The 57671-nt window shown below is 48.6% G+C and carries 38 protein-coding genes and 1 tRNA gene (1 of these 39 running past the window's edge); 16 read left to right on the top strand and 23 right to left on the bottom strand.

All coding sequences use genetic code 11. The features are described 5' to 3' along the window. Nucleotides 1-892 carry the 3' portion of an alanine--tRNA ligase gene (gene alaS / locus H6F93_RS16280; protein ID WP_190682701.1) on the top strand. Its footprint begins 1739 nt before the window's first position, so the window shows 892 of its 2631 coding nt (coding positions 1740-2631); the start codon falls outside the window, past its left edge; the stop codon is at nucleotides 890-892. Nucleotides 893-1119: 227 nt separating this feature from the next. On the opposite strand, the gene H6F93_RS16275 is transcribed toward alaS, so the two are convergent. Continuing rightward, nucleotides 1120-1989, bottom strand: a complete 870-nt coding sequence (locus H6F93_RS16275; protein WP_199313760.1) for a hypothetical protein — start codon at nucleotides 1987-1989, stop codon at nucleotides 1120-1122. Between the two features lie 248 nt (nucleotides 1990-2237). Between H6F93_RS16275 and H6F93_RS35830 the strand changes: the two genes are divergently transcribed. Then, nucleotides 2238-2333, top strand: a complete 96-nt coding sequence (locus H6F93_RS35830; protein ID WP_524537958.1) for a helix-turn-helix transcriptional regulator — start codon at nucleotides 2238-2240, stop codon at nucleotides 2331-2333. Between the two features lie 205 nt (nucleotides 2334-2538). Beyond that, a complete protein-coding gene (locus H6F93_RS16265) occupies nucleotides 2539-6195 on the top strand; it encodes a WD40 domain-containing protein (protein WP_190682694.1) in 3657 nt (1218 codons plus the stop codon). Nucleotides 6196-6237: 42 nt separating this feature from the next. Here H6F93_RS16265 and H6F93_RS16260 read toward each other — a convergent pair whose 3' ends face one another. Both H6F93_RS16260 and H6F93_RS16255 read right to left on the bottom strand, forming a co-directional pair. Beyond that, entirely contained in the window at nucleotides 6238-7293 is a 1056-nt protein-coding gene (locus H6F93_RS16260) for a transaldolase family protein (protein ID WP_190682691.1), read from the bottom strand. A gap of 190 nt (nucleotides 7294-7483) precedes the next feature. Further along, nucleotides 7484-8671, bottom strand: coding sequence for a threonine synthase (locus tag H6F93_RS16255; protein ID WP_190682688.1), 1188 nt, complete (start codon nucleotides 8669-8671; stop codon nucleotides 7484-7486). Between the two features lie 185 nt (nucleotides 8672-8856). Here H6F93_RS16255 and H6F93_RS16250 point away from each other — a divergent pair, with 185 nt between their 5' ends. Together H6F93_RS16250 and H6F93_RS16245 are read left to right on the top strand one after the other, a co-directional pair. Further along, a complete protein-coding gene (locus H6F93_RS16250) occupies nucleotides 8857-11583 on the top strand; it encodes a CHAT domain-containing protein (protein ID WP_190682684.1) in 2727 nt (908 codons plus the stop codon). Nucleotides 11584-11607: 24 nt separating this feature from the next. Beyond that, the gene (locus H6F93_RS16245) at nucleotides 11608-13869 is read left to right on the top strand and encodes a CHASE2 domain-containing protein (protein ID WP_190682681.1); all 2262 of its coding nucleotides are present in this window, start codon (nucleotides 11608-11610) and stop codon (nucleotides 13867-13869) included. Between the two features lie 259 nt (nucleotides 13870-14128). On the opposite strand, the gene H6F93_RS16240 is transcribed toward H6F93_RS16245, so the two are convergent. The 4 genes from H6F93_RS16240 to H6F93_RS16225 all read right to left on the bottom strand — a co-directional run bounded on the left by H6F93_RS16240 (nucleotide 14129) and on the right by H6F93_RS16225 (nucleotide 19393). Then, nucleotides 14129-17014: a PAS domain-containing protein gene (locus tag H6F93_RS16240; RefSeq protein WP_190682677.1), complete on the bottom strand. Its 2886-nt coding sequence runs from the start codon at nucleotides 17012-17014 to the stop codon at nucleotides 14129-14131. Next, nucleotides 17011-17391, bottom strand: a complete 381-nt coding sequence (locus tag H6F93_RS16235) for a response regulator (RefSeq protein ID WP_199313759.1) — start codon at nucleotides 17389-17391, stop codon at nucleotides 17011-17013. Before H6F93_RS16235 ends, H6F93_RS16240 begins: the two co-directional genes overlap by 4 nt. Then, nucleotides 17381-18829: an ATPase domain-containing protein gene (locus tag H6F93_RS16230; protein WP_190682673.1), complete on the bottom strand. Its 1449-nt coding sequence runs from the start codon at nucleotides 18827-18829 to the stop codon at nucleotides 17381-17383. Before H6F93_RS16230 ends, H6F93_RS16235 begins: the two co-directional genes overlap by 11 nt. A 402-nt stretch (nucleotides 18830-19231) precedes the next feature. Continuing rightward, nucleotides 19232-19393: a hypothetical protein gene (locus H6F93_RS16225; protein WP_190645327.1), complete on the bottom strand. Its 162-nt coding sequence runs from the start codon at nucleotides 19391-19393 to the stop codon at nucleotides 19232-19234. Between the two features lie 267 nt (nucleotides 19394-19660). On the opposite strand from H6F93_RS16225, the gene H6F93_RS16220 reads away from it, so the two are divergent. Further along, nucleotides 19661-20452 (top strand): TatD family hydrolase, encoded by a 792-nt coding sequence (locus tag H6F93_RS16220; RefSeq protein ID WP_190682670.1) that lies wholly within the window; start codon nucleotides 19661-19663, stop codon nucleotides 20450-20452. Nucleotides 20453-20455: 3 nt separating this feature from the next. Here H6F93_RS16220 and H6F93_RS16215 read toward each other — a convergent pair whose 3' ends face one another. Then, nucleotides 20456-21910: a carotenoid oxygenase family protein gene (locus H6F93_RS16215; RefSeq protein ID WP_199313758.1), complete on the bottom strand. Its 1455-nt coding sequence runs from the start codon at nucleotides 21908-21910 to the stop codon at nucleotides 20456-20458. Nucleotides 21911-22256: 346 nt separating this feature from the next. Between H6F93_RS16215 and H6F93_RS16210 the strand changes: the two genes are divergently transcribed. After that, nucleotides 22257-24200, top strand: coding sequence for a WD40 repeat domain-containing serine/threonine-protein kinase (locus tag H6F93_RS16210; RefSeq protein WP_190682667.1), 1944 nt, complete (start codon nucleotides 22257-22259; stop codon nucleotides 24198-24200). 170 nt (nucleotides 24201-24370) lie between these two features. Here the strand turns inward: H6F93_RS16210 and H6F93_RS16205 are convergent, their stop codons facing one another. Then, nucleotides 24371-26323: a CARDB domain-containing protein gene (locus H6F93_RS16205; RefSeq protein ID WP_190682664.1), complete on the bottom strand. Its 1953-nt coding sequence runs from the start codon at nucleotides 26321-26323 to the stop codon at nucleotides 24371-24373. Nucleotides 26324-26852: 529 nt separating this feature from the next. Between H6F93_RS16205 and H6F93_RS16200 the strand changes: the two genes are divergently transcribed. Beyond that, nucleotides 26853-27512, top strand: coding sequence for a DUF2834 domain-containing protein (locus tag H6F93_RS16200; protein ID WP_199313757.1), 660 nt, complete (start codon nucleotides 26853-26855; stop codon nucleotides 27510-27512). Between the two features lie 102 nt (nucleotides 27513-27614). Here the strand turns inward: H6F93_RS16200 and H6F93_RS16195 are convergent, their stop codons facing one another. The 7 genes from H6F93_RS16195 to H6F93_RS16165 all read right to left on the bottom strand — a co-directional run bounded on the left by H6F93_RS16195 (nucleotide 27615) and on the right by H6F93_RS16165 (nucleotide 35664). After that, complete coding sequence (locus H6F93_RS16195; protein ID WP_190682659.1) at nucleotides 27615-27872, bottom strand: FmdB family zinc ribbon protein; 258 nt, start codon at nucleotides 27870-27872, stop codon at nucleotides 27615-27617. A gap of 343 nt (nucleotides 27873-28215) precedes the next feature. Then, nucleotides 28216-29421, bottom strand: a complete 1206-nt coding sequence (gene fmdA / locus H6F93_RS16190) for a formamidase (protein WP_190682656.1) — start codon at nucleotides 29419-29421, stop codon at nucleotides 28216-28218. A gap of 1040 nt (nucleotides 29422-30461) precedes the next feature. Continuing rightward, nucleotides 30462-31181, bottom strand: a complete 720-nt coding sequence (gene urtE / locus H6F93_RS16185) for an urea ABC transporter ATP-binding subunit UrtE (RefSeq protein ID WP_190645334.1) — start codon at nucleotides 31179-31181, stop codon at nucleotides 30462-30464. After that, nucleotides 31153-31911 carry an urea ABC transporter ATP-binding protein UrtD gene (gene urtD / locus H6F93_RS16180; protein ID WP_190645335.1) on the bottom strand — a complete coding sequence of 253 codons (759 nt, stop codon included), beginning with the start codon at nucleotides 31909-31911 and terminating at the stop codon, nucleotides 31153-31155. Before urtD ends, urtE begins: the two co-directional genes overlap by 29 nt. A gap of 45 nt (nucleotides 31912-31956) precedes the next feature. Further along, nucleotides 31957-33144: an urea ABC transporter permease subunit UrtC gene (gene urtC, locus H6F93_RS16175; RefSeq protein ID WP_190682653.1), complete on the bottom strand. Its 1188-nt coding sequence runs from the start codon at nucleotides 33142-33144 to the stop codon at nucleotides 31957-31959. A 63-nt stretch (nucleotides 33145-33207) separates the two neighbouring features. Then, nucleotides 33208-34185 (bottom strand): urea ABC transporter permease subunit UrtB, encoded by a 978-nt coding sequence (gene urtB / locus H6F93_RS16170; protein ID WP_190682650.1) that lies wholly within the window; start codon nucleotides 34183-34185, stop codon nucleotides 33208-33210. A 90-nt stretch (nucleotides 34186-34275) separates the two neighbouring features. Next, nucleotides 34276-35664, bottom strand: coding sequence for an ABC transporter substrate-binding protein (locus H6F93_RS16165; RefSeq protein WP_190682647.1), 1389 nt, complete (start codon nucleotides 35662-35664; stop codon nucleotides 34276-34278). Nucleotides 35665-36229: 565 nt separating this feature from the next. Here H6F93_RS16165 and H6F93_RS16160 point away from each other — a divergent pair. The 3 genes from H6F93_RS16160 (at nucleotide 36230) to H6F93_RS16145 (ending at nucleotide 41918) form a co-directional block, all read left to right on the top strand. Next, a complete protein-coding gene (locus tag H6F93_RS16160; RefSeq protein WP_190682645.1) occupies nucleotides 36230-39070 on the top strand; it encodes an ATP-binding protein in 2841 nt (946 codons plus the stop codon). 42 nt (nucleotides 39071-39112) lie between these two features. Next, entirely contained in the window at nucleotides 39113-40273 is a 1161-nt protein-coding gene (locus tag H6F93_RS35825) for a MarR family transcriptional regulator (RefSeq protein WP_190682642.1), read from the top strand. A gap of 559 nt (nucleotides 40274-40832) precedes the next feature. After that, nucleotides 40833-41918 (top strand): aliphatic amidase, encoded by a 1086-nt coding sequence (locus H6F93_RS16145; protein WP_190682636.1) that lies wholly within the window; start codon nucleotides 40833-40835, stop codon nucleotides 41916-41918. Nucleotides 41919-42045: 127 nt separating this feature from the next. On the opposite strand, the gene H6F93_RS16140 is transcribed toward H6F93_RS16145, so the two are convergent. The 4 genes from H6F93_RS16140 to H6F93_RS16125 all read right to left on the bottom strand — a co-directional run bounded on the left by H6F93_RS16140 (nucleotide 42046) and on the right by H6F93_RS16125 (nucleotide 45355). Continuing rightward, the gene (locus H6F93_RS16140; protein WP_190682633.1) at nucleotides 42046-43248 is read right to left on the bottom strand and encodes an SDR family NAD(P)-dependent oxidoreductase; all 1203 of its coding nucleotides are present in this window, start codon (nucleotides 43246-43248) and stop codon (nucleotides 42046-42048) included. Between the two features lie 42 nt (nucleotides 43249-43290). Beyond that, nucleotides 43291-44556 (bottom strand): ATP-grasp domain-containing protein, encoded by a 1266-nt coding sequence (locus tag H6F93_RS16135; RefSeq protein WP_190682630.1) that lies wholly within the window; start codon nucleotides 44554-44556, stop codon nucleotides 43291-43293. A 170-nt stretch (nucleotides 44557-44726) separates the two neighbouring features. Further along, nucleotides 44727-45080: a hypothetical protein gene (locus H6F93_RS16130; RefSeq protein WP_190682628.1), complete on the bottom strand. Its 354-nt coding sequence runs from the start codon at nucleotides 45078-45080 to the stop codon at nucleotides 44727-44729. Between the two features lie 201 nt (nucleotides 45081-45281). Next, nucleotides 45282-45355: transfer RNA gene (locus H6F93_RS16125), tRNA-Asp, on the bottom strand. 225 nt (nucleotides 45356-45580) lie between these two features. Here H6F93_RS16125 and H6F93_RS16120 point away from each other — a divergent pair. Both H6F93_RS16120 and H6F93_RS16115 read left to right on the top strand, forming a co-directional pair. Next, the gene (locus H6F93_RS16120; RefSeq protein ID WP_190682625.1) at nucleotides 45581-49501 is read left to right on the top strand and encodes a phytase; all 3921 of its coding nucleotides are present in this window, start codon (nucleotides 45581-45583) and stop codon (nucleotides 49499-49501) included. A gap of 237 nt (nucleotides 49502-49738) precedes the next feature. Then, the gene (locus H6F93_RS16115) at nucleotides 49739-50266 is read left to right on the top strand and encodes a hypothetical protein (protein WP_190682622.1); all 528 of its coding nucleotides are present in this window, start codon (nucleotides 49739-49741) and stop codon (nucleotides 50264-50266) included. Between the two features lie 40 nt (nucleotides 50267-50306). Here the strand turns inward: H6F93_RS16115 and H6F93_RS35260 are convergent, their stop codons facing one another. Continuing rightward, on the bottom strand, nucleotides 50307-50405 hold the full coding sequence (locus H6F93_RS35260; protein ID WP_524537959.1) for a LuxR C-terminal-related transcriptional regulator: 99 nt from the start codon (nucleotides 50403-50405) through the stop codon (nucleotides 50307-50309). A 16-nt stretch (nucleotides 50406-50421) separates the two neighbouring features. Here H6F93_RS35260 and H6F93_RS16105 point away from each other — a divergent pair, with 16 nt between their 5' ends. Beyond that, nucleotides 50422-51288 (top strand): ABC transporter ATP-binding protein, encoded by an 867-nt coding sequence (locus H6F93_RS16105; RefSeq protein ID WP_206755734.1) that lies wholly within the window; start codon nucleotides 50422-50424, stop codon nucleotides 51286-51288. After that, nucleotides 51285-52847 carry a hypothetical protein gene (locus tag H6F93_RS16100; RefSeq protein ID WP_190682619.1) on the top strand — a complete coding sequence of 521 codons (1563 nt, stop codon included), beginning with the start codon at nucleotides 51285-51287 and terminating at the stop codon, nucleotides 52845-52847. The genes H6F93_RS16105 and H6F93_RS16100 overlap by 4 nt, the downstream gene beginning before the upstream one ends. Before the next feature lie 85 nt (nucleotides 52848-52932). Here the strand turns inward: H6F93_RS16100 and abc-f are convergent, their stop codons facing one another. After that, the gene (gene abc-f, locus H6F93_RS16095; protein WP_190682616.1) at nucleotides 52933-54558 is read right to left on the bottom strand and encodes a ribosomal protection-like ABC-F family protein; all 1626 of its coding nucleotides are present in this window, start codon (nucleotides 54556-54558) and stop codon (nucleotides 52933-52935) included. 665 nt (nucleotides 54559-55223) lie between these two features. On the opposite strand from abc-f, the gene H6F93_RS16090 reads away from it, so the two are divergent. Then, nucleotides 55224-57200: a M1 family aminopeptidase gene (locus H6F93_RS16090; RefSeq protein ID WP_190682613.1), complete on the top strand. Its 1977-nt coding sequence runs from the start codon at nucleotides 55224-55226 to the stop codon at nucleotides 57198-57200. A 227-nt stretch (nucleotides 57201-57427) separates the two neighbouring features. Here the strand turns inward: H6F93_RS16090 and H6F93_RS16085 are convergent. Further along, nucleotides 57428-57671: IS1 family transposase (locus H6F93_RS16085; protein ID WP_277882858.1), on the bottom strand; the 244-nt coding region annotated here is incomplete at its 5' end.

Here is a 57671-nt window from a genome sequence, read left to right as displayed (position 1 = left end):
TTCCCAGGCAGGTTCCCTGGTAGCATTCGATCGCCTGCGGTTTGACTTTAACTGCCCTCGTCCACTCACGTCGGAAGAAATTCAGCAGGTGGAGGAGCAGGTTAACACCTGGATCTCGGAGGCTCACGCGGCTCACATCAGCATCCTGCCGATCGCTGAAGCGAAGGCAAAAGGGGCGATCGCCATGTTTGGCGAAAAATATGGCGACGAAGTGCGGGTGCTGGACTTTCCCGGTGTCTCGATGGAGCTATGTGGTGGCACCCACGTCAGCAACACGGCTGAAATTGGCGTGTTCAAGATTGTCTCAGAGTCAGGCGTAGCCGCAGGGATTCGCCGAATTGAAGCGGTAGCTGGTCCGGCAGTCTTGGATTACTTGAATGTGCGCGATCAGGTCGTGCGAGAATTGGGCGATCGCTTCAAAGCCAAGCCAGAAGAGTTGCCCGAACGCATCACTGCACTGCAAACTGAACTGAAGACGACGCAAAAGCAACTTGATCAGCTTAAGGGAGAACTTGCCCTGGCAAAATCTGACCAACTGCTGGGACAGGCTGCTTCCGTCGGTTCTTTCAAACTGCTCGTTGCAGAACTGGAAGGCGTTGACCCAGATTCTCTTAAAACCGTTGCTGAGCGACTTTTGCAAAAGCTAGGGGACGGTGCTGTTGTATTAGGTTCCGTTCCTGAAGCCGAAAAAGTGAGTTTGGTTGCAGCTTTCAGCAAAGGTGTAAATGATAAAGGCTTGCAGGCAGGGAAGTTTATCGGGGCGATCGCCAAACTTTGTGGTGGTGGCGGTGGCGGCCGACCCAATCTAGCCCAAGCAGGCGGACGCGACCCCAGCAAACTAGCCGAAGCACTGGCTGCTGCTCGTCAACAGTTAGAGTCAGCTTTGGGTTAGTAGAGGTAGGCGCATTCCCAGGTTCTATCTGGGGATGCCCGTACCCCGCAAAACTGGACGGTAGACTTTCTAGCAAGGTGAGTAGGCTAAGTTGGATCTTCTACCCATTTCTCTACCAACTTTTGGGCAGTATAGGCAGTCGAGATAGCTCCAGATTAGGGAACATCCCATTGAGTGACCTAAGTTGTCCTTTGCGATGTCTGCGCCGCACTGGATGATCAAATACTCTACCTCATGACATACTCTGGTTTGAGCAGGGTTGTTGATGCTTTCAGAGCAGAATCTAGAAATGTCGCAACCTGTTGTTGGCGTTCAGGATTGGCATTCGCAACCAATTGAGACGATTTCAGCACAGCCCCTACCCAGTATTGGGTATGCCAAAACGCTTGACCATCTAGGGTGGGAAAGTTGGTGGTGTCTGGATATGGATAAGGAGACACATACCAGTAAGGTTCTGGATAGCTCGTGTCTCCAGGCGATAACCCAACCCCGACCGTCAATGGATGCCCGTTTTTGGTGCCGGGAAGTGTAATCAGCATTGCGATATCAAGGTGATGGGGCCAAATGTGGATCGCTGAAGCATTCTCGTTCGTGGTAACGATCGCCTGAAGTAGCCAATCAGTCGTGATGTAGTAATTTGTTAATTCACGCAATGCCAACGTTTGACTGGCATCAAAAGATGCACCACGAGCAAGAGGATGATCGGGAAAGTCATTCGGTGGATAGTCTAAAAACACAATCTTGCTGGCATCTGCACCGAGTTTATAAACCTGTTGCTGGAGCCAGTTCAGCCCTTCTAGCATGGTCTTTCCATGTAATGGCAAAGATGCGATCGCGTCATTGTGCTGATCGATCAAGATTAATGTGAGGCTGACAGGTTCTAGTGCGACTTGAAAGGGTTGATCTGCTTGAATAGCTGATCCAACAAACGCTTCTAAAACTGAACTCCATCCAAAACTGGTGTGGCTGTCGTCTGGTAAAGATTCTGCCAATGCCGCACTCGTTGCGGCAATATATTGAACGGCATAGTGCAATTGCAGTCTGCTTTCAGTTAGTTCTTGAGGGTTGATTTTTTCGGTCGTTGTTTCTAATTTCATCGTCATCACCATTGGTTAATCAGTTTGTTGTTCTCCGTTTGGTTGATGAGTGCTACCCACCGGGTTACATTCATTCTTCAGCGATCGCCCCATCTACACCACTCAAGTTCTTTGAGTGAAGACGCAACTTAATCGTTTTACATGGAGGCAAGCAGCAGGAGGGTACTACAGCGATCGCATATCACTTCGTTGCATTTGCTATCCTTACCCCTTAAACTTCCATCGTCACTTCCAAGGCGTCCACTTCAATGAGTCCGCTGCAATATCAAATACGGTTGAGGTTGATGGAAGCCCGTCGTCTAATGCTGATCGAAAACGTCGATGTAACCAATGCGGCTTATTAGGTTGGGTATGAGAGTGCCTCACAATTTAGCCGTGAATATTCTCGTATGTTCGGAATGTCACCCATCAAGGATATTGGACAGTTACGTAAAGTCTAGATGGGGGAGTTGCAGATCCATCGGTATCAGTGAAACCTTTGGCATGAGAGAAAGGCGCGGTATGCTTGAGGGGAAATTTCATGCTGCTCCTTCACAAGATCGGCTATCTATGGATTCCAACCCATCAAAATCTGGACGGGGGAGATCTGCTTCTGGGCGAGTTCGAGGAGTCATCCTGTCGCCTCAGGGATGGCAGAGGTTTCAGACGGCAAAACAGCAGGCAGAATCTGATGAAATCTGGGGAAAGCACTTCACCCAGGAAGATCTGAGCGATCGCACTGGGCTTTCCCTCAATACCCTTTCCCGCCTTTTTAAGCGCGAACAGGGGGTCGATCGCCAGTCGGTGGAGTATCTCTTTCGGGCGTTTGGGTTGGAATTAACACAGTCAGATCTTACGTCCCCAGTTGCAGCTAATGAAGCGCCGGAACCCCGACGAGCAGATTTTCACCAGGACTGGGACACGGCGGTAGATGCCTCAGTGTTTTATGGGCGTGAGGCAGAACTGGCGCAACTGTGGCAGTGGGTCGTGTCTGAGCGCTGTCGTGTGGTCGGGTTGTTGGGCATTGGCGGCATGGGCAAAAGTACGATCGCGGTCAAAGCTGCGCTTCAGATGCAGACAGAGTTTGAGATCGTCGTGTGGCGATCGCTTGCCAACGCGCTACCGCTGGACGAACTCCTGTCGAGCCTGCTGAAGTTTCTCATGCCGCTCTATGGGGACGACCCGATCATTCCTACTACGCTCGATCAGCAGCTTTCCAAACTGATGCAATATCTGCGATCGCGTCGGTGTTTATTGATTCTGGATAATGCTGAAACCATTTTGCAGTGCGAGTCGGTAGGTCAATGGCGATTAGGTTATGAAGGGTACGGACAGTTGCTCAAAGCCATTGGCGAAGCGTCTCACCAAAGCTGTTTGTTGCTGACCAGTCGAGAAAAACCACGAGAAATGGCGCTGATGGAAGGCGCACAGGTGCTCGTGCGATCGCTATCCTTAAGTGGACTAACACCTGATGATGGACGCGCCATCTTTCGGCAAAAAGGAGCGTTTACAGGCTCAGAAGCAGAATGGCAGACGTTGATCCAGCACTATGGCGGTAATCCGCTGGCGCTAAAACTGGTAGCAAGCGCAATTCAGGATTTGTATAACGGCAGCATTGGCGAGGTAATGCCCTATCTCAGTCAGGGATTGGCTGTATTTGAAGACATCCGCGATGTGCTGGAGCGTCAGTTCGATCGCCTCTCCGAAGCTGAACAGAAAATCCTGTTCTGGTTTGCTATTCATCGAGAACCCGTCTCGATCTCAGACATTCGAGAAAATGTGGTTGATCCTGCTGCTCAGCAACGTGTACCCAATCTCGTCAATGCGCTACTCCGGCGATCGTTGCTCGAAAAAAGTGATGGGTTATTCTTCTTGCAACCTGTGGTGATGGAATATGTTACAGAACGCTTTGTGCAGCAGATCTGTATCGAATTTGAGACGCAGGAGCTGAACGTTTGGCAAACGCACTCCTTACTGCGAGTACAAGCAAAAGATTACATTCGAGAGATTCAAACGCGATTAATTGTGCAGCCTGTAATGGAACGGCTATTGTCTCGCTTTGGCAGTGTAGGGGCGATCGAGGCACAAGCAAGGCATATATTAACGCAACAGGGGAAGCAACCAGGGTACATTGCAGGCAACCTGATTAACCTGCTGGTGCAGTTTCAAGTGGACTTACGCGGTTCAGATTTTTCTGGTCTTGTGGTGCAGCAAGCCGACTTGCAGCAGGTCGATTTAGCCGGGGTCAATTTTCAGAATGCCACGTTTGCTAAGTCCATCTTTTCTGAAGTATTCAGTATTGCCATGTCAGTCGCTCTGAGCCCAGACGGACAGATGATGGCAGTGGGCGATTCCATTGGCAACATCTATCTCTGGAATCTCACCACAACCCAACTCTTAGCCACCTTTGAAGGACACATCGGCTGGGTTTGGTCGGTTGCTTTTAGTCCAGATGGCACTCTGCTAGCCAGCGGCAGTACGGATAGTTCTGTGCGCTTGTGGGATGTCCAGAGCGGGCAATGCTTGCAGGTGATCACAGAGCATACACGTAGCGTTCGGTCAGTGAGTTTTAGTCCTGATAGCCAGCAGTTGGCAAGTGCTAGTGAAGACAAAACGGTGCGCTTATGGAATTTGCAAGGGCAGTGTCTCCGTATTTTAAAGGGACACTCCCAGAGCGTTTATTCTGTCCACTTCGCTCCGGATCAGCAAACCTTAGCTAGCAGCAGTAATGATGCAACGATTCGGATTTGGGAGGTGAGTAATGGTCGCTGCTTGAGTATCTTACAGGGGCATACCAGTGGGGTTCAGTGTGTGCGCTACAGCCCGAATGGTCAACTGTTAGCGAGTGGCTGTCGGGATGGCTCGATTCGACTGTGGAGCGGTTATCTGCCCCATAATCCATCGTCGAAGCCTAGTATTATAACTTCCAGTGCCAAGCCCTTACAGGGACATACCGACTGGGTTTGGAACATTGCCTTTAGCCCAGATGGTCAGTGGTTAGCCAGTGCCAGCCTCGATAGTACGCTGCGCCTTTGGAGTGTTCCGGACGGGCAACCCATTCATGTACTTAAGGGTCATACCCATGATGTTTACGGACTTGCTATCAGTGCCGATAGTCAATTGTTAGTCAGTACAGGAAAAGACTATACAGTGCGGCTCTGGGATTTACAGGGCGGACAGAACTTGAAAACGTTGCGTGGATATATCGGTGGGATTCACTCCCTGAGCCTCAGTTCAGATAACCAAATGCTGGCTAGTGGCGGACAGAGTGAAACGATTCACGTGTGGCGTGTGCAACGAGATCGCGATCGCTCGCAACTTCACCCCTACAAAACCTTTGCCAGCCCGATCCGTCGGATATCACCCTTCACCAACGTCAGCTTTAGTTCTAATAATCAAACAGTCGCGATCAATCGACACGATGAGTCGATCGCGTTATGGAATATCGAAACTGGACACGTCGAGCAATGGTCAGCACACAGCGCATCCATCTGGACAATTTTGTTTAGCCCAACGGGGCAAATTTTAGCAAGTAGTAGTTATGATTGCACCGTGCGACTGTGGGATATGCAGACGCACCAGTGCTTGCACGTGTTGTGCGGACATGAGAGTGGGATTCGCGCGATTGCCTTCGGCAACAGCGGAGATCCTACGACTGACCCCAGCGGTCAACGGTTGGCAAGTGGCAGTTTTGATCTCACCATTCGCGTGTGGGATGTGCAAACTGGAGAATGTCTGAAAGTTCTGCAGGGGCATATCGGTGCAGTTTTCTCACTCGCGTTTGACCCCAGCGGTCGATTCCTGGCAAGTGGCAGTCATGACCAGACCATTCGCTTATGGGATGTGCAAACTGGGGAATGTCTGAAAGTTTTGCAGGGGCATACAGGAGCCATTTGGACGATTGCCATCTGTTCTAACGGTCGGTTCCTGGCGAGTGGGGGTGATGATCAAACGATTCGACTATGGGATTTGGAAACGGGGAATTGCCTTCACATCCTGGATGAACATAGCGGTTGGGTGCGGTCAGTTGTCTTTAGCTCTGATGGTCAAATCCTATTTAGTGGTAGCAACGACCGCACCATTAAGCTATGGGACGTGGAAACAGGACGCTGTATTAACACGTTGACGGTCGATCGCCTCTATGAAGGCATGAACATTCAAGGCGCAACGGGGCTAACGGTCGCTCAAAAGTCTACCCTTAAAGCATTAGGGGCAACTGGGCATTAAGGCGCTCGCCCTTGGTGGGCACTCCGTGCCATCGCCCCTCATTCAGCACATTCTCTTTTTCTCGATCGCCTCTAACAACTGACCAAAGGCGTTGAGCGATCGCGTTCTTTCCTCGTTCACAAATTGGTTAAGTTCATTTAAAGCAAGCTCTCTCGCTCCGCTTGCCAGAATTTTTTCAACTTGTTCATTTTCAGTCAAACTGGTGAGCAACAGAGAAACCTCACGATACAGTTCTAGGGTTGATGGCGATAGCATGATCACGGTTTCGGGAGCTGCTAACGTCTGAAGATAGCACCATGCAGATTCAGGTGAAATATCTGCACAATCCCACACCAGACGCAGTGGTTTTGCCCCTTGGGGAAGCGATCGCCAACGTTCACATTGACAAAGCTGACGATAGTGCTGGTACAGCAGCTTGGCTTGCATCAGGCTGAAGGATGTTTTTGAGTTAGCAATGAGTGGATCAATCACTGCACCCAAACGACCCATTGAAACACTGACAAAACAAACCACATCACTGACCGATTCTCCTTGTTGAACCAGTCTCTCTAGCCCCCTCAGATACGCATCAAATACCTGCTGATACCCATCTGGAGAAAACACCAGCGTTGCATTTACATTGATGCGATCGCCAACCAATTGTGTAATCACAGGCAACATCAATGGAGTTGCTGGAATTCTCAGCAACAAATTGCTCCATCCAACGGAACACCAGATTTTTTGTGCGGCGGCGATCGCGGTTTCAGGCTGAAGCAGTGTGTCAGGCGGCAGATCGACCTGGACGTAGCCATCTCGTCCTTGCGTCTGAGAATGGACTGGTTTCAGCAAATCAGCCGCTAATTGCAGATCTCGCACAACCAAATAGTCATAATCCGATTGTGCAGTCTGGCTCATCCCTTTCTGCGCCAGTATGATGAAGTCGCGATCGTACTCTTGCCCTTCAATTGCCGCTTGCAAGCTTTCAAAGCTTGATCGGGCACCCCTTAAACCATCTTCCTCAATGCATTGCTGCAACTCACCCCGACTAATCCAACCTCGCTCAAGTCCATCGAGCCAAACGGATTGTCCACAGCGCCGGAGTGATTGCAACAGGTTCATAGCAGCGAACTTCACGAGGAAGATTCAAACATCTATAAACCAGTCTGCAAAACTGCTTCAAATTTCACCACTCAAGATCCCTCAGTTAAGCGTCAGTATAATTAACTTGCTGCTAATACCCCGTTTCTCTAAAAAGAGGCTACAGATGGAAGGGCACCCCGCGTCGCGGGGTGCCCTTCCATCTGTAGCCCTAATTTTTGGAGTTGGTATTACCACTTGCGCCAAAGGCTTCGAGGTATTTTAGCCCTGAGCCTGTGTTAAACAGAACCACGCGTTCATCTCGATCGACCTTGCCCTGATCAATGAGTTGTTGCAGTGCAGGGATGCAAGCTCCTCCTTCCGGTGCTGCAAAAATGCCCTCAGTCTTTCCAATCTCTTTTACTCCAGTCAACAGAGCGTCATCGGTCACTGCGATCGCAGTTCCACCGCTCTGACGCAAAATATCTAGCATAATGAAATCTCCGATCGCCTTTGGAACTCGCAACCCAGAGGCAACTGTATGGGCATTGGCAATTTCTGCTCCCACGGATAAGCCCGACTCAAATGCCTGGGTGATCGGGGCACATCCTGCTGCCTGTACACTCACCATGCGTGGACGGTGAGTCCCAATCCAGCCCATCCGCTCCATCTCATCAAAGGCTTTCCACATGCCGATCAAGCCCGTTCCACCACCCGTTGGATAAAGAATCACATCCGGCAGTTCCCAACCAAACTGCTCTGCTAGCTCGTAGCCCATTGTTTTCTTGCCCTCTACCCGATACGGTTCCTTCAGGGTAGAAACCTCAAACCATCCCTCTGCGGCTTTGCGTTCTGCAACAATTCGCCCACAGTCGGTGATTAATCCATCTATCAGGGTGACGGTTGCCCCGGTTTGCTGGCATTCAATAATGTTGGCAATGGGAGTATCTTTTGGCATAAAGATAAAGGCTTCCAGTCCAGCCTTCGCAGCATAGGCAGCGAGTGCACCCGCAGCATTTCCCGCTGAGGGAACGGCTAACTTTCTCACGCCTAACTCTTTTGCCATTGACACCGCAGCCGTCATTCCTCGTGCCTTGAAAGAAGCAGTCGGGTTTTGCGACTCATCTTTGATGTAAAGATGCTTGAGTCCCAACAGTTGCCCTAATTTTTCTGCCTTGAGTAATGGAGTCATGCCTTCGCCTAAGCTCACCTGATTGGCAGGATCATCAACAGGTAACACTTCGGCGTAGCGCCATAGCGTTGGCGGGCGATCGCGCAAAACTTCGTGCGTCAGTGAGTGTGCAGCGCGATCGAGATCATAAGCAACCATCAATGGTTTGCCGCACTCACAGAGGTTGTAGAGGCGACGGGGTGGGTAATGGTTGTTGCAGGATGAGCAGTACAGATGAGTTACATTCATTGGCTTAACTGTATTAAGAAGTTTAAGGAAATGAGGCAGCAGTTGAATACAGGTAATTAGTGTGGCGTGAATACTTTAACTCACCTAAGTTACCTGGTCTAATTTGGCAAAACTTGAGATGATGGATCGACCCAGAAGATCTAAACACCCGCTAACATCAGTACCGGGAGGAGTCGAACGAGCAGATGAGTAAGGGGCACTGGAGTAGGCGAATCAGTCGAGGAGTGCCCGTCATCCCAAGGCTCTTCTCAGACAAAGGATGGTGGCGGTTCTTGCAGTTTGTTCTGTTGGGACTGCTCATCACCATTGGTCTCCATGCCGGAACTGTAGTGGGATTCCAAGAGCCTAGCAAGAGAGCAGAGAATACGGAGCAAATCAGGATTACGTCAAATCCTCTTTCGTCCTCTACGATTTCTTCTCCCGCTCAGCTTGTGCAGCAAGCAGAAGCCCATTACCAGGCAGGACAACTCTCAGAGGCGATCGCGCTCTGGCAACAGGCGACAACCCGCTATGAGACGGCGGGCGATTCTCTTAATCAAGCACTGGTTCTCAGTTTTCTTGCCACTGCCTTTACAGATCAGGGACAGTGGATGCAGGCAAATGAGGCGATTAATCAAGCAGTTTTGCTGCTAAATGCTCCAAACCTGCCACCCAGTCCAGATGTCTCAGCTGTTCTCGCCCAGGTTCTCACTGTTCAAGGGGAGCTACAGTTCACTCAAGGTCAAGCATTAGCAGCACTGGAAACCTGGCAACAGTCCGAAACGGCTTACCATCAAACGAATGATACCAGCGGTATCTTGGGCAGTCAGATTAACCAGGCACGGGCGTTGCAGTCAGAGGGACTTTACAGACGAGCCACAACTCTGCTCACTCAGGTCGAACAAGCCTTACAAGACCAGCCCGATTCACAGCTCAAGGTAGCCGGATTGCGAAGTCTGGGTAAGATGCTGCGGTTGGTTGGCGATTTAGCTCAATCAAGAGCGGTTTTGGAACACAGCTTGGCGATCGCACTCGAACTCCAAGGTGAGACTCCTGAATCTGCGTCCGACATCAGCGGCATTTTGCTCAGTTTGGGTAACACAACTCGCGCTCAAGGAGAAACGGATACCGCACTCGCGTTCTATCAACAGGCGACAACCACGGCTCCCTCGCTCACGATAAAAACGCAAGTTCAGCTGCTTCAGTTCAGTCTGCTAGTTGAAACTGAGCGACTGGCAGATGCACAGCGACTGTTGCCAGAGCTCCAATCTCAGATCGCTGATTTACCCCCTGGTCGTCTGGCTATTTATGCCCGAATCAACTGGGCTCAAAACGTAATTAAATTAAGAAATAGGGAGATAGAAAGCTCAGGGGAGGCATCCTTCGATTTTCTCAGTATCTCAGTCCAAGATCTCGCCATTGCGGTTGAGCAAGCTCGGAGTATGAGCGATCGCCGAGCTGAATCTTATGCTCTTGGTACGTTAGGTAGCCTATATGAAACGACTCACCAGTGGAGCAACGCTAAAACTCTGACGCAACAAGCACTCAGTTTGGCGCAGTCCATTGATGCGCCTGATGTGGCTTATCAGTGGCAGTGGCAACTGGGACGAATTTTTTGTCAGAATACCCAGCCCTGCCCAGCTACAGGAGATTTGCAAAATGCAACGGCTGCCTACGCAGAAGCAGTCAAAATCTTGCAATCCCTTCGCAGTGATTTAGTTGCAATCAATTCAGACGTGCAGTTCTCGTTTCGAGAAAGTGTTGAACCTGTTTACCGACAGTTTGTGGAATTGCTCTTACAGTCTGAGAGCAACACACCAACTCAGGAAAACCTGAAACAGGCACGTCAAGTCATCGAAGCCCTCCAGTTAGCAGAACTAGATAACTTCTTTCGAGAAGCCTGTGTCAATGTTCGCCCGGTTGAGATCGACCAAATTGATCCGCAAGCTGCTGTCATTTACCCGATTATTCTGCCCACCCAGTTTGCGGTAATTCTGGCGTTACCCAACCAGCCTTTGCGCTATTACAACACTCCACTGACTCAAGCTGAAGTAGAACGCATCCTCACCCAACTGCACCAATCCCTTAGACCGACTGCCTTTCTCGAAGATTGGTTGCCTGTTGCTCAACAGGTTTACGATTTACTTCTGCGTCCGGTAGAGACTGAACTGGCAGCCAGTGAAATCAAAACTCTAGTGTTTGTGCCTGATGGCTTGCTGCGAAGTTTGCCAATGGCAGTGCTCCACGACGGTCAGCACTACCTGATTGAAAACTATGCAGTGGTATTCAATCCGGGCTTACACCTGCTGCAACCCGAACCGCTCGAAAATCTGCAATTGCGTGGACTGCTGGCAGGATTAAGTCAAGCTCGCGAGGACTTTCCAGCGCTGCCGAACGTCACAGTTGAAATTAATCAAATCGAAACGGCCCTTTCGGCTCAGGTGTTACTCGATCAGTCATTTACTAATGAAGCATTTCAAGCCCAGATTGATTCTACTCCGTCGCCAATTGTGCATCTAGCCACGCACGGTCAATTTAGCTCAAATGCAGATGATACATTCATTTTGACGTGGAATGGACGTATCAACGTTAGACAATTAGATCAACTGCTTCGGACTAGGGAGGGTAATCTCAACCCAATCGAACTGTTAGTATTGAGCGCTTGTCAAACGGCAACGGGTGATGATCGAGCGGCCCTGGGAATGGCAGGAGTAGCAGTGCGATCGGGGGCACGCAGCACGCTTGCCTCATTGTGGTCGGTTAGCGATCGCTCCACCGCATTGTTGATGATTGAGTTTTACCGAGAGCTAGGACAGCCAGGGATGACCAAAGCTGAAGCTCTACGTCGGGCTCAGGTTGCTTTGCTGCAACAACAGGATTACGCCTCCCCTTATTACTGGTCACCGTTTGTGCTTTTAGGCAATTGGCTCTAGAAGTTAAGCGATCGCATTTATCCTATGTGGGCAACCCTAAGACAGCAAATTTGGCGATGGCGCGGAGTCCTCATCACCGCTCCTAGTGTTGCCGGAGGATTGCTGCTGCTGCGATGCTTGGGCGCACTGCAGTTCATGGAGCTAATGGCGCTTGATCAGCTGTTTCGTCTGCGTCCCCTTGAACCGGCTGATTCACGAATTATCCTCGTGACCATAGATGAATCAGACATCAAACAACTTGGACAATGGCCAATGTCCGATGCAGTGTTAGCTCAGTTGATTTTATCCATTAAACAACAGCAACCCAGAGCCATTGGACTGGACATCTTTCGAGATTTACCTGTAGAACCAGGACACTCTGAGCTGATCAATGTTTTTACCTCTACCCCTAACCTGATTGGAATTGAGAAAGTGATTGAAACAGCTCAAGGTGAAGTGGTTCAAGCACCACCAGCCTTGGAGCAGCATAATCGAGTCAGTGCTAGCGATCTTCTCTTAGATACCGATAGTACAGTTCGCCGCAGTTTGCTGTACCTCAGCAATCAAGATGGAAAATCGATCGCGACTCTAGGAACACAATTAGCTCTGGTGTATCTCAAGAAAGAAGGCATCCAGATTGAAACAATCAACCTCACCAAAGGACAACTCCGGTTAGGTCGAGCGGCTTTTACTTCCTTACGTCCGAATGATGGCGGTTATGTAGGTGTTGATGCCGGTGGATATCAAATTCTTTCAAACTTTCCAAAACTCCAGGACCATTTTCGCACCGTCTCAATAACGGAAGTATTGCAAGGACGCATACCCCAAGATTTGATGCGCGATCGCATTGTGCTGATTGGATTAACAGCCGAGAGCCTTGAAGACAAATTTTTCACCTCCTACACCACTAACTCAATTGCAGCACCCGCAGGGGTTGAAGTTCATGCATTGTTAAGCAGCCAATTGCTCAGTGCTGCTTTGGATGGTCGTCCTTTATTAGATGCCTGGTCAGAGCCGCTGGAATGGCTGTGGATTATCTTTTGGTCTACGGTTGGAGCTGTTGTGGGTTGGATATCGCGATCGCCTCGCCAGACCGCATGTAGAGTTACTTTTTTAGGAGTTGTGCTTTTAGTCGGTGCATACGGACTGTTTTTAGTAGGGTGGTGGATTATTATCATTCCACCCTTGCTAGCCCTCGCTGGCTCCGCCGTTACAAGCAATGGCTACCTGCTGTGGGAGAACCTGAGGGGATATGCCCGCAACCTGGAACAGAAAGTGGAAGAACGAACCGCAAAATTAGAGCAAGAAATTGTTGAACGAAAACAGGCAGAAGATACCCTGAATCAACAAAAACAGCTCCTGCAAGCGATCGTGGACCACATTCCTGCCATGATTACGCTCTACAATGCGGCGGGAAAAGTTGAATTCGTGAATCGTCAGTGTGAGCAAATCTTGGGATGGACAACCACAGATCTGCACCATATTGACCTGATTGCTGCGTGTTGTTTTGATTCGGAGCAACAGCAGCAAATTTTAGATCACATGTTATCTGCAACAGGTGCCTGGTTAGATCTCAAAATCAGAACAAAGGACGATCGCCTGGTCAACACAGCATGGGCAAATGTTCAAATTGCAGAGCGCTTATTCGTTGGCATTGGACAAGATATTAGCGATCGCAAGCGAGCTGAAGAAGCGTCGATTTTGGATGAGCGCAATCGGATGGCGCGAGAAATTCACGATACCTTAGCCCAGGCATTTACCGGTATTCTGCTGCATGTCGGGGCGGCAAGCGAGCAGATTACCAAAAAGCCAGCCTCGGCACAAGCTCATTTGGAAACGGTGGAAGAATTAGCTCGAACTGGACTAGCTGAAGCGCGGCGATCGGTAGCGGCACTACGTCCTAAACTGTTGGAAGAAGGAAACTTATTTAGCGCTCTCAAACACCTGACCACTCAAATGAGAGCGACTACAAATACCAATCTCACGTGTGACATCATCGGGACTGCCTACCCTTTGCCACCCGATGTGGAAAATCATTTACTTCGCATTGGACAAGAAGCACTGACTAACGCCGTTAAGTATGCTCACGCCACTGAAATTCAGGTTGAGCTAGTTTGTGAGGAGTCACAGTGTCTTCTGCGAGTAAAGGACAATGGACAGGGATTTGAAGTGAGTCAAATTCCCCTGGGTAAAGGGTTTGGATTATTGGGAATGAGTGAACGGGTAGAGCAAATTGACGGTGAGTTAATCATTCACAGTCAACTAGGACAAGGCACAGAAATCGTTGTAATCGCGAATCGGAAGTAGATATTTTTCTCTATCCTTCACAAAATGCTCTTGGGTACGAGGTCAGCCCATCTGTCGCCACTTGTTGCGATGATAAGCACAAAGAGTCGCATTACAAGCATTAGAAGCAACGCAAAGCAGTTTCCCTTTACACGCTAACCGCACCTCATCCACCCATTCTTTGTCCCCACTTAAGTAACTCACACTAGAGACTCCTAATGCCTTGCCTGCTTCTCCTAATTGACTGACAAATCTTCTAATGCCTTATCTGCTCCTAATCTCATTCATGCAGGGCTTCACTGGTTAGATTGGCAATTGCTTTAACAAGTTCCTGAGGTTCGATCGGTTTAGACATGTAATGCTGAAAACCGGCAGCGATCGCTTGTTTCTGGTCAGGCTCCCCGGCATAGGCAGTGAGCGCGATCGCTGGCATCATTTTGTCTTGCGCTTTTTTGTCTTGCGCTTCCATGGCTCGAATTTGACGGATTAGCATATATCCATCCATATCTGGCATTCCAATATCACTCAACAGAATATTGGGCTTAAGCTGTGCTAACACCTGTAAAGCTTCCTCAGCTGAGCTTACAGCCGTTACGGTCGCCCCTGCCTGTTTGAGTACAACGATGTAAAAGTCACGAGTATCTGTATCATCATCCACCACCAAAATTTGTAGGTTAGTGAGAGGTGCGTTAAATGATGAGTGATCAATGGTGAAGGCTGTATCCTCGGTTTTTGATCCCTTTTCAGTTCTACTAAGTAACGGTAGTCTGACGATGAACGTTGCTCCCTGTCCTTCCCCCAGGCTTTCTGCCCAGACTGTTCCACCGTGTAGCTCTACCAGATGACGAACGATCGCTAAGCCCAAGCCCAAGCCACCAAACTTACGAGTGGTCTTACTGTCAGCCTGACGAAAGTAGTCAAACACATGAGGCAAGAAATCAGGGCTAATTCCCTTGCCCGTATCACTCACGGTGAGTTGAACAGAGGAATGGAAGGGCAAGGAGGTCACTGTCTTCACTTCTTTGCCCCCTTGTCTTGCATCCTGACCTTCCTGTACCTGCTCCAGTTTTACCTCTACTCGCCCACCTTCAGGTGTGAATTTAATTGCATTGGATAAGAGGTTCCAAACTACCTGTTGTAAGCGGTTAGGATCTCCTAAGACTTCTCCTGTAGAAGCATCAAAGTCCGTTTGGATTTCAATCATTTTTGCCTCTGAGGCTAAACGGACTGTTTCTATGGATGATTCGATTACAGTGACAAGATTGATCGGGATCGTATTGAAACTGACTTTGCCTTGCAGAATTCGAGAAACATCTAGCAAATCTTCAATAAGTTGTGCCTGTAGCTTGGCGTTACGCTCAATCGTCTCAACAGCTTTTTTGAGCACTGCTGCATCAAACTCACGCGTTTGCAGAAGTTTTGCCCAACCCAGAATGGGGTTGAGGGGCGATCGCAACTCATGGGATAGCACTGCCAAAAACTCATCTTTAATCCGGTTGGCTTGCTCGGCAGTCTCCCGTGCGATTTGTTCTCGTTGCAGCAGTTGTTCTCGTTCGGCTTCAGCTTGTTTCCGATCTGTGATGTCTGTAATGATTCCGACTAATCGGGTCGGTTGACCCTGTATGTTTTGATAGATGCTGCCGCGTACCGCAATCCAAGCGGGATAACCATCAGCCCGAGTTATTCTACATTCAAAATCCAGATCTTCGTAAGTCGAGAGTGTTTGCTGAAACTTCAGCTCGATGTCCGCTCGGTCGTCTGGATGAATATGATTCAAAAGGGTTCCATAATTCCATTCTGGCAGCAGTGAGTCATAACCAAAGATTTGGTCATGCAGCAGCGATCGCCGAGAAGTGCGTGACGGAATCGTTAAATCCAATTCCCACTCTCCAATCTGCGAGGAATCAAGCACAAACTGCAGTTGTGCCTCTCGTTCGCGCAAGGCTGCTTCAATCTGTTTTTGGTGATCAATGTCGGTGATGGTGCCGATCCAGCTGGTGATTGTTCCCCGGCTGTCGCGCAGCGGCACTCCTTGACTGATAAACCAGCGGTAGATGCCGTCAAAACGGCGCAGGCGATACTCTACGGCATCAGAGTTTCCAGTGGCGATCGCCTGTCTCCAAACTTGCATGGTGCGATCGCGATCGTCAGGGTGAACGGATACGATGCCACCAAAACCAATTGACTCTGCTTCGCTCAATCCGGTGTAGTCATACCAGTGCTGATTGAAGTATTGCATTGTCCCCGTTGGATGCATCAACCAAACTACTTGAGGCATTGCTTCAGCTAAGTCTCGATACCGTTGTTCGCTCTTTTGCAGGGCAATTTCTGTCTGCTTGCGGTCGGTAATGTCTTCGGTGACTCCTGCTAGTTGATAGGGCTCTCCATCTGAGTTACGAGATACAAAGCAGCGATCGCGCACCCACCGAATTGAACCATCAGGACGAATGATCCGGTATTCGTCATCTTGACTATCGCTGGTAGGACCCTGGTCAAGTGCCATTTGGATGCGCTCGCGATCGTCTGGGTGAATGGTTTGCATCCACACCCCGTAATCGGCGTACAGTTCCTCACGCGGGCGGCCCCAAATTTGCTCATACGCCGGACTCAGGTAAAGCATCTGCTGCGTTTGCAGGTCGAGCAGCCAGAAGGCACTTTGAATCGTCTCTGCCATCTGACGAAATCGATCCTCGCTATCATTTCGAGCCAGGATTGCCCGATCGCGCTTGGCCTCGGCTTGCTGCCGCGCGGCCATTTGCTGTTCTAGCTTCTGGTTTGCGGTTTGCAATTGCAGTGAAAGTTGGCGCGATCGCAGCAAAATCTCGACCCGTGCCTGTAATTCAGCTTTTTCGATCGGTTGGGTAATCAGTTCATCAATGCTTTGCCACAGTTGCCGCGTCACATATTTCACATCTTGCCGACTCGTTGCTAACAAAAACGGTAGCAAAACGGGACTCTCGGCAGTTCGTCTGGCTTGTACAGCCTGCCACAGTTGGTCTAAAGCTCTGGCTCCAATAATGCACAGATCAAAGGGTTGAGACACCAGTGATTCACTCACGGTCTCGGCATTCCAATCTGGCACAAGCGTGTCATAACGGGGTTCTAGCCACTCGCATAAGAGTCGACGATTTTCACGGTGTTCTAACAGCAGCAAAATTCGACTCATTCCGATCCTTTCAACAAATTTTGAATTAACTGCAAGAACTCCCGCATGATCAGAGGTTTTCCCAAAAGGCCCAATGCACCATTAGCGATACTGGCTTGTTGAACAGCAGCTTGTTGTCGGGGTGAGATCACAAGAAAGGGAATTCCTTGCTCACGCAGCCGCTGACAAAGGCTCCAAACGCTGGCATCAAATCCAGAAATATCAACCAATGCAAGCTTGATTGTAGTGGGAGTATTTAGGGTTTCTTCCACCTCCTCTAGACTGATTTTGGTTAAAACCTGGTAGCCTTGCTGCGTTAGAACTTGGGTCAGCAATTCCAAATTGCGACGGTTGCGATCGACAGCCAGAATCACCGGTTGGGAGGCTTCATTTATCACATTGATTATTTACCTGCTCCGGCACGCCCCTCAGGATGCCCCGAAGCTGCGATAGGGGTTGCCCAACTCGAATACCGTCTCGTGTAATATCCAGTTCACGCAACGCGCGCTCAAAATCTGACAGTCGCTTTTTCAACACGCCGATCGCCTTACGCATTTCTCCCTGCATCTCTAGATAACGCAAGAACACAATGTTGTCTGCCAGGTAGCTAATGCCAATCTCAGTAGCGCGAAAATCGCCAGTGATTCCCTCAGTTTCATTAATCAAAATTACCGTGACACCTACATTCTGCAAATATTTGCACAGCGCATGGAGATGACTAACCAAATCTGCTCCTCGTACTGACAGACGATAGCCTGCAATACTGTCGAGCATGACAATTCGTGCCTGTTTTTGCTCCACTTCCTGCCGCACTAAATTAGCAAACTCGTCTGGGCTAAACTGTAGCGGCTCAACGGCGACAATCGACAAGGTTTCACGTTGAACCATTTCCCGCACTGGAATGTTAATCGCTTCTGCCCGGTGCAGCACCATGCTGGACTGCTCCTCAAAGGCGTAAAGCACCGATCGCTCTCCTCGTTCAGCAGCAGCTTTTATAAACTGAACGCCGATTGTGGTCTTACCGACTCCAGTTGGTCCCGTAAAAATCGTCACTGTTCCCCGTTCAATTCCGCCATTGAGCAACGCATCGAGTTCTGGCACCCCTGAAGGAATTGCCTCCATCTTGAAATCTCGCTCATACGCCTCAGGCTGAAGCCGGGGAAAAACTTCCATACCTGTAGCCAGCAAACGAAACGTGTGAGCGCCTGCCCGAAAGCCAGATCCTCGAAACTTAACTACCATCAGGCAACGGGTGCCATTAGTCTGTTGAAGCTCGATTACGCCATCGCTCATGAACTGCAAGTCGTCATCTGGCATGGTCGGGCTGCTTTCCGAGGCAAACAGGACGGTCGCGCCCTGCTCTAATAGAAACCGCAAAAACGATAGCACCTGCTTGCGAAACTGGAAGACATCCGTTGCCAGGTAGCGAAACTGGGTCATTGCATCAATAAACACACGCTTGGGTTGAAGCTGCTTGACCTGCTCCACAATTTTTTGGGTGGTCGGTTCCCGCTCAACTTCAGCGGGGGAAAAGATGTCGTAGGTTTCGACTTCCGTAAAAAAATCTGAACTGGGGCTAAGGTCAAGAAACGTAATGGCTTCGGTGTTAAACCCCAGACGGTTACCATTCGTCCGCACTTGTGACTCAGCCTCGCCCAAAACGATAAAGAGGCTGTTTTCTCCTTGCGCTACACCTGTTGATAAAAACTCTAGCCCCAGTGTCGTTTTCCCTACACCAGGGCCACCCCGTACAAGATAAGCCTGTTGAGGAATTAAACCACCATATAAAATCTCATCTAATCCTGGAACTCCAGTTGAAAGGCGATCGTGTTGCATCAAAGTTTCGAATATCTTTTGCTTAGAAACATTAGTACATATATGAAAATTTTTTCATATTTTTGAAGCTCATAGTTCTATCGAAAGGGTGACGATGCTTTAAGACCTTTTCAATCATATGCTGAATGTAGTGCAGCAAGCCTCATGTTTTAATCCCTGAGCCTTCAGACAATACTGCTAACTCGCATGAAGAGTTACCTCTTGATCCAACAAGTGTGGTCTGAAACTGAACAGCAATTATCAAACTTCTCAACTTACCGGATGGCACAATTAGCTTCAATTATGATGAGCTATATCAGTACATTAAAACAAAGTTTTTTAACCTTAAGAACTCATTAAGATTTACAAGTCTTCGGCAAACGATCGCTTCCTATTTTGATACTGTGATTGCCCCTCAACTCTCTACAAATATCTAGCACTAATCGCTTCCCAATCTGCTTTTGATTCAGTAGAGATATGAAATATGACTTCCACTCGACGACCTTCGCGATCGATTCCAATAACCAGCAGACCTCGATTGGTTTGTTCCTCAGCAAAAATGCCTTTGAGATCGGAGTACTTCATTTGTGGATTCTTATACCAGTTTGATTTGAAAAGGATGCAGATGCCCGCAGGGGCGAATAGCCATTCGCCCTTACAAGGAGCTGATGTGTCGTGAAATCTATTTAAATCGGTATTGCCTCATTATTTTTAAGGTACAGCAGTTATACCAATTCCAAAATTACAGATAGAAGGGCATCCCGCAAAGCGGGGTGCCCTTCTATCTGTAGCTCTTTTTAGAGAAACGTTATTACTATAAACAGGGAAATTATTAGGAGAATTAGGTTGGCGATGTCATTGGTTGATATTGGCGTGAATTTAACCCATGCTGCTTTTGATGCCGATCGCCAACAGGTGATTGATCGGGCGATCGCCGCTGGAGTTCGCACCATGATTCTCACGGGTACCACGGTTGAGGGGAGCCAGGAGGCTCAGAGGCTTGCCAGTCAATATGTCGGAACCTTGTATTCGACGGCAGGGGTACATCCTCACGATGTGCGTCACTGCGATCAGAAAACCATTTTCCGCTTGCAAGAGTTGGCTGCTCAACCTGGAGTCGTAGCCATTGGTGAGTGTGGATTGGACTTTAACCGCGATTATTCTCCTCGTCCTGAGCAAGAGCAATGGTTTGAAGCACAACTGCAATTGGCGTGTGAACTGAAGCTGCCTCTATTTCTGCATGAGCGGGATGCCCACCAGCGCTTTATGGAAATCCTCAAGCCTTATCGGGATCAGCTATCCGCAGCGGTGGTGCATTGTTTTACAGGCAATGGAGAGGAATTGAAGGCATACCTGAATTGGGATTTACACATTGGCATCACGGGTTGGATTTGCGATGAGCGACGGGGACTGCATCTCCAGGAACTCATGCGATTGATCCCCTTAAATCGGCTGATGCTGGAAACGGATGCCCCTTACCTGACTCCCAGAACGCTACGTCCGAAGCCGAAAGGAGGGCGCAATGAGCCAGCCTTTTTGCCCCATGTGCTGCAAACCGTGGCAGTCGCGATCGCCAAACCTGCTGAGGAAGTTGCCCAAGCTACCACTGCCACCGCTAAACGGTTCTTTAAACTTTCAAACTAAGGTTCAACGATGCAGATGAGCTCGTTCTGTGGGTGCGATCGCCTCAAAATATTGCCCATGAAAATCGAAGGGAAGGTGATAGGGCAGCTCAACTCTGGCCAGCTCATCCCATGACTGAGCATCCAGCACTAACAAGAATGAGTTTTCTGTTTGCACATTCAGCACCACGGATAAAATTACTCCTTCATCTTCTGCTGAGGCATTGGGTGCTGCAACAAATACGGGTTCACCCGGATAACAGTTGGGCGATCGCCAAATTTTAGAGCTGCCATCCTCGACGTTGACTCTGACAAGCTGGTCCGTGAAGTTACCGGGTTGAGAGCTTCCAACTCCATAAGCAAACCGATAATCATGAGTGTTGCACCGTTGGTAGTTGATTCTAGGTAGCTCGATCGGCTCTGGAGTCAGTACTTTATAGTTCGCCGTTGGACTATCCAAAGGCAGACAATAACGCCTCAGTTCTCCTGCGGCAATCACCTGATCGGGATGATGCAGAAGCGGTTCTAGGTACAAAGATTGAATCACTGAGGGATCGGAATAGGCAACCAAATCCACCATAATTTCGTGATTTTGCTCAAAAGCATTGACATGATGAAAAGCGAAAAATGATTCACTTCTACACGTATGAACGACTTTGCCATCCTCCTTACTGATGATTAAAAAGCGGGTTCCTTGCTCTGGTTTCCAGTGATAATTTTCGATGGTTGGCTTACCGCTCAATAGCAGACTCAAGCGATTCAATAAGAGCGGAAATTCTGCAAGGATGATGTAATGTTCTGTCATCGCAAAGGTGTGCATATAAGCTGGGCGCTTCACGGGTACAGAGCCAACTAACTCACGCTGATTGGTGTGAGCATCCATGCGATAGATGCTGTAGCTAGATTGGGGAATCAGGTTGACTAAATAGCTGTAGACTGCATTCTCCTGAAAGTCAAAGTGAGGATGAGCTGTGGTAATTTGCCCTGGAACCTGATCCTGATAATTAAATCGGTCAACCGTGTTGAGCGTCTTGGGATCAAAGCCAATCGGCATGGGAGATTCAGTTACCGAAATGAAGCGATCGCCCTGCACGGTAATGTTGACGGTGGCGTTATCGGTGAGGCGTGGGAATGGGTCGCGAATCCGCTCAAACAAAGAGTGACGAGCCGTAGTTCCAAACTCACTTCGGCTGATTTTGCCTTTGGCTTTAGCTTCCTGGTAAGCCTGACTTTCAAGAAACCGATTGACAAAAGAAACTTTTCCGTTTTCAAAGGAAAATTTGCGGAGCATCGCGAGTCCGTCAAACCAGTGATGATAAGTTTGTTTGTCAACCTCAAAAGTCCCAGGACCCGTTCTAATCAGGCTGCCTCTCAGCCAGTCAGGGATAGCTCCTTGAATCGGAAGCGGGCCAGTCTCATCTTCATGATGAGCGGCTGAGAAGCCAAGCTGATAAGGGGCGATCGCCATACAATCTCTCAACGTGAACGTTCTGATTATTGCAACGCATCCACAGAAAATTGACAGCTTGTCGCAAGTTAGATTTTAGTGAGTTGAACAGTCGTCATACTTTGGAAGCCAGGCAAATATTTTGACATGCTATAGCCGTAATATGTCAAAATTGAGAAATGTCTTTCGACAAAACTCTACAATTCCCTGAGCTTTGATACACATAGCTCTAAGCTTCCCAGACCTTACGTTTTCTCCTCTTCTAGACTCATACACAAAAAATAGCAATAACTTTTTCTCTGTCTCCGGAATTAGAGAATAGACCTTGGAAAGGCATTTAATGAAGTAAGCAGAGATCTCGCAAAACCATGTAACTATCATGATTGGCAAGACATTAGGTGGACGCTATTCAATTACTCGACGCTTAGGCGGCGGTGGTTTTAGCGACACCTATCTAGCGGTAGATAAGCAGCTTCCTAAGACTCCTCCCTGTGTTGTTAAAAGACTCAAGGCACCACAGGCTGCAGATAGCCTGATTCTCAAGACCGTCAGACGTTTGTTTGACGCTGAGGCAGCAAGTCTCTATGAGCTAGGTCGTAGGAATAATCAAATCCCAAGGCTCTTAGCACACTTTGAGGAGGACAAAGAGTTTTATCTAGTTCAGGAATTCATTGAAGGGAAAGACCTCGGACACGAGTTGGTTCGAGGCAAAAGTTTTCCTGAAGAATGGGTGGTTGCTCTGCTAGAAGATATTTTGCACGTCCTTGAATATGTACATCAGGAAGGTGTGATTCATCGAGATATTAAGCCGCGTAATTTGATTAGACGGGTTGAAGACAACAAAATTGTGCTGATTGATTTCGGTGCAGTGAAGCAAATCAGCACGCAAATCATTAGTGCCCAGAGCGAAGGTGACACGACTGCAACCATTGCTGTAGGCACACCGGGCTATATGCCAAACGAACAGCAAGGAGGTAAACCTCGCTTTAGCAGTGATATTTATGCCGTTGGGATGATTGCGATCCAGGCGCTAACAGGTTTATCTCCCCAAGAGTTGCAGGATGACCCCAAGACGGGTGAATTGATCTGGCGTGAGAACGCTCAAGTGAGGCGCAGGCTGGGTGACATCATTGACAAAATGGTGCGCACTCACTTCAAAGATCGCTATCAGTCTGTGGAGGAAGTACTGGCTGACTTGCAGATTTTGCAAGGGCCTACTCTGCGAGATTGGAATTGGTTGACCGCAACAGTGATTGACCCCAGTAAAAGAACAGTCAAAAGGACTGGCAATCAGGGGATGCAAAGAGCTTTGAATAGCCGCTGGGCAGCAGTGGGGGCAACTCTGGCGGTGGGGCTGGCGAGTTACGGCTACTGGGTGCAATCTACGTCAAACCTCACCACTACGGCTCAAACTGTTCCTAGTGTGATTGCCCCCTCTGCTCAAAGGTTTGCTCTTGCCAACACGTTAGCGGTGCATAGGGGACCAGTCTCCGCGATCGCCACCAGTTCCGACGGTGAAACCTTTGTTAGTGGCAGCGAAGACAAAACCATTAAGGTTTGGAATTTGAAGACAGGGGATTTGCTTCGTACCTTATCAGGACATGGGGCTGAAGTCGTTTCTGTTGCGATCAGCCAGGATGGTCAGTTGCTAGCAAGTGGCAGTCGAGACAACACGGTTAAGCTCTGGGATCTGCAAAGCGGCGAACTCATACGCACTCTCGATCATCCAGACTGGATTCAGTCCGTTGCGTTTAGCCCTGATGGGCAGATGCTTGCCGCCGGAGATCGAGATCAAACAGTTTTTGTGTGGAACGTGGCCACAGGGAAACTTCTTTGCAATTTTATGGGGCACACCGAGGAGATTCAATCCGTTGCTATCAGTTCCGATGGAAGGCTCTTAGCTAGCGGCAGTCAGGACAAAACTATCAGAGTATGGGATTTGCAAACGGAAAAACGGGTACACATCCTTGCCCAACATGCAGAAGCAGTAGAATCTGTCGCTTTTAGCCCCGATGGGCAAACCTTGATTAGTGGTGGAGCAGACAAAACCCTAATCTGGGATCTTGAAACAGGGCGAGTCATGCGTACTTTATCTGACCAATCAGGTTTGGTGCGATCGCTGACCATTAGCCCAGATGGACAAACCCTGATCAGTAGCCATCAGGACAACACCATCAAACTTTGGGATATACACACTGGACAGCCACTGCGTACACTCTCTGGACATCTAGACTCGGTATCATCCGTTGCAGTCAGCCCAGATGGGCAAACCCTGGTCAGCGGCAGTCAAGACAATGCCATTAAGATTTGGGAAGCACAGTAGAACTCTTACAGCCATTCTCGGATGAGTAAACCATAGCGTAGGGGCAGTTCGCGTGCCCCTACAGGAATTTGTGGTTTACCCAAGTAGAAATTGCTGTACGTGAATGGTAGCGTGGCGGAGTCACGCTACCATTCATGCCTTTAAAGGTAATTCGTGCAGGAGGTCTTTTCCTAAGTCGCAGCGTATCGCTCAACCACATATCTGCCCAACGCTCTGCCCATGACTAAACCATCCTGATTGCCAGACTGGAAGTGAATACCGCCATAGACTCGACTCATCCCCGCTTCGTCTGCTGCCTGCGAGAAGCTGCTATAAGAGCGAACTACACCCGGTAGCCCAATGGAAGTGGTTTCAAACGGGGTGTTGTCGCCGAAGAAAGACGCAAGCACGGTAGACGCAGCACCACTGTAGGTACTGTGCCCCGACACATATTCAGGGAATGGGGGTGTTATGACCAACGGAGTCCAAGTTGGATCAGCAACCGTATTGGGATTGCCATCTTGATCCGCTAGACGGATGGCTGTGATTGGCCGCCAGAGATCATAGATATACTTAGCATCCCAGGCGGCAATACCCGCATCAGCCTCTGCAACATTGAGCATGGCAAACAAGCGAGCATTCTCTACTAAGGTATTTCTTCTAACTACTGAAAGCTGTTCAGCGATTAGGTTCCAGTGTCCGGGTGGGGTAAATGTGCCTGCGCCATCAGCCCAAAAGTTAGCCATCTCAGTTTGTTCCGTAGTCCGAACAGTACTGTTAACGCCACCTAACGTCTTGACCTCGTTAAATTCTGCGGCCCATTCAGCACTACTTAGTGCAGGCGGCCCATCTGGACGGAACTGGGAACCGCTCCTCATCACAAAGGGTGTAACATTACCCCAGTGGGGCAATAAAGCGGGCTGGTTGCCGGGTAGCGTGGGCTGCCATCTCCCAGGTGCTGTTCCGGGGATGTAGGAGCTTGGGACTGCTGAACCATCATTGCGTCGCGCTGCTAACACTGCATCTGCAACAGAGCGACCTAGAGCTATGCCGTTCGTTTCAGCCGCACCATTGGCAATTTCTGCCAAAGACATAGTCAGTTGTTGATTCAATATAGCGGTCTGATTGGGATAGAGACTGATTAGAATCTGATGCGCTGCACCTGCGACCGCAGCTTCACGCGACACAGTTCGAGTTGAGTTGGCCGTGACCGCATCATAAATAGCAGTATGGAGAACTGCCATACTCCGTGATGCGCTTGGAGGAGATGACCTCTCGGTGACGATCGCATTCAACAGCGTGGCGTTCCAATCCAACACTACGTCAGTTCCGTTTGCAGAAACCCGTTTGTTTGCAGCATTGTTGGTTTCGTTGCTCTCGGCGATCCTACCCGTTGGATCAATATTGACAATCAGATAATAGGCTCCCGGCGCGACCCCGGCAGGATTTGTGAAATCGAAAGTAAACTTGCGGGTATTGTTGGGTTGGATTTGAACATTCCCCTGGTTTACCTGATCTAAAAGCTGGTCACTCGCACTCAGCACAGGGTCAGGTGAGGCATAGATGCTGACGTTCAGGAAACCTCTGGCTCTCAAGCTACCCCGATTTGTGATATCGACCTTAATTTGCCCTTTATCGTCCTTTTTCTTCGGGTCAATCGTTCTGGGCATGATCACTCGCTCAATCGTGCCGACTAGATCTGGAAGTCGGACTGCTGCCGCCAGGCTGTCACTTCTGCCCCGGACTGTGAGGTTACTATCCCTGCTCAGCAAGGCACTGTCAGTCACCATACCAGTTAAGGAGTCTTTTCCTGCCTTGTTTGCTCCCTGGCTAAGTGCAGCTATACTTCTCCCATTAACCACCTTTGCAGTGGATGCATTCCCAGTGATTCCTAAAGTTTGAACGTCACTGGCAAAAGTTCCTATTTCAACCTGTTGGTTAAAAATAACTTCGTCTCGTGGAGTAGCTTTTAGACTCGAAGACGATGAGTGTTTATGACTAAAATCACTCAGCGGGGTAAACAAAGCGCTAGGTTCAGTAGCGTGATTTAAGCCTGTGCGAGAACCTGTTAAGAAGTTTTCTCTTGGTTCAAGTGCAGGTAAACCAGACGTGCTAGAGGAGAGCAAGTCATCAAAACTCTTCATAAAAAATCTCTTTGTTAATAAGAGGCAATAAGTCGGTTCTACATAAGGTCCACTGTCAGAACGGAACAGTTTCTCTATCTTTTAAAATCTCTTAAGAATTCTAAGGCGAATCAATATAAACCCATACGATTGAACGCTTTTGGACGAATTTTGCTCATACGAAAACGCTCGAGACCAATACTACACCCCCAAAGTGCGTGATCGCTCAAGCAGCAATCTGAATACAAAATTTGTTTCTACGACTAGTACTACACCCTAAATGGATCTTCCTACTATATGAATGATTAAAAATCATCCTTTTTGCAGATGCGCACTATTCTTCGAGAAATACCAATCCGGAAGTGCGATCGCCTAGTTCTTCCTGCTTTTAGAAGGGCGATCGCTGCACCAGTATGTCGGTACGAAAGCGTCCACAGAGGATGCGCTGAAGCTACTCCACAGATAGAGTTGCATCCATTGAGTTGGATAGACACTGGAGGGGTCGGGCAACGTAAAAAAACAGCATATGGTTAGGAAAGCTGTACTTTGGATGATTTGGATAGGTTTTGTTGCTTATACAATTTGGCTTGCTCCCCTCGATCGCTCCTACACCTGGGACGTGGGATATCGATTGATTACGTTTCGCTGGGGAGAAATTAACGCCTATCTGCTATCGATCTTCTGGTTAATGGGGGTCTGGCCGCTCATCTATGCCAGTTTGATGTTTGTCGATGGTCGAATGCAACCCTTCCGCGTCTGGCCTTATTTTATTGGCTCAAACTTCACAGGAGTCATTTGCCTATTACCTTACCTGCTGTTGCGTCAGCGCAACCACACTTTTAACGGCACGATGGACAAGTGGTTAGCCTGGTTAGAACGAAGATCAACAGGCGTTATGTTGCTTTTCACCGCGATCGCCCTCATTGCCTACGCGCTCATCGTTGGAGATTGGGCAGACTTCGTACAGCAGTTCCAAACCCGCCACTTTGTCCATCTCATTTCTCTTGATTTTTGCCTGATGTGCCTGGTTTTTCCGATTACTTCCCTGTTTGACGATGATATGGCACGACGAGGCATTTCTAATCGTGCTGTTTTTTGGGCAGTGGCACTGGTGCCTTTGTTTGGTCCCTTATTTTATCTCTGTTGGCGATCGCCACTACAAAAAACCGTTTCTAGTCCCACACGCATCACCGATGCACAGTTCCAGTAACTTACAGCAATCTCTACCTGGATAAATCACAAATTCCTGTAGGAGCCGCGAACGGCCCCTTGTATTTCTAGCAAAGTATCAGCAGGGTAATTCATTCAAACATCAGTGGCTAATCATCCAAGGTCGTCCTCCCTTGTGATCTTTAACCTTAGAAGGTTTTGGTTCTTGTCGCTTCACCAACTGCGGCTCTGGATTTTCACGCTTGAGCCGAAAAGAGCCAGAAAGCAGCATAGGTGCAGAAAAAACTCGTCGTCCAGGCTGTTGGCAAGAAGGGCAAGAAGCCGGAGCATTACACTCTGACATAGCACGCCATTCATCAAACAGCCCGCACTCCTCACAACGAAACTCATACAGGGGCATAGGTCAAAACCTCTTTACGGTGGTCTTTTGCAACTATTCAAAGGACTTCCTGGGTGAGTGGTAGTGTGACACCGCTCTACCATTCATGCTTCAAAAATTGATGGATGCAGGAAGTCTAATCACTTGAAGTGTCAATCGCTTGAAATGCATTAACCCCCAGATGTGAATTACTGGAGGCAATGCGTATTCAAAATCCGGCATTGCACAAATTGAGAATGATGCAAAATTCCTAACATGTGAATTGCCCACCGTAGGGGCACGGCATTGCCGTGCCCCTACGAAAATCATTCGTTAAATGTGCAACACCAAAACCCGCTTGTCTTACAACCGATTTAGGGCTGTGTCAGGTCGGCAAGATGTTTTGGTCAAAGATCTCGGTGGGAATTGCTAAAGTACAGCAAGCATTAGGAATATCAACAATCCCGCTAACGCGACCCTCAACAGGCGCACAACTAAGTAGCAGATAAGCTTGCTCGCCCGTGTAGCCAAATTTCTTTAAGTATTCGATCGCATTCAAGCAGGCTCGACGATAGGCAATATGGACATCCATATAATGCTGCTTGCCCGTAAACTCATCTACCGAAATCCCTTCAAACACCAGATATTCAGAATAACGAGGCTCTACAGGACCGGGCTTAAAGATGGGGTTAACCATGCTGTACTTTTCCATGCCGCCCTTGATGATATCAACATGCAGGTCGATATAACCTGACATTTCGATCGCCCCACAAAAAGAGATTTCTCCATCTCCCTGAGAGAAATGAATATCGCCCATCGACAGTTTGGCACCCTCCACATAAACCGGGAAGTAAATCCGCGTTCCTTTCGATAGGTTCTTGATATCACAGTTGCCGCCATGTTCGCGAGGTGGAACCGTTCTAGCTCCCTCAGCAGCAACGCGATCGTACTCAGAAGCAGGCAACTGTCCCAAGATTGCATTAGTAGGATTAGGCAACGCTGCTAAAACGGGCTGATCTCCCGAAAGACCTGCACCATAAGTACGCAGATCGGGAGCTGTATTCACCAGTTCTGTTTCTCGCTTATTCCAGGTTGACAACAGTTCATGGGAAGGCGCGCAGCCAATCAAACCAGGGTGAGTAATTCCTGCAAACTTAACTCCTGGAATATGGCGAGAAGAGGTATAAATTCCTTGGAGATCCCAAATTGCTTTTGCTGGATTGGGATAATGGTCAGTTAGAAATCCGCCACCATTCTTCTTATCAAAGATACCTGTGAAGCCCCACTCATCGCCTTGTAAAGCGCCAATGTCGAGTAGGTCAACGACCAAAATATCTCCTGGCTCAGCACCATTGACCCAAATTGGTCCACTCAGCACGTGAACAACAGTCAAATCAACATCTCGAATGTCATCCGGGCTGTCATTATTTTTGATTTGCCCGTCTGTCCAGTCTTTACACTCAATTCTAAAAATATCACCAGGATTCACTGAAACAACAGCCGGAATATCAGGATGCCAGCGGTTATGTCCAGGCAACTCCTGCTGATCCATCGGTTTAGTGAGATCAACCTTAAATAAAACTTCAGGCATGGAACACTCCTTTACTTCACTGAATTAACTTTAGAGAGTCACAATGAATGTATGAACAATAACACACCTATTTATTGTTTCAAAGGTTTAAAACAAAGGTTTTTTAGACAAAATTTTGATGCTATAAAAACAAATGAATGTATTAAGAAAGTCCTCTACTGAGTCAATAAAAGCTTTTCTTGAAACAGTTTTTTAGTTTCAAGTTCCATCTGGATATTTATGAACTATTTTCAGAAATAAACTAGAGATGAGCTAACTAGCTAACAGATCTCTTAGTGTAATTTGGATAGAAAAACGTGAAACCTAATGCTTGCTCGAATTCAGTTGGGTTACGCTTTGCTTCACCCAACCTACGCTACTATGCCACTAAAGTAAGGCTTCAGGATGAGATTTAAGTAAGTTTAATTGCTTTGCGGGGGTGAGTTAAAGGAAGAGAAATACTTTTGAGATAAATATCTTGCAGCTCATTTGAAGTTGCTGCTTATTAAAATATTAAATAATGGAATAAGTGTAAAAGCTGTCGTATTTGAGACAAAAGCTTTACTGAGATAAAACACTTAAGCAATGATTTCTAGATGTTGAAAAAAAAACATCTGCCACGTTTAATTTCATCTATTAATTTGCTGTATGAGAAAGGATTAGCTAGCCAGAAGTTCTTTCACAGATTTGTCAATGAATGGTGTATCAACCGAATTAATTCTACCTCCGGCAAAGTGTCTCCAAGTAGATGATAATTGCCCGAAACTCTGCATCTGCCATGTGCTTTATTTCGGACTTATTATTTTCAAGAAAAATGCTGCGACTTAGTTTCAATAGGACAACTAGCCTACTACTAGCATGTCAAGAATGGGTTGGGTTCCGCTGCGCTTCACCCAACCTACAGTTCTACCATCTGTAATCTGCGTAGGTTGGGTGGAGCAGAGCGGAATCCAACGCTTTAGACTTGCCGCACTACTACAGCAGACTGTCCCATACCCTACCAGAGGTGTAACTCTAGCGATCGCCCAGCTAACAAATTGAGTAAATGAGTGAGCGAAGAGTTAAACCGCTAGGTAACGATGCACTAGTGTCTCGTCCAGTTCCTTGGTGTTACCTTGAGCCACTACAGCCCCTTTTTCCATCATGAAAAACCGTTGAGCAAGCTGTTTCGCAAAATCAATCTTTTGCTCAACAACCATGACGGTAATCTCCTTTTCGGAGTTGATTCTCCTCAGAGTTGCCTCAATTTCTTGGACAATAGAGGGTTGAATCCCTTCGGTTGGCTCATCGAGCAAGATCATTTGTGGGTCAGACATAAGTCCTCTGGCGATCGCTAACTGTTGTTGTTGACCACCGCTCAAAAGACCTCCCTGACGCTTAAGATGCTGCTTCAACATAGGGAAGAACTCAAATACTTCCTCCAAAAGATTGGCAGTTTTTTTGTTTCGATTAGCAGTCAAACCGAGTTTGAGATTGTCTAGCACCGTCAGGTAGGGAATAATCTCCCGTCCTTGGGGAATGTAGGCAATTCCGTAGCGGCTACGCTTATAGGTCGGAGTTTTTGTAATGTCATCCGCATCAAAAATGATGCTGCCTTTGTTGACCTTGTTCAAGCCGATAATGCTGCGTAGGAGCGTGGTTTTACCAACTCCATTGCGTCCCAAAATGCAAACCATGTCGCCCTTGTCAACTTGCATGTTGATATCCAGGAGAACAGGAGTTTGCCCGTAACCAGCGGTGACATCCGTGAGTTCAAGCAGCGGCGATATCGATTTTTTCACGACCCAGATAAACCTCCACAACTTTAGAGTTATTTTGCACTTCAGTAACGGAGCCTTCCGCTAGCTTCTCGCCCTGGTGTAATACAATAATTCGTTGAGCAATTTGCTTGACGAAATCCATGTCATGCTCGATGACCACCACCGAGTGATCTTTAGAAATCGTTCTAATGATTTCTCCGGTCAAATGAGTTTCATCCGAGGTCATTCCTGCTGTCGGCTCATCTAGCAAAATGATGGAAGGATCTTGAGCAATTACCATGCCAATTTCAACCCACTGTTTTTGGCCGTGAGACAGCGAAGAAACCTTGAGAAAGGCTTTATCCAACAGCCCAATTCGCTCTAGAACCCAGGCAATTTTCTCCTTCTTAGCACGGGTTAATTTGACCGTGATTGAAGCAAGGATTCCATGAGAACCTTTGAGCGCGAGTAGGATGTTTTCAAATACTGTCAACTCGTTATAAACATTGGGGTTTTGAAACTTACGCCCGATTCCTAGACGAGCTATTGCATGAGGCCTTTTGTTGGTAATTTCGTGTCCTTGATAATAAACGTGTCCCGAAGCAACAGGAGACTTCCCTACGATGGCATCCAGTAAAGTACTTTTACCTGCACCGTTGGGGCCAATGATGGTGACAATCTCGCGATCGCCCACATCCAAGGTGACGCCTTTAAGGGCGCGGAATCCTGAGAAAATTACCGTCAAATCCTTAACCGAGAGGACTGCATTCATCTTTTTATCCTTTAATGCCACACTTACCAGGCTTTCAATCCCAAGTTAACGGTCACGATCCTTGGAGAACCATCCCTGCATGCTTCTAAGTGCTCCCTGTAGCGGGGTAAACCAATCTAACAATCCGGCTCGAACATAACCTGCAGAGGGATTGGGAGTAGGTGATTCAAGCAATTTGTTAAAACCGATGCGCTCTGGCACTAAGCCCATCAGTCCCTTGGGCAAAAACAAAACAACGACCAGTAGCAACACCCCAACGATCAACTGCCAATCTTGAGTGACTCGCTCTGCGGAATTCTGCACCTGACCCAGCAGCAGGGCTGCAATCAGAGGACCAACCAGTGTACCCCGACCGCCAATGGCGACCCAAATCACCACCTGAGTACCAAAGGCTACTGCCAGGTAGACAGGCGAGATGAATCGGTTAAGGGGAACAAACAGTCCTCCGGCAATACCTGCGATCGCCGCTGACAGCGTCCAGATGAAGATTTTGAAACTCGCAACGTCATATCCCAAATAGGAAATGCGGCGTTCATTCTCATTAATTGAGCGGAGGATAAGTCCCAAATTAGACTTCGTTAGCCACCAGCTTCCGGCTAACACCAGTGTGGTGAAAATTAGAATGACCCAGTAGAGGTTGATATCAGTGATATCAATACCTGCCAGCGACAGGATGGCAACATCAGTAATGCCATTTGTCCCACCCGTGTAGGCCTGCTGACTAATAAACAGTGTAGTCAGCGCTGACGAAATTGCCAAGGTAATGATCGTGATGTATACGCCGCTGACCTTGGAGCGAAAGATAAACCAACCAATGATGTAAGCAAATGCAGCGGGCACCAATATCATTGCCAAAACTGCAATGGGAAGAAACTTGAGCGGAGCAATAAACCAGGGTAACTGCTCCAGCCCATTCCACACCATGAAGTCGGGTAACTCACCGCCGTAGTTGTTGTTGGCTGCTGCAAGATTGAGCTTCAGGTAATACGCCATGGCATATCCCCCCAAGGTGAAGAACACGCCGTGAGCAAAGCTCAAAATCCCTGTAAATCCCCATACCAGATCTAGACTGATGGCTAGTGCCCCAAACAGCAGCAGCTTAGAGATTAGGGCTGTCTGAAACACACCTACGAGAAATGGCAGAATAAAAAAGATGAGAAATACGATTCCAGCAGTTATAAATAACTTAACCGGAACTGTAGAACGCTGAACTCCATCCAAAACCTGCGTCATCAGTCTGGCTCCACTAATACCAATTCACTTTGGGGCGATCGCAATGATCGCCCCGACTCAAGCTCAAGCCCGCTTCTGTACGGTAAACAATCCTTCTGGGCGATAGCGAATCAACACAATCACGGCGGCTAACACAATCACCCTGGCAACCGGATCATTCAGCATAAAGGCGATCGCTGCATTGGCTTCACCAATCAAGAACGACCCTGCCAACACTCCAATCAGCTTATCGACGCCTCCAGTCACCACAACCATCCAGGCATCCACTAGATAATCCTGCCCCATTGGTGGAGAAACACTCTTAAGCGAAGAAATGACTGCTCCCGCAATGCCAGCCAGCCCACAACCGTAAGCAAAAGTCAGTAAGTCGATCAGGCTAGTATTCACACCCAAGCACTTTGCCATTTCTCGGTTTTGGGCTACCGCTCTAACCTGACGACCCAGAGGAGTTTGGTAGAGCAGGTAGAGCGTGATTCCTAACATCAGAAGGGCAACTGCAATAATAAACATGCGGTAATAGGAAATTGAGACTAGCGGTGTCCCATCTTGTCCCGTGATTACCGACAGGTTTCCAGATATGTAAGGTGGAGACTTCACATACTTCAGTTGCGCCGAGAAGATCAGCTTGACGACCCCCTGGATCACAATACTCAACCCCCAGGTCGCTAGCAGCGTCTCAAGGGGGCGACCGTATAACCTACGAATCACCGTCAACTCGGTCAGCGCCCCAATCAGAGCTGTTCCCAAGAAGGCAAAGGGAATAGTTAGCAGCAAGTCCATCTGAAAAAGAGACTGCATCAGAAACGTCACATAGGCACCTAGCATGATGAACTCACCATGAGCCAGGTTAATGATTCGCATCACGCCGAATGTGATAGCCAGACCCAATCCGGTTAACAGCAACACTCCAACAATCCCAACGCCATTCAGCAACTGGTTTGCAAAAGTGTAAAAGTCAGCTCCTCCGGTTGCGTCTGTCGCCGCTGTTGCTTCTTGTGCCAGATAAAAGATGTGAGCCTGTATTGAATTAAAACCCAACATTCCCAGTAAACCTCAACTTACCTGTGACATCAACTCAATTCAAGCTTTGCCTTCCTGGACAGAGCTTTGACTTTAAAAAGCTAAAAGCTCCTAACTTTCTAGGTATTCGACAGGTAGATCATTCCCTGTTTCTTCGGTTGGGTCAGAGCGGTCATCGGGAGCGGGGTGAACGCAAAGGCGACCTTTATAAAGCGCTTGACTCCAGGGAATCGGCTTCACTGCAGAAGGAGTTGCGAACACAATCTCCGCTTGACCATCTGCTTGCCATCTGCCAATCCGAGAGTAGAGGTAAGTGTGATAGTTGTCGGGATCAATCTTGACCTTACCTTGAGGCGCGTTAAATTCCTGTCCGCGAGTTGCTTCTCTCAAGGTGGCAGTTGTGATCTCCTCACCTGCTTCCAGGACTTGCTCCATTGCCTGAGCCATAAAGAAGGTTTGCAGGTAAGCCGCTTCCATTACGCCGTTGGTGACCCGGTTGTCGCCAAACTTTGCTTTGAACTGCTCCACAAATGCTTTGTTCTCAGGCGTGTCTACCGTTTGGAAGTAGTTAAAGCTGCTGTAGTGTCCTTCAGCATACTCGGGCCCCATTGCCTGAATCTCTTCCTCAGTCGTGGGGTAAGCCATGATGGGAATCTGATCGGGGGTAATTCCAGCATCCTTAAACTGTCTGTAGAACGCGGGAATACTATCACCCACCAAATTACTCAAGACAAAGTCAGGTTTCGCCTGTTTGATCTTGTTGATGATGGTGATAAATTCAGTGGTTCCTAGTGCTGCGTATTCATCTCCGACCACTTGTCCACCCTGGTTTTCCAGTTCTGCCTTCGCAATTCGGTTGCTCTCTTTAGGGTAAATATAGTCAGAACCGATGAAGAAACCTTTGGGTCCAAAGTTTTCGTAGCAATAGGGAATGGAGTCTGTGATTTGCTGGTTAGGTGCGGCTCCGGTGTAGAAGACGTTAGAGCTACACTCATTTCCTTCGTAGTAAACCGGGTAATAAAGGATGGCGTCCTTTTCTTCAAATACGGGCAGCACTGATTTACGGCTGGCTGATGTATAACATCCCAGGACACAAGATACCTGATCTTCATCAATCAGGCGCTTAGACATCTGGTTATACAAATCCCAGTTGGAGTCGGGGTTGACCACAACCATTTCAATTTGCTTACCCGCGACGCCTTGCTTACCCTGCCAGGGTCCTGTGCCCTGGTTGATCTGCTCGATCGCCAGGAAAGTAGCATCTTGCAGAGACTTTTCAACGATCGCAATGGTGCCAGTCGTTGAATACATTACGCCTACTTTAATGGCATCGCCTGAAGACGCAGATCCAGTTCCAGTAGCAGAACTGGTAGTGGTTTCTCCGCCGCCACGAGTGCAGGCAGAGAGCACGCCTGCCCCGACCGCTAAAGAACCATACTTGATAAACTTACGGCGGCCTATTCTGCCAAACCGAACCAGAGGGCTACGCGAATCAGCCATTGCGTTCTCCTTAACAACAACTTAACCAGATGAAAGAATTGACGGTGTGCGAAGCGCCATACTGCAACCTCGCGAATCTGACAATCTAAGGCAAATCAGCAAACTGAGAATTCTTCTAGCAGGAGCTAGAGCAAGCCATCGACTAGAATCACTTACCGTTGAATGACTTGAACAGCATTAGCTCCCTACCGCAATAGCAATAGGAATCTCACTTTTAGCAACAGGAATATTCCTGCCGCCATTGCAGTTTTAAACCTTCTTGTCCTATCTGAAGCGAGTTCCAGCAAACCTGTCTCAGATGTTAGAGGCATTCCCACACGGCAAACGTATCCTATGATACATTCTTGCTATTTTGACTTTAGCTATTTACCTCTACAGGAGTACGCAGAAATTCCAAAATGGGTTATGAAAGCTATATTCCGTTAGGTTGTAGTTAAACTAGACTTCCTGCATGAATCCTGTTTTAAAGGCATGAATCGTTGCGCGGCTCCGCCGCGCAACGATTCATGCAGGAGGTTGACTGATTGTCTCTTCCATTTATCTCGTCCATCATTGATGTCTTCCTATGCCGCTTCCTGCAACGACAAAGATTGTTAAAGATAGGCGTGACTACAATACTTGGATCGCGACCGAAACGCTGGAAGATTATGCTTTGCGGTTTGCGCCTAAATCTTTTCGCAAGTGGTCAGAGATTTTGGTCGCGAATACGGCCAGTGGTGGGTTGTCGTTTTTGGCATTAGAGGCGATCGGTGGGTCACTGGTCATCAGCTATGGGTTTGCGAATTCCTTTTGGGCAATTATTGTCGCTGGGATCATCATTTTTTTGACGGGACTGCCGATCGCCTACTATGCCGCAAAATATAGCGTTGATATTGATTTGCTGACGCGAGGGGCTGGATTTGGCTATATCGGCTCAACGATTACGTCGCTGATCTATGCTTCATTCACGTTTCTTTTCTTTGCTTTAGAAGCAGCCATTATGGCGCAAGCGCTAGAGCTGTATTTTCACCTGCCGCTATCGATTGGCTACATCGTTTGCTCTCTGGTGATCATTCCTTTTGTGTTTTTTGGCGTGACGCTGATCAACCAATTGCAGCTTTGGAGTCAGTCGGTCTGGTTTACGCTGATGCTTTTGCCCTATGCCTGCATTATTTACAAGGAGCCAGAAGCACTTTCAAACTGGGTGCATTTTGCTGGGGAAGCAGGTAGTGCAGGCTTTGACCCGCTGCTGTTTGGAGCGGCTACTACTGTCGCAGTCTCACTGATTGCCCAAATTGGCGAACAGGTAGACTATCTGCGCTTTTTGCCCGACCAGCAGGAAACGAGTAAGCGTAAATGGTGGCTAGCGGTGGTAGTGGCTGGGCCAGGATGGGTGCTGACGGGTTGCGCGAAGCAGTTGGGCGGCGCTTTTTTGGCATCTTTGGCGATCGCCCACGGAGTCAGTTTATCCAAAGCCAACGAGCCAACTCAAATGTATTGGATCGGGTTTGAGTATGTTTTCTCTAACCCGGATGTAGGGCTAGCTGTGACGATCTTTTTTGTGATTTTGTCTCAAATTAAGATCAACGTGACGAATGCTTATGCGGGGTCGTTGGCCTGGTCAAATTTCTTTTCTCGGCTCACCCATAGTCATCCGGGTCGTGTGGTTTGGCTGGTGTTTAATGTGGCGATCGCTCTCCTGTTAATGGAGTTGGGCGTATTTTCGACGCTAGAGGCAGTTTTGGGGCTTTACTCAAATGTGGCGATCGCCTGGGTTGGGGCATTAGTTGCCGATCTGGTGGTCAACAAACCGTTGGGTCTAAGTCCTCCGTATATTGAGTTCAAGCGAGCACACCTGCACGACTACAACCCCGTCGGATTGGGGTCAATGTTAATCGCCTCACTGGTGGCAATGGCTGCTTTCATGGGCGTGTTTGGAATCGGTGCAAAAGCTTTTGCCTCTTTTATTGCCTTAGGTTTAGCGTTTGTGCTGGCCCCGGCGATCGCCTTTCTCACCAAAGGGAAATACTATATTGCCCGAACAGACATCTACTCTGAAACCACTCATCCGCTGAACTGCTGTATCTGTGAGCAGGAATATGAGCCGCAGGATATGGCATTTTGTCCAATTTACCAGGACTCAATTTGTTCGCTCTGTTGCACTCTGGATGCCTGTTGCCACGATGCTTGTAAGGCGATCGCACCCAGCAAAAGCAGCCCTGCCTCTGAAGCTCAAACTGCAACTCACATTATTTCTCAGACCACCACTCAAACTTCAAAAGGATCGCGGCTATTTCAGTCCAAACTATCACCGCATTTAGGGGCAAGGCTGCTGAGATACTTGGCGCTGTTCCTATCTCTATCGGGGCTAGTAGGTAGCAGTCTAGGGCTAGTCTACTATCAGCACGTCGCTGTTCCCCAAATTTCTATCATTGCGGCCCAACAACTCACCGCAACCCTAATCGAGGTGTATGCTGTCTTCCTGGTACTCATTGGCATCGGAGCCTGGTGGCTGGTGTTGACGCAGGAAAGCCGCGAACTGGCGCAAGAAGAACTGGATGAGCGCAACCTTCAGCTTCAGCAAGAGGTACAGGAACGCAACCTGGCTGAAGCGCAGCTGCAAGAAAAAGCAAAACAGCTTGAACAAACGCTGCACAATCTGCAACAAGCTGAAGCACAACTGATTCAAACTGAAAAAATGGCAGCGTTGGGTGGTTTGGTTGCCGGAATTGCCCATGAAATTAACACTCCGATCGGAGTTGGCGTGACTGCCGCTTCTTTGTTGATGGAAAAAACGATCGCTTTCTCAGAACGCTTCAAAGGCGGTACGATGAAGCGATCGGATCTAGAAAAGTTTTTGGATTTAGCCCAACAGAGTAGTCGAATGACGCTCTCTAATCTAGAACGAGCCGCAGAACTGATCCATAGTTTTAAGCAGGTTGCGGTAGATCAGTCCAGTGAGTCAAAACGGGGATTTAACCTCAAAGACTATCTCGAAGAAATTCTTTTGCAGCTTAGCCCCAAGCTGAAGGTTACTAAGCATCAGGTTGAGGTGAGAGGCGATCGCCATCTTACCCTCACCAGCTACCCCGGTGCCTTCTCCCAAATCGTCACCAACCTGATCATGAATTCCCTGCTGCACGCCTACGAACCTGGCGAAGCTGGACAGATTATCTTGAGCTTTGAGCAAACTAAGGAACAGGTAATTTTTGAATATACAGATGACGGGAGCGGCATCGCCCCAGAAAACCTGAGCAAAATCTTTGAACCCTTTTTCACCACAAAAAGAGGACAGGGTGGGAGTGGTTTAGGGTTACATATTGTCTACAACCTGGTGACCCGAAAGCTGAAGGGGACGATTCAGTGTGAAAGTCGCCTGGGGACTGGGACAAAGTTTGTGATCAAGTTATTAAACACAGAAGTGTAGATTCATAAATTTAAGTTGACTCGAACAACTAAAGGAGCATTCATGCTGGAAAACGCACAAACCTCATCTAATGCTCTGAGTAATCACGCTCCGAGTGATGAATGCGTCTTTGCTCAAGAAGATGAGATCGTGTTCTTTGCTGAAGAAACAGACCTGAGCCAGCATGGAAGCTGGAAAATCTTAATCGTCGATGATGATGTTGAAGTCCATGAAGTAACAAAACTGGCGCTAAGCGACTTTACCTTTGAAAATAAAACATTGACATTTATTAGTGCCTACTCTGCTCAAGAAGCCAAACAGTTAATTCAGGCTCATCCTGATACGGCGATTGTGTTTCTAGATGTAGTCATGGAAACAGAAGATGCAGGGTTACAGGTGATTCCCTATATCCGAGAGGAGCTAGAAAACCCAATCGTCAGAATTATCCTGAGAACCGGACAGCCAGGACAGGCACCCGAAAATGTGGTGGCAGTGAACTATGGCATCGATGATTACAAAACAAAAACAGAGCTAACCTCCCAAAAACTATTCATCACGGTAATTACAGCACTCAGAGCATTTTCCACACTGACCCAAGCATTTGAAGTGAGTCAAATGCTAGAGCAAGAATTGGCTCAGTACAGACAGGAAGCCTTGCGACCCAACGACGCCGAGGTGCCTACATCAACCCAAACCCAGGTTAAACGGCATGAAAAAATAGAAACTTTAGGTGAATTGGTCACAGAAATTGTCCATAAGGCGCTGACTTTTCCCAGCCAGGCAGGAGCAATTTACACCACGTCAATCATTGCTCGAATCGCCAGAATGGTTTTGCGAATTACCGATGAACATTCGGCAAAGCTAGGCATTTCGCAAAGCAAGCTCGCCGTTCTGCTCTATCTCAGTACTGAACCTGAGCGATGTGCCAGCCCGTCGTCTTTAGCCAAACAGTGTGGCGTTTCCCGCGCTGCCATGACCGGATTATTGGATGGACTAGAGCAAGATAGCTATGTCGAACGCGATGTGCATCCCTCTGACCGACGGGCACTGATGGTAAAACTGACCCCAGAAGGGCAACAATTCTTAAGCTGGATTGCACCCCAGGATCAATATCAGATCTCTGAGCTAATGAGCTCTCTAAATGAAGCAGAACGCAAAACGCTGATGGATCTCGTGATCAAAACAGCGAAACTGCTCGATGAAACAGCTTTGCCTGCCGATTGATGCCTGCAGGAGTGAGCATCTGTTTGCTACATAGGGGAGAAATGCCCGAAGCGCCATGCAGGATGGCAAATTCGCATTGAGAGAAAATAGTTAAGCAATTAACTATTAAGTGTAAAACTAGATACAAATTAGGCTTATCCAACTCTTTATTATCTATCCATCGTTGAAAGCTCTCTTATGAGCGTCAACTGATCGGTAGCGAACCAGCAAACAATCGCTAGTAAACCAGCAAACAAAGGCGAGTGGTGGGGATTGTCCGGTTACAGGGAGGCAACTGATTTTTAGAGTCCAACTTGTATTCAAAGTGCTGTGGCTTGAGGAGGAAGCCTTGGCGATCGCAAAAAATTGAGATAAACCTTTTTTCCTGGCTCAAAGCCCGGTAGCGCTGGTTTGGAGGTTGCAAGCCCCTCTTAAACAGCGGCAAGCTCAGTCTGTTCCAGCAGATTACAAATAAAATCTTGCAACTGGAAGTACCAAAAGATCCAGGAGAGTTTTTCTATGGCTCTCCTCTGCCATTGGTCACTAGAAGCTCTAAATACAACACTCACTGGGGGTACTCATGTCTTACCACGGCGACATTTCATCGAGTGAAGATGCAGTTGGAGTTGCGGTTGTTAACTACAAAATGCCGCGCCTGCACACCAAAGCAGAAGTTATTGAGAACTGTAAGAACATTGCCTCAATGATCGACGGGATGAAAGTAGGTTTACCAGGAATGGATCTGGTGATCTTTCCTGAATATTCCACTCACGGCATCATGTATGATCCCAAAGAGATGATGGAAACGGCAGCAAGCATTCCTGGAGAGGAAACGCAAATCTTCTCAGAGGCTTGCATTCGCAATAAGGTTTGGGGCGTTTTCTCACTCACTGGAGAACAGCACGAAGAGCATCCTAACAAGGTTCCCTACAACACCTTAATTTTGATGAACGACCAGGGACAGATCGTTCAAAAATATCGCAAAATCATGCCCTGGACACCGATTGAAGGCTGGTATCCCGGCAACTGCACCTACGTCTCAGAAGGACCAAAGGGACTCAAGATTAGTTTGATCATTTGTGATGATGGCAATTACCCTGAAATCTGGCGCGATTGTGCCATGAGAGGAGCCGAACTGATTGTTCGCTGCCAAGGGTATATGTATCCGGCGAAAGATCAGCAAATCATGGTGTCTAAAGCAATGGCGTGGATGAACAACGTTTATGTTGCCGTTGCTAATGCTGCCGGATTTGATGGTGTATACAGTTACTTCGGACACTCTGCTGTAGTTGGCTTTGATGGTCGCACTTTAGGTGAGTGTGGCGAAGAAGAGATGGGGATTCAGTATGCTGCCCTGTCTAAGTTTGCGATTCGTGACTTCCGCAAAAACTCTCAGTCTCAGAATCACTTGTTTAAGCTGCTACATCGCGGCTATACCGGAATGCTGAACTCGGGCGATGGTTCTGAAGGGATGGCGGAATGTCCTTACCAGTTCTATCGGGACTGGATTCTGGAGCCGAAGAAAGCGAAGGAGAAAGCAGAAGCGATTACTCGTTCCACGATTGGTACGGAAGAGTGCCCAATTGAGGGTATCCCCAATCAGAAGGTTAGTCCTCCTCCAGTGAAGTCCTCACCCACAACAGTTCAAGTCTCCGTAAATGGCTAATTTATAGCTGGAAGTTACGGGAGTTTCCACTTGTATCAGCTACAAATCTCAGCGTAGGGGCGGTTCGCGAGCCGCCCCTACGCTGAGGTGCTTCCACGACCAACAGAAAACCATCTTGATCGATCTTCTACGGGGACAATTCCGTTGAGGATGTTCCGACTTGGGCTTGTTCAGTGAGGGATATTCCGTTTGCCGTAGCTCCTTCAGGTGACTGTGTCGCTTCAGCAGATGGCTGTGCTTCGGTCGGTGAGGAGTGCTGCTCATGATCGAGCAGCTTCACCGTGGTATTACCTTTGGGTTCAGCGACCGGAACTTCATTGTTGCGCTGTGCTGCTCGGTTGCTCAACGCAGTCAGCCAAGAAGGTGCCCAGGATGAATGGCTATCTCTGCCAAAAGCACGTTCTTGACCCATTTCACCAGATTTAGGAAGTAACCGATTTGTCATACTGAGCAGGTTTGCAGTGAGGCCCGGAAATAGTCCAGCAAATTTAGCAGAAAGCCAAGCCGGAAAAGGCACAATTACTTCTGCATCTCCCCGCTTGAGGGCTTTGATCGTCCGCTGAGCGACCTCTTCAGCACTGGCAGAAAGCAGTGGCAGTGAGTCACCAATACTAAACCAAGCAAACTCCTTGCGGTTCTGACCCTTCATGATGGCGTGATCAACCACACCCGTGTGAATGAAACCAGGACAAACTGTTGTGACGGCAATTCCAGCGCTTGCTAGTTCGGCTTGCATTCCCTCTGATAGTCCGGTCAGGGCAAATTTGCTGGCACAGTAAGCCACCATGTGCGGAGACACTACCTTGCCGCCAATAGAGGAGATATTTACAATCCTGCCCGCTTTGCGCTGACGCATCTCTGGCAGCACAGCGTAACTGGTGTAAAGCGGTGCCCAAAAATGTAGCTTCATTGTATCGTCGTAGTCCTGCATGGTGAGGCTATCTAGCGGACCGACAATGTCCGTTCCAGCATTGTTGATTAGAATGTCGATCGGCCCAAAGCGTTCCTTAACTTGCTGCACCATCTGCTCAACTTGAGTTTGATTAGTGACATCACACGTTACTGCCAGGACTTCCCCTTGCTTTAGTTCCGTTTGCGCCCGTTCTAGCTCGTCCTCATCTCGCGCACAGAGGGCAACTCGTGCCCCCGACTGGACGAGTTGACGTGCCATGACTAAACCTAATCCGCGTGAACCTCCGGTTAACAAGACTGTTTTACCATTCAGGTCGTAGCTGCGTTCACGCCACCATCGATCTAGCGACACTGAGAAAAGGAGTGTGGCGATCGCCAAAACAACAAAAGTGAGTAAACCTTGATAAGTTAAATTCATTAATCAAAAATCCTGCGATTCAAGCGATTCAAAGGTGGTGTTTTAACTTGTTAAGCGCAATCCCTGATCGTGCAGGTTTTGCTCAATCTGCTGCATTTCCTGGAGCGTTTCTCCGGTGACAATGCCATAAATTTCGGTGTAAATTTTGCCGTATTTCACCTTCTCCAAAGCTGAGAGAATCAGAAAATCTTTCCGCTCTAGCTGGGGTCTCAGTGTGGTGAGAATTTCGTCGAGAGTTCCTTCCATGCGGTAGTCACTGGAATATTTGGCGATCGCTTTATCCAGCTTCAACAGTTGATGGCGCTGCAAGCAAAGCGGCGTTGAACCATTGATGCGAAAATTGGCATCGATTCCGTAAAGCTTTCCGTCTCGGTCTTCTAATATATCGAAGCCAATTACCCCGAAATATCCCTGTTGGTGAGCATATTGTCCTATCGCTGTAACCATTTCGGAGAACTTACTCATGTCGTCGGTGTAGTCGATTAACCCTCCTAAGTAGTTCCCTTCGGAGCTAACTAACTGCTGAGTTACACCAACTAACGAAATCTCACCTTGCTTATTCACATAGAACTGAGCACAGTAGTTGTTAACCTCATGCTTGACAAACTCCGAAACGATGATTGTCTTTAACAAGTTGATCGACAAGTACTTCTGCAATTCTTCTAGGCAATAGTTGAAATCGCTGTGACTGCGAATAATATAAGTTCCTTCACCCGAAAGCCCATGAGATGTTTTGATCAGGTAAGGAAACTGTTGGGGAAGCTGAATTTGATCCAGGCTAATCTGATCTAACTCATAGGTTTGATAAGTCGGACAGGGAATCCCCAACTCAGAAAGCGCAGCTTTACTGAGCAGACGGTAATGAGTATCTGGGTTGACAGCGTGCTTTTCATGCGCCAGCCGATCAAACGGAAATAAGACAATCACTTGGTCAAGGCGATCGCCACTCAACTCATCTAGATAAGTTGAGCAATCCATCATCTGCAAATGAGTATCATCAAAGCCAAAATGCTCTCGCCAGTATTGCATTAGCTGGTTTTGAGGGGGTCTGATTGCCACACCCGTAAGAGTATTACCTAGGACTGCCAGGTTTTTCCAGGGTTCTTTCTGGCAAATTTTGTCAAAGGATGTCTTTGTGGCTTCACTGCTGCCATCTTGCAGAAAGTATTTTTGCACGTTGGGATAAGCAGCCCAGCTTGCCGTTGCGGGATAGTTCAAAAGCAGCCCATAATACCTGTCACCAATGTCCTGAGCGAACAAATCAGAAAGGGAGTTTCCCTGAAAAAACTGAGTGAGTGGAGGAGTCATAACGGAAGAGTTAGGCGATCGCCAAATTTTGTCTTTGCGGCTATTAGTCTAGAGGTGATTTAGTGCCTAATAGCGTAACGGCTGACTTTTCGGGATAACTCTACCGCAAGGACAACTCCTCTTTCTCTATAGATAGACCTTCTTTCTCAGTAGCGAGTTGCTATACCCAATTATTTTTCATTTCTTTCTCCGATCGCTTCGACCAGTGCTGACTTCGTTCGCTCAATCAAAAGCCGAACCCGCTCCATCTGCGCTTCACTCGCTGCCCTCTGCCGGGGAGCCATTTCCGTTGTGTCAACCCTCAGCATTTGCTCATAAGAGCGAAATACCTGAAAAGCATAGCTTGCGATCGCAAGCTGCTCTTCAGACAAGATTTCTACACGTTCTACCAAGTCAGTACACGTTGCTGACAGCGGTAAGCCAAACACGTCAGTGTAAAGAGGCGGTACTGGGTTAGAGCATTTTCTTAAATCATCAAGTATGCCAACTGCTTCTTCCAACATCTGACCATCAAAGTCAGCCAAGGAATTGAGGAGAGACAGTAAGAGATAGTTAGATTTTCTTTGCTTCAACTCGCAATCCCGGAATAACTTGCTCTTTTCAATTCTAGTAAAGAATGGAGCTCAAGCGGATGGATAACAAAGCGACAAATAGTTTGTTACTAAGACTTTCGCGACACTAGCCTGTCATTGGTGACAGACTAGCGTCGCTGTACATTAGCTCTACGGGACTGACGGGGCTCGAACCCGCAACTTCCGCCGTGACAGGGCGGTGCTCTAACCAATTGAACTACAGTCCCCCGTTAGGGGCAATATCTAGTGTGCCGAAAGAAGGCGGATTTGTCAAACAAAAATCGAAAATTTCTTTTGGACTTATTACCCAAACCATAAGCTTCCCATAGTCCAGCCTTTAGATGCGGGTGATATCTTCCTGAGCGGTAACCCGGTTTAAGCCTTCTAAACCTATACACCGCTAGCTTTTTCCATTTCCAGGAATAAAACTCTACCTCGTCAAGGAAGCTTTCATGGTAAGTCCCGATACCGTTCGTTTTGCCCAGTTCAACGCCTCGCTGAATCGCAACAACGCAGGCGAACTGATCGCCGATTTGTCTACTACCGGCAATGCTCAGGCTAAGACCGTCGCGGAAATCATCCAGCGAACCAATCCGGATGTGCTGCTGATCAACGAGTTTGACTTTGACGAAAGCGGCACGGCTGCTGAGCTGTTTCAGCAAAACTATCTGGGTGTCAGCCAAAACGGAGTTGACCCGGTTGAATATCCCTATTACTACATCGCGCCTTCCAACACGGGCATTCCCTCTGGCTCGGACCTGAACAATGACGGCAGGGTGAGCGGGCCAGATGATGCCTTTGGGTTTGGCTTTTTTCCCGGTCAGTATGGCATGGTGGTTTATTCCAAGTACCCGATTGACACTGAGAATGCCCGCACCTTCCAAAATTTCCTGTGGAAAGACATGCCGGGGGTGCTGCTGCCCGATGACCCCAACACGCCGGAGGCAAACGACTGGTATTCAGCGGAAGAGTTAGCGGCATTCCGGCTCTCGTCCAAGAGTCACTGGGATATTCCGATTGAGGTGAATGGCGAGACGATTCACTTTCTCACCAGCCATCCTACGCCACCCGTGTTTGACGGACCGGAAGACCGCAACGGTCGCCGCAACCACGACGAGATTCGCTTTTGGTCAGACTATATAACTCCAGGAGAAGGCGATTACATCTACGACGATGCGGGCAATACTGGCGGCTTGGCGGATGGCTCCAAGTTTGTGATTGCGGGCGACCAGAATGCTGACCCCTTTGATGGCGACAGCGTTGAAGATGCCGTTCTCCAGTTGCTTAACAACCGGCTGATCAACACCAGCGTCACGCCCAGCAGCGAGGGTGGGGTGGATGCATCAGAGCGTCAGGGTGGTGCAAATACGGCTCACACCAACAATCCTGCCTTTGACACGGCAGATTTTGCTGATACGACTCCGGGCAATCTGAGGGCTGACTATGTGCTGCCTTCCCAAAATTTGGAGATTACTGACGCTCAGGTATTTTGGCCAACTAGCGATGATCCCCAATTTGGGTTGGTGGGCAATTTTCCGTTTCCTAGTTCTGACCATCGGCTGGTGTGGGTTGACCTAGCAACGGAACCTGCGGCAGACCGGAATCGACAAACGGTGGCAGGGGTAGATTTCTTGGGAGAAGTGACGTTTCCAACCTCCCTCACCTTTGAGGGAACTCAGGTTGGCGGACTATCGGGAATTGCGTATGACGCAGCTAACGACATTTACTACAGCATTGCGGACGATCGCAGCCAATTTAACCCAGCTCGGTTCTACACGCTGTCGATTGACCTGAGCGCTGGAGAACTGCGAGACGGCGATATTAGTTTTGAAAACGTAACCACTCTGCTGGATGAGTCGGGTGAACCGTTTGCTGAACTTAGCCTTGACCCAGAGGGAATTGCCCTTTCCCCAGATGGCACTCTGTATGTCTCCTCTGAGGGTGACGCAACTCGACTGATCAGCCCATTTGTGAATCAGTTTTCGCTAGATGGGGAGCAAATTGGGGAATTGGCGATCGCCGACAAATACTTCCCCACCGCCAATAACAGCAGCGGCATTCGCAACAACCTTGCTTTTGAAAGCGCCACCATTACCCCCGACGGTCGCTACCTCTACACCGCCACTGAAAATGCGCTCAACCAGGACGGACCAGCGGCAGACCTAGAGCAGGAAAGCGTTTCCCGCATCATCAAATATGACCTGCTCACTGGACAACCCGTGCAGGAGTTCGTTTATGAAGTTGATGCGGTCGCTGAAACGCCTGTTCCGGCAGATGCTTTCCGCACGAATGGTTTGGTTGAACTGCTGGCGATCGACAACAGCGGCACCTTGCTAGCCCTAGAGCGCTCCTTCTCCACAGGCGTAGGCAACACCGTCAAGCTCTATGAAATCAGCACTCAGGGCGCGCTGGATATTAGCAGCAGTGACAGCCTGCTGTTTGAAGAGGGCGTTGCTTTAGAGGTTGACCCAACCGTTTCTAAGCGAGAACTGCTCGACTTTGCTGATTTCGGCATCACGCCAGACAACCTGGAAGGCTTGGCGCTAGGACCAAAGCTGGCAGATGGTCGCCAATCGCTGATCGTGGCCAGTGACAACAACTTCAGCGACACTCAGGTGACACAGTTCATCGCCTTAAGCCTGGATTTGGACACGATTCCCGTCGTTGCGCCAACGGTTGAAACGCCTCCTACCTTTGACATCGAGGAACCACCCAGCGGACCAGCTCTCTCCAGTGCAGACGATCCGGCGATTTACGTGCATCCAACCGACTCTTCGCTCAGTCTGGTGGTTACAGCGTTAAAAAATGGCGGCTTGCAGGTACACGACCTGAACGGGGAACTGCTGCAAACGATCGCTCCTGACTCTCCCGAAGACCTGCGCTACAACAACGTTGATACGCTGTATGGCTTCAATCTGGGTGGTGAAACGGTGGATCTGGTGGTTGCTAGCGATCGCCTCAACGACACCATAGCCATCTATCGCATCGATCCAGAAACCCGCCAGTTAACCAACATCACTGCTCCAGACATTCTGGAAACCCTCTTTGGCATAGATGATGGCGAACAAACCGCTTACGGGGTAGCAAACTACATCAGTCCCATTACGGGCAAAGCCTACGCCTTCGTCACCCAGGCTGATGGCAACCAGATTGCTCAACTGGAGCTGATCGACAACGGTGAAGGACAAATTGATGCCCAAATCGTCCGAGTTCTGACCGTTCCCGTTCCCGCAGACGGAGAGCGAGAAGCGCTGACCGAAGGCGCAGTCGTCGATGCTGAACTGGGCTACCTCTACATCGGTCAGGAAGATGTTGGCATCTACAAATTCTCCGCAGAGCCAGAAGGTGGCGACGAAGGCGTACTGATCGACGCGGTAAAGCCAGAGGGCAAAGCTCTCGAAGCTGACGTAGAAGGATTAGCTCTCTACTACGGTGCAAACGGTACGGGCTATTTGATTGCCTCCAGCCAGGGCGACAGCACCTTTGCTGTTTATAGCCGCGAGGGCGACAACGCCTACCTGGGTAGCTTCATCGTGGGTGAAGCGAATGGTATCGACAGTGTAGACGGCAGCGACGGACTAGACGTAATTAACGTACCGCTTGGACCCAACTTCCTCTCTGGGCTGCTGGTCGTCCACGATCAGCAAAACGAACCTGCCCTGATTGTTGAAGATGATGGAGAACTGGTCAACGCCAGCGGCAACTTTAAGTTTGTCCCCTGGAAGAACGTTGCCAGTAGTTTCCCAAATCCTTTGGACATTGACACCAGCAGCTACAATCCACGCAACCCATCTGTCAGAACTCTCGTTGTCGGTACTCCTGGCGCAGAGACGCTGGTCGGCACTGCCGATGATGAAGTCCTCAACGGCTTTGGCGGGAACGACACGATCGCAGGTGGGCTAGGCAACGATATCGTTTATGGTGGTGCAGGCAATGATGTGTTGAGGGGCGATCGCAACCAGTCCAGCACGGGCGGCAACACAGGCGGCGACGACATTCTTTATGGCGGCACAGGCAATGATCGGATCGGCGGCAAAAGTGGCAACGACAGACTCTACGGCGAAGCAGGCAATGATCATCTCTTTGGCGACAACGGCGACGACCTGCTGCGCGGTGGCTTGGGTAATGACAGATTAATAGGTGGCAGAGGCAGCGACACCTTTGTTCTGGCAGCAGGCGAAGGAACCGACACGATCCGCGACTTCCAGGTTAGCGAAGACCGAATTGAACTGCCCGAAGGTTTAACCTTCGGGCAGCTATCCGTGATTCAATCGGGTCAAAACACTCGAATTCTGCTGGGCGAAGAAACTCTAGCAATTCTCCGACAGGTAAATGCAAGTACTCTGGTAGAGGCAGTTTTCACCACCATCTAAATATCAATTCCAAAAGTTAGGGCTACAGATGGGAACGGGGTGCCTTTCCATCTTTAGCCTCTTTTTAGAGAAACGTTATAACGTTATTTGAACTTTGAACTGGTGGTTTCTCGTTACCAAGCTCTGGCTGAGTGACGGCTGATAACAAGCTCCAGCTTCCAGTGGAAGTTGGAGCTTCTCCAGTTGTAGACAGGTCACATAGAAGCTATGCAAGAATGAGCCACTGCTGATGGCAGAATGTTGCAGTTAGAAACAATCATCATGGATTGGAAAACAACACTTTCATTTATCGTCAGCGCCACACTCCTGATTCTATTGGGCGGTTGGCTGCTTGAGGCGAGTGTATTGCCCATTCCAACTGAACTCAATTACAGTGAGACAGAGCAGCACCTCATAAGGATTTGGCTTCAGGCTGCGGTCGTAATTGGATTGATCCTGCCCGGAATTTCATTTTTGGCTCACCTGCGTCGCCCTAGAGCCAGATCAATCCTCGGGTTTTATTTATTGGTTCTTATCATTCAAATTATCACTGAGCAAATTCTTACTGGCGTTTTTCCTTCTGGTCTATTACTTATTATTGGACCGCTCTACACCGCGTTTCGCGTTTGGCAACTATGGCAGGGGCAACAGCTGATGAGAGCGGATGCTGAAAAGAGGAGTAATTGCGATCGCGGACTACTTGGCTTGCTGTGGCTCATGCTGCTGTTTTGGTCCGCAAACCTAATCGTTCTTGGGGCAATTGGCTGGTCTCAATCTACTCGATAGACTGAATTAGCGTGAATCACTTGGGCACGATGTCGTAGATTCAGGCGATCGAAAAGTGAGTTACATGAGTTTTTACCGTTCTTTCCGTAATGTAGAGCTGTTCAGCAATTTCTCGATTCGTTGAACCGTTCTTGTGTATAGCTCCGATGCGCCGTGTGTCTCGTAACGTTTACTTTGGCGATCGCCCTGCTCCTACCCAAATATGTCACCATTACCTCGTAGCTCGTCTACCGCTTCAACCGGTTCCTCGAATGAAAATTGCCCTCAAACTAGTCACACTCAGCAAGCGCTATGGCACTCATGAAGCCGTCAATCGCCTCAGCTTGCAGATTCCTCAAGGCTCTCTCTATGCCCTGCTAGGACCAAACGGCGCAGGCAAAACCACCACCTTGAGGATGGTTGCTGGACTGCTTCAACCAGACAGCGGCGATGTCCTGATTCAAGGACACAGCATCACCAAAAACCCCAGCGTTGCAAAGCGGGTTTTAGCGTACTTGCCAGATGAACCGCTGCTCTACGGCAAACTGCGTCCAATGGAGTATCTAGAATTTGTGGCAGGTCTGTGGGGAATTCCTGCAGTACAGGCAGAAACTCGTGCCCAAGACTTGCTAAAACAGCTCAACCTGTGGGACGTGAGAGGCGACCTGAGTGAAACTTTCTCTCGCGGGATGAGACAAAAACTCAGTCTGGCGGGCGCATTCATTCACCAGCCACAACTCATCATTCTAGATGAACCGCTGTCCGGGTTGGATGCTGCTGCTGCTCGCCTGGTCAAAGATATACTGGCAGACTATGTACGGCAGGGCAACACGGTTATTCTCACGACCCACATCATGGAAATTGCCGAACGCATGGCTCAGCGGATTGGCATCATCAATCACGGACGGCTGATTGCAGAAGGCACTCTGGACGAACTGAGGATACAAAGCGGTGAAACAGGTGGCACTCTAGAAACCGTCTTTTTAGATTTAACTCAGAGCCAAGACATTAACGACCCGCAACCAGAGGGGCAAAGAGGATGAAAGCTGGTACTTTACCCTGGTTGCTGCGGCATGAGTTGCGCCTGTGGTGGCGTGAGATGAGAAGTAAAACCTTGTTGATTGCCCTAGCAGTTGCGTTTGGGCTATTGATAGCGGTGCTATTTACCCTGTCCTGGTTTGCTCTGTCCCCGGTGCGGCAGCAGGTTTCTTTTGACACGATTCCTGAACCTGCTGTGTGGGCTGCTGTAATGATTTGGCTGGTCGGATTTTTCTACGCCTTCATTCAAGCAATGGGTCAGAGTATTGTGTCCTTGTTTGATCGGGGTGATCTGGATCTGCTAATTGCTTCGCCCATTTCCAGCAAAGTTGTTTTTGCAAGTCGTTTGCTGGGAGTGGCGGTTGAAACTTTCCTGGGCTTTTGCTTGCTAGTTGTGCCGGTTAGTCTGATTGCAGTTCTTGTGGGTGTGCCGCGACTACTCGGTCTTTATCCGGCTCTAATTGGAATCAGCCTTTACGCTACCAGCCTATCGATGCTGTTGTCACTGTTGTTGGTGCGGCTATTTGGCGCAAAACGGGCACGCGTCTTTGCTCAGGTTCTCACCGTTTTCTTTAGCGCTGTCGTTTTTTTGGGTGCTCAACTGCCGAACCTGGTAAGTCAAGACTCGATCAACGGGATCAGCGGAGCAAGCGGAGCATTTTGGCTGCAGGTGCAGGGCTGGTTTCGTACAAGTAGCCTGCTTGGGGCAGACAGCCTGATCTGGTTTCCTGCTAAAACGATTTTCTTGGACCCGATCGCCACACTTTTGACGCTTTTGACTAGTGGCTTACTAGCGTGGCTCACCGTAGAAACGCTGCACCGCTCCTTCGTTGCAGGAACGCAGCAATCGATGACCCGCAAGCAGCGGCAGCTTCGTCCTGATCAGTCCACACGCTTTACCAGTGGGTTTAACCGTGTGGTTTTGTTCAAAGAGTGGCGCATTATTCGGCGCAATCCTTATCTGATTTCTAATATCTTTTTACAAATCCTGTTTTTGATTCCAGCGTTGGTGATTGTGTCGAGAGGAGATATGGGGGTGGCGATCGCCTCCCTTTCCACCTTTGTGGCCACCGTTAGCACCTTTGTGGGCAGCACCCTGGTTCAGTCCCTCACCCAAATCTGTGTCTCTGGTGAAGAAGCTGCCGATCTGCTCAAAGCCTCTCCGGTGAACAGTGCCACCCTGCGCCGTCTGAAATTACTAGCTGCCTTAATTCCGGTCTGGTTGTTGCTGTCTCCCCTGTTTATCACACTCATTGTGAAAGGCGAAGCGTGGCTGGCACCGCTGTTTGTGTTCCTTTGCGCCACCACCAGTGCGGCAGTCTTGCGCTTGTGGAATTCCCGTCCCATTTCTCTGTCTGATTTGTTTAAGCGGCGACAAAACGTTCAAGGTGACCCACTTTTAGGGTTCCTGGAATTCGTTTCTACCTTTGCCTGGGCTGGACTAGGGTTTGGTTTAGAGCAAACTCACTCCGGCTGGATTTTTACCCCATTAGGCATTGTGCTGATGGCGATAACCATTGCCTACGGGCGCAGTCGCCAGCTAGGAACATCCTTAGGCTTTTAGGGAAGCTGAACCTCCTTTCCCTTCAAGTTCTGTGAGCCAAGCAGGTCAATGAGTAGCGTGCTCTAACCCTTTAAAACTAGCGCTGCTACTCATCTCCATTGAAGTCTTCACGCTCCAGAAGCTCGTTGTAATAGTGCGATCGCTCACTGGGAAGATAGATCGTTTGCTGCAACGTTTGGTGCTTCAGACGAAACGATCGCGTGATATTGATTTGACTTAAGAAATCTAGATCATGTGAAATCACCCAAAGTGCGCCCTGATACTCGTTCAATGCTTCAACTATCTGATCGACGGTTGTAATATCAAGATTGTTGGTCGGCTCATCGAGAATCAGCAAATCAAGTTCTGAGATAGTAATCATAGCGATCGCTAATCTTGCCAATTCTCCACCACTTAACACCGATGCAGATTTGTATACATCGTCATTGAAGAACAGAAAATGTCCCAACTGTTGCCGCAATAGCTGATAGTTGAGAGCCGGATTTGCCCGCTGCATATTTTCCAGAACCGTTTGAGTACGATCGACAAACTCATAGCTCTGATCAAGATACATAATCTGCATCTGCGCGAGTCGAATATTACCCTGAAGTTGAGCTAGGGCTGCTTCAATCCCCACAATTGCTTTCACAAAACAGGATTTACCGGAACCATTAACGCCTGCAATCGAAAGGCGATCGCCACTCTCAACCTGAAGCTGAATCTCTTTGAGCAACAGACGATGATCAACCCAAAGATTTGCCCGATCGATTTCGATTAGATTTCTGTGTTTTTGACTTTTTTCCTCTAGTTGAATGCTGGTTGTTTTGTGTGTTCTCACTTTGGTCGCTGCAACTTTCTGAACTGCAGTCGCGATCGCCTGATCGTGTTTCACTTTCAACGTTGCCGCCGTTGCTTCGGCTTGCCGCTTTAAATTTCCTGCTGCAATGCGTGGCATGTCACCATTCAGCTGCCGCCTGCGACCGTTGCGGCTTGATTGAGCAGCTCGTTCCTGTTCGTGCAAAGCAGACGTTTTTGCATGTTTGAGTTCTTTTCGGGCGGTTTCATGCGATCGCATTCGTGCTGCGTGTTCTAGCTGCTTTTGTTCCCGGTATAGGGAATAATTGCCGCCATAAACTTGCAATCCTTCAGGTGTGAGTTCCCAACTCATGTTGGTCACTTGATCTAGAAAGAAAGGTTTGTGCGAGACAATCACAAATGCACCCTGAAACTGGCAAAGGAACTGCCGCAGTTCTTCGAGTGACAGGTAATCAAGATGATTGGTCGGTTCATCCAGAAACAAGAGATCGGGCGATCGCGCTAACCCCACTGCCAGAAGCAATTTGGTCAACTCTCCACCGCTCAGGTTTTGGATTAACAGCGACAGATCTAGAGTGGTGCTGAATATCGTTTCGAGAATCTGTTCAATTTCCCACCACTCGTTAGAGATGGCGTTAAGAAAATTAAAAATGGACTCTGATCGAATGGACTCTCGAATGGTGCTGATCTGGGGCAGATAATAGGTTGAACCATTGCGAACTACTGATCCTTGTCTGAGTGGAAACTCACCTGATAAAAGTTTGAGCAATGTTGATTTGCCGACTCCATTGGAACCGACTAAGGCAACTCGATCACCTGCTGAGAGACTGAGATGAATCCCTTGAAAAAGATGTGTGGAATTCAGTTCATAGCTCAAGTTCTCAGCAATTAAGTAGGGCTGTCGGGCGTTTGACATCCACTACCTCCTTACAAAATAAAACTGCAAGAGTGCTGATAGCGTAGCGATATTCGTTGTGTAAAAGCTTAAGAAGCCAGAGCAGAGAGTGATTTTAGCTCACGTCTGTTTTGCCATATCGAGAGCCCGGCTGATTTCAACCGTTTAGTAAACGACTCTGTTGGGTGCTCGGCTTCGGGATACTACTTCATTGCTGTTTGGACTTGAGGAGTTTTGATCAGGATAACGCAAATTTATCTACAACGTCTAGCGATCGATGATCGAGTTCATATTATTTCAGTACTGGTTAGTACTGACTAACCACCAAATGTCAGCGTTTATAGACCTTGCGTTAATCTTGCTGTGATTGGGTATAAGATATATTTTCATTTTACTTGAACACTTGTTCAAAGATCTCTAACTCTGTGCAACCTAGCAGTCCTAAATCAGCTGTAAGACAAGCAAGTTGCGAGAAGCATACCCTTCAGGGATACGCCTCCCACAACTGATCTAAGGTTGCTTACATCCATTAACAAAAGTGCGTCAGAAACTGGTTAACACGTCACTACTTTGCTTGAGCTACGCTTGTAGCGATCGCAAACCCAAGCCCTCTTCAAATTTCCTCAAGTCCTATTAGTTCGCAACAATTCTTTTAACGCATGTGTACGATCTGTAACTTTTTTGGTTTGAGCGACTCTCTGCCTCAAACAACTTCCAGCGCTGCTAAAACTTCAGATTCCACCGTGGGCGGTGCAGGTGTAGGTGATTCACTTTATCCGGGTTTTGGCAACAGTGGCTATGATACTCAACATTACACCCTTGATCTCAATGTTACTGATGTTGACACCAGTACGCTCGATGCAACTACCACAATCGAGGCGATCGCAACCCAAGATCTGAGCAGTTTTAATCTAGATTTTATCGGATTCACCATTGACGAGATTATTGTCAACGGAAAGCCCGCAGAGTTTAGTCGCGATGGGCAAGAGTTAACCATTACACCAGCAGATCCTTTGGCTGAAGGTGAAGCGTTTACGGTGGCGGTAGATTACAACGGTGCCCCAACCCAAATTGATTCGGTTGCCTTTACTTTCCCTGTACCAACCGGATGGGTCATCGTTGATGGCGGAAACTTTGTTCTGAGTGAGCCGGATGGAGCTGCCAACTATTACCCAGTCAATGACCACCCTCTAGATAGAGCCTCGTACACTTTCCGTGTGACGGTTCCAGAGTCCTATGAGGTGGCTGCTAATGGAGTGTTGGAACAAACGGTTGATAACGGCGATTCGACAACCTATGTGTTCGAAGCTCGCGATCCAATGGTGAGTTACTTGACAACGGTAAACATTGGCAGTGGATTTAACATTGAGACTTCAGAAAGCTCATCCGGTGTACCCATTCGCAATTATTTTGCGGAAGGACTTCCAGAAGAGAAGCTTGCGCCGTTTAACCTTCAGCCAGAGATGCTAGATTACTTTAGCGAGATCTTTGGACCCTATCCATTTGAGGTGTATGGCTCTGTTGTCGTAGATGCTGAAACGGGTGGAGCACTAGAAACCCAAACTTTATCTATCTTTGGCTCCGATTTACTAGACTCACCTACCCTGGAAGAAACCATTGCCCATGAGTTATCGCACCAGTGGTTTGGTAATGAGGTAGCTCTAGCAGACTGGAGCGATATTTGGTTGAACGAAGGGTTTGCGACCTACTCACAAGGGCTATGGCTTGAATACAGCAAAGGAGATGAAGCCCTGGATGAGTGGGTTGAAGGACGGTATAACCGGGTCGCTACTGGTCTTAATCAGTTGGTGTCGCCTGGTGAACCTCCTGCTGATGATCTATTTAACAATGGAGTGTACAGTTGGGGAGCATTAGGGTTACATGCGCTAAGGCTAGAGGTTGGTGATGAGGACTTCTTCGACATCGTGCAGACGTATTATGATCGCTTTAAGGGTGGCAATGTCAGAACGTCAGACTTAATTGCCGTTGCAGAAGAAGTCAGTGGACAAGAGTTAGTATCATTCTTCGATCGCTGGATTTACAGCGACAACCTGGCTCCCCTTCCAGAACTGGGTCTGGTATTTCCCGGCACGATTTCTGGTAGTGTTGCTAGTGAGCAGTTGGTTGGTTCTGATGATGCAGGCGACATTATCTACAGCTACAAAGGCAATGATGTAGTTGCTGGTGGCGGGGGCAACGATACGCTCTACGGTGAGGCAGGCAATGATGTACTGCGGGGTGATGCTAATAGACCCTCTAGTGGCAGTCTCGTAGGGGGCGATGACATCCTCTATGGAGGTGCTGGGAGCGATCGCCTCGGCGGTAAGGGTGGCAATGACTCCCTTTACGGTGACGAGGGCAATGATGCAATTTGGGGAGACAATGGGGACGACTTACTTTCGGGTGGAAGAGGTCGCGATGTCCTTCATGGTGGCAAGGGGATAGACACATTCGTCATTGCCCCGGGCGAAGGTACAGATGTGGTTCGGGACTTTAAGCTGGGTGAGGACAAAATCGGACTAGCAGATGGGTTAACTTTTGCTCAATTGTCTTTGGGACAAAGCGGCAATACCGCACTCATCAGCTTTGAGAATGAAGTTCTAGTCCGGGTTAATGGTGTAGCTGGCTCACTTACAAGCGCTGATTTTGTGGCGATCGCCTAAGCAATCGGTGTTTGTTATAACGTTTTTCTAAAGAGGCTACAGATGGAAGGGCACCCCGCTAAGCGGGGTGCCCTTCCATCTGTAGCCCTAATTTTTGGAATGGGTATTATCCGATCGCCAAAGCGATGACTCCTAAAACCATCAGACTCGCTGCTATGAGCCGGCCTTTGGCGTTGCCTTCAGCTAACAACTGTGTTCCCATTAATGCTCCAATGACAATACTGATTTCACGGGTAGGAGCAACATAGCTCACTGGGCGGCGTTGCACAATGGGTGAATGACCATTTCAAAGTAGGCACTTGTCGATGCTTCAAGTAGTAAATTAACAAGCGAATCGATGCCTGAAGCATCTCAATGGACTTGGAATAGCAGAAGGTTTTGCGGTGCAGCCGCGCCAGATGGTGCCGTAATCGACTATTTTCTCCTTCAACCCGAGTCATGGCTGTTTTGCTCACCAGATGATCGCCATCT

The organism is Leptolyngbya sp. FACHB-671 (assembly GCF_014695745.1).
Classification (GTDB): Bacteria; Cyanobacteriota; Cyanobacteriia; order Elainellales; family Elainellaceae; genus JAAUTN01.
This window is presented reverse-complemented; position numbering and strand designations above follow the sequence as displayed.

Excerpts from the sequence above, each read along its gene's own strand:
- urtB (WP_190682650.1), bottom strand. The coding sequence starts at position 34,185 with ATGTTGGGTTTTAATTCAATACAGGCTCACATCTTTTATCTGGCACAA.
- H6F93_RS16200 (WP_199313757.1), top strand. The coding sequence starts at position 26,853 with ATGATTTGGATAGGTTTTGTTGCTTATACAATTTGGCTTGCTCCCCTC.
- urtD (WP_190645335.1), bottom strand. The coding sequence starts at position 31,911 with ATGAATGCAGTCCTCTCGGTTAAGGATTTGACGGTAATTTTCTCAGGA.
- H6F93_RS16120 (WP_190682625.1), top strand. The coding sequence starts at position 45,581 with ATGGTAAGTCCCGATACCGTTCGTTTTGCCCAGTTCAACGCCTCGCTG.
- H6F93_RS16100 (WP_190682619.1), top strand. The coding sequence starts at position 51,285 with ATGAAAGCTGGTACTTTACCCTGGTTGCTGCGGCATGAGTTGCGCCTG.
- H6F93_RS16250 (WP_190682684.1), top strand. The coding sequence starts at position 8,857 with ATGAGTAAGGGGCACTGGAGTAGGCGAATCAGTCGAGGAGTGCCCGTC.
- fmdA (WP_190682656.1), bottom strand. The coding sequence starts at position 29,421 with ATGCCTGAAGTTTTATTTAAGGTTGATCTCACTAAACCGATGGATCAG.
- H6F93_RS16275 (WP_199313760.1), bottom strand. The coding sequence starts at position 1,989 with ATGAAATTAGAAACAACGACCGAAAAAATCAACCCTCAAGAACTAACT.
- H6F93_RS16210 (WP_190682667.1), top strand. The coding sequence starts at position 22,257 with ATGATTGGCAAGACATTAGGTGGACGCTATTCAATTACTCGACGCTTA.
- H6F93_RS16255 (WP_190682688.1), bottom strand. The coding sequence starts at position 8,671 with ATGAATGTAACTCATCTGTACTGCTCATCCTGCAACAACCATTACCCA.
- H6F93_RS16260 (WP_190682691.1), bottom strand. The coding sequence starts at position 7,293 with ATGAACCTGTTGCAATCACTCCGGCGCTGTGGACAATCCGTTTGGCTC.
- urtC (WP_190682653.1), bottom strand. The coding sequence starts at position 33,144 with ATGACGCAGGTTTTGGATGGAGTTCAGCGTTCTACAGTTCCGGTTAAG.
- H6F93_RS16205 (WP_190682664.1), bottom strand. The coding sequence starts at position 26,323 with ATGAAGAGTTTTGATGACTTGCTCTCCTCTAGCACGTCTGGTTTACCT.
- H6F93_RS16265 (WP_190682694.1), top strand. The coding sequence starts at position 2,539 with ATGGATTCCAACCCATCAAAATCTGGACGGGGGAGATCTGCTTCTGGG.
- H6F93_RS16140 (WP_190682633.1), bottom strand. The coding sequence starts at position 43,248 with ATGAATTTAACTTATCAAGGTTTACTCACTTTTGTTGTTTTGGCGATC.
- H6F93_RS16230 (WP_190682673.1), bottom strand. The coding sequence starts at position 18,829 with ATGCAACACGATCGCCTTTCAACTGGAGTTCCAGGATTAGATGAGATT.
- H6F93_RS16145 (WP_190682636.1), top strand. The coding sequence starts at position 40,833 with ATGTCTTACCACGGCGACATTTCATCGAGTGAAGATGCAGTTGGAGTT.
- H6F93_RS16220 (WP_190682670.1), top strand. The coding sequence starts at position 19,661 with ATGTCATTGGTTGATATTGGCGTGAATTTAACCCATGCTGCTTTTGAT.
- H6F93_RS16115 (WP_190682622.1), top strand. The coding sequence starts at position 49,739 with ATGTTGCAGTTAGAAACAATCATCATGGATTGGAAAACAACACTTTCA.
- H6F93_RS16160 (WP_190682645.1), top strand. The coding sequence starts at position 36,230 with ATGCCGCTTCCTGCAACGACAAAGATTGTTAAAGATAGGCGTGACTAC.
- H6F93_RS16165 (WP_190682647.1), bottom strand. The coding sequence starts at position 35,664 with ATGGCTGATTCGCGTAGCCCTCTGGTTCGGTTTGGCAGAATAGGCCGC.
- H6F93_RS16135 (WP_190682630.1), bottom strand. The coding sequence starts at position 44,556 with ATGACTCCTCCACTCACTCAGTTTTTTCAGGGAAACTCCCTTTCTGAT.
- H6F93_RS16245 (WP_190682681.1), top strand. The coding sequence starts at position 11,608 with ATGTGGGCAACCCTAAGACAGCAAATTTGGCGATGGCGCGGAGTCCTC.
- H6F93_RS16240 (WP_190682677.1), bottom strand. The coding sequence starts at position 17,014 with ATGAGTCGAATTTTGCTGCTGTTAGAACACCGTGAAAATCGTCGACTC.
- H6F93_RS16225 (WP_190645327.1), bottom strand. The coding sequence starts at position 19,393 with ATGAAGTACTCCGATCTCAAAGGCATTTTTGCTGAGGAACAAACCAAT.
- H6F93_RS35825 (WP_190682642.1), top strand. The coding sequence starts at position 39,113 with ATGCTGGAAAACGCACAAACCTCATCTAATGCTCTGAGTAATCACGCT.
- abc-f (WP_190682616.1), bottom strand. The coding sequence starts at position 54,558 with ATGTCAAACGCCCGACAGCCCTACTTAATTGCTGAGAACTTGAGCTAT.
- H6F93_RS16195 (WP_190682659.1), bottom strand. The coding sequence starts at position 27,872 with ATGCCCCTGTATGAGTTTCGTTGTGAGGAGTGCGGGCTGTTTGATGAA.
- H6F93_RS35830 (WP_524537958.1), top strand. The coding sequence starts at position 2,238 with ATGAGTCCGCTGCAATATCAAATACGGTTGAGGTTGATGGAAGCCCGT.